Below are 57,309 nucleotides of genomic sequence, written 5' to 3'. Positions count from 1 at the left end.
TGGGCCGCGTAGTCGAAGGCGTGGGCGAGACCGTGCCGCCGGTCGATGGCCGCGACATGCAGCTGTCCATCGACAGCAAGGTGCAGTTCTTTGCCTACCAGAAGCTGCGCGACCAGGTCGCAGCCCACAAGGCCAAGGCCGGCAGCGTGGTGGTGCTCGATGCGCACACGGGCGAACTGCTGGCCCTGGCCAACTACCCCAGCTACGTGCCCGACAAGCGCCAGAACCTCACCGGCGAGCAGCTGCGCAACCGCGCGCTCACCGATGTGTTCGAGCCCGGCTCGGTCATCAAGCCCCTCACCGTTGGCCTGGCGCTCGAATCGGGCCGCGTGCGGCCCGAGACCGTCATCGACACCTCCCCGGGCCGCCTCACCATCACGGGCTCCACCATTTCGGACACACGCAACTATGGTGCGCTCACCGTCGAAGGCGTGATCCAGAAATCCAGCAACGTCGGCACCACCAAGATCGCCATGCAACTGCCGGCACGCGAGATGTGGGAAACCTTCTCGGCCGCTGGTTTCGGCCAGAAGCCGCAGCTCGGGTTTCCGGGCGTGGTCAGTGGTCGGCTGCGGCCCTACAAGAGCTGGCGTCCGATCGAGCAGGCCACCATGTCGTATGGCTACGGCCTGTCGGCCAGCCTGTTCCAGATGGCGCGCTCTTACACCGTGTTTGCCAATGGCGGGCGCATCATTCCGGCCACCTTGCTCAAGAGTTCCGAGCCCGCCATTGGCGTGCCCGTGTTCTCCGAGCGCACGGCCGATCAGGTCCGCAAGATGCTGCAGATGGCCGCAGGCCCCGGCGGCACGGGGCAAAAAGCACAGACCGTGGGCTACTCGGTGGGCGGCAAGTCCGGCACCGCCCGCAAGCAGGTGGGAAAAAACTACGCGAGTGGCAAATACCGCGCCTGGTTCGCCGGCATGGCGCCCATCGACAAGCCGCGCATCATCGTGGCCGTGATGATTGACGAGCCCACCAACGGCCAGGTGTATGGCGGCCTGGTGGCGGCGCCGGTGTTCAGCGAGGTGGTGCAGCAAACGCTGCGCATGATGGGCGTGCAGCCGGACATGGCCGTCAAGCCGCAGATCGTGACCAACGGGGTGGAGGAGTCGCTGTGATGCAAACATTGACCTCGTCCCATGACGCCGTGCAGTGGCTGCGCGAGCGGGTGACCGGCACCCTGCAGACCGACAGCCGCCTGATTGCCCCCGGCGATGGCTTCATTGCCTGGCCCGGCGCCGCGACCGACGGGCGCGCCCATGTGGCCGATGCCCTGGCGCGGGGCGCCGCGGCCTGCCTCGTGGAGCAGGCAGGTGTGGAGGCGTTTGGTTTCACGGGCGATCACTTGGCCGCATTGCGCGGCCTCAAGGCTGCCACCGGGCTGATGGCGGCGCAGTGGTTTGACCATCCCACCAGGCACCTGGCTGTGCTGGCGGTGACAGGGACCAACGGCAAGACCAGCACCGCATGGTGGCTGTCGGGTGCCTGGAATTTGCTATCAAATAGAGAGCTTCATGCGCAAGCTGGTTGTGCGCTGGTTGGCACTTTGGGCATGGGTGTGCCGCCCGCCCTCGAATCCACGGGCATGACCACGCCCGACCCGGTGCGCCTGCAGCGCGCGTATCGCCAATATGCCGACCAGGGGCTGGGTGCTTGCGCCATCGAGGCCTCCTCCATCGGGCTGGCCGAGGCGCGCCTGGCGGGCACGCAAATCCGCGTGGCCATCTTCACCAATTTCACCCAGGACCATCTGGATTACCACGGCAGCATGGCCGACTACTGGCGGGCCAAGCGCGCCCTGTTCGATTGGCCCGGTCTGCAAGCGGCCGTCATCAACGTGGACGACACCGCTGGTGCGCAGCTGCACGCCGAGCTGACGGGTGGCGCGCTCGATCTGTGGAGCATCTCGGCGCAAGGCCCGGCGCGGCTGGTGGCGCAAGACATCGCCCTGGGCGACCAGGGGTTGTCCTTCACGGTGGTGGAGGGGGCCGAGCGGCTGCCCTTGCAGACCCGCGTGATCGGCCACTACAACGTACTGAACCTGCTGGGCGTGCTGGCCACGCTGCGCAGCCAGGGCGTGCCGCTGGCGGATGCCGTGCGCGCCTGCGCCGGCCTGCAACCCGTGCCGGGCCGCATGCAGCGGCTGGTGGCGCCGGGGCAGCCGCTGGTGGCGGTGGACTATGCCCACACGCCGGATGCGCTCGATAAAGCCCTGCAGGCGCTGCGCCCGCTGGCGACCGAGCGCGGCGGTCAGCTGTGGTGCGTGTTCGGCTGCGGCGGCGACCGCGACGCCGGCAAGCGCCCGCTGATGGGCGCCGTGGCGCAGCAGCATGCCGACTGGGTGGTGGTGACCAGCGACAACCCGCGCAGCGAAGCGCCCGGGGCCATCCTGCACCAGATATTGCAAGGCACGATTGCCGGCGAAACCGTGCGGGCCGAGCCCGATCGCGCCGCCGCGATTGCGCTGGCCATCAGCGAAGCCGATGCGGCCGATGTGGTGCTGATCGCCGGCAAGGGCCACGAGGACTACCAGGAAACAGCCGGCGTGCGCCGACCGTTTGACGACATGGCGCAGGCGCAGGCAGCGCTGGCCGCCCGGGGAGCCAGCACATGGGCATGATGAACCTGCAGCAGGCGCTCGACTGGATTCGCCGCAGCATTCCCCGGGCCCGCCTGGTGGGCGATGCGGCAACGCCCGTGGCACGCGTGCACACCGACACCCGCACCCTGCAGGCGGGCGATTTGTTCGTGGCGCTCAAGGGCGAACGCTTTGATGCCAATGCTTTTCTGGCCGACGCCCGCGCCGGTGGCGCCGTGGCGGCCATCGCGCATGGCGGGCTCGAAGCCGCTGGCCTGCCCGGCATCGAGGTGCCCGACAGCCTGGCGGCCTTGGGTGCGCTGGCGGCCGGGTGGCGCGCCCAGTTCAGCCTGCCGCTGATCGGCATCACGGGCAGCAATGGCAAGACCACGGTGACGCAGATGGTGGCGTCCATCCTGCGCGCCTGGCAGGGTGATGCGGCCTTTGCCACGCAGGGCAACTTCAACAACGACATCGGCGTGCCCCTGACGCTGCTGCGCCTGCGCGCACAGCACGCCGCCGCGGTGATCGAGATGGGCATGAACCATCCCGGCGAAATCGCCACGCTGGCCGCCATCGCGCAGCCCACGGTGGCGCTGGTCAACAACGCGCAGCGCGAGCACCTCGAATTCATGCACACGGTGCAGGCCGTGGCCGAGGAAAACGGCTCGGTGCTGGCGGCGCTGCCGGCCGATGGCGTGGCGGTGTTTCCCGCTGGCGATGCCTACACCACCCTGTGGGCTGGCCTGGCGGCGCCGCGCCGGTGCATGACCTTTGGCGCGGGTGGTGATGTGCAGTGCCTGCAAGCCAGCTGGCAGCAGGGCGCATGGGCGGTGGAGCTGGCCACGCCGGCCGGCGCGCTGTCGTGCGCGCTGCAGATTGCGGGCCGGCACAACGTGACCAATGCGCTGGCGGCTGCCGCCTGTGCCCTGGCGGCGGGGGCGCCGCTGGAGGCCATTGCGCGCGGCCTCAGTGCCTTCAGCCCCGTCAAGGGGCGATCGCGCGCGCTCAGCGTGCGGCAGGCGGGCCGCGACATCACCGTGGTGGATGACACCTACAACGCCAATCCCGACTCCATGCGCGCCGCCATCGACGTGCTGGCCGCACTGCCCGCGCCGCAGCTGCTGGTGATGGGCGACATGGGCGAGGTGGGCGACCAGGGGCCGCAGTTCCATGCCGAAGCGGGCGCGCACGCGCGTGCGGCGGGCATTGCGCACCTGTATGCGCTGGGCGCGCAATCGGTGAGCGCGGTGCAGGCATTTGGCGCCGCAAGGCATTTTGACAACATGGCAGCGCTGCAAGCAGCGGTGCGCGAGGTGCTGCCCCAGGTGGGCAGCGTGCTGGTGAAGGGATCGCGGTTCATGAAGATGGAACAGGTGGTGGAGGCGATGGTCGCCGCCGCAGAACAACAAGAAAACATCCACCCGGAGGCGCGCCATGATGCAAGCCACTGATGCCCGCCGCACCTCGCACGGAGGCACGTCATGCTGCTGATGCTGTCGCAATGGCTGCAGGGCCTGTCGCCCGAGTTTGGCTTTTTCCGGGTGTTCCAGTACCTCACCTTCCGCGCCGTGATGGCCGCCATGACGGCGCTGCTCATCGGCCTGGTGGCGGGCCCCAAGGTGATCCGCGTGCTCACCTCGCTCAAGATCGGCCAGCCGATTCGGGGCTATGCGATGCAGTCGCACCTGTCCAAGAGCGGCACGCCCACCATGGGCGGCGTGCTGATCCTGCTGTCGATCGCCATCTCGACCCTGCTGTGGTTTGACCTGTCCAACCGCTTTGTCTGGATCGTGCTGCTGGTCACGCTGGGCTTTGGCGCCATCGGCTGGGTGGATGACTGGCGCAAGGTGGTCAATAAAGACCCCGAGGGCATGCGCTCGCGCGAAAAGTATTTCTGGCAGTCGGTGATCGGCCTCATGGCCGCGCTGTACCTGGTGTTCAGCATTTCCGAAAGCTCCAACGCCAAGGTGTGGGAGCTTTTTGTGGGCTGGGTGCAGTCGGGCTTCTCGCTCGACCTGCCGCCCAAGGCGGGGCTGCAGCTGCCGTTCTTCAAGGAAGTGAGCTACCCGCTGGGTGTGCTGGGCTTCGTCATCCTGACTTACCTGGTGATCGTGGGTTCGAGCAATGCGGTGAACCTGACCGACGGCCTGGACGGACTGGCCATCATGCCGGTGGTGATGGTGGGCTCGGCCTTGGGCGTGTTCGCCTACGTGACCGGCAGCTCGGTGTATTCCAAGTACCTGTTCTTCCCGTACATCCCGGGCTCGGGCGAGCTGCTCATCTTCTGTGCGGCCATGGCCGGTGCGGGGCTGGCCTTTTTGTGGTTCAACGCGCACCCGGCCCAGGTCTTCATGGGTGACGTGGGCGCGCTGGCGTTGGGCGGCGCCCTGGGCACCATCGCCATCATCGTGCGCCAGGAGATCGTGCTGGCCATCATGGGCGGCATCTTCGTGGTCGAGGCCCTGTCGGTGATGCTGCAGGTGACCTGGTTCAAATACACCAAAAAGCGCTACGGCGAAGGCCGGCGTCTGCTCAAGATGGCGCCGCTGCACCACCACTTTGAAAAGAGTGGCTGGAAGGAAACGCAGGTGGTGGTGCGCTTTTGGATCATCACCATGCTGCTGTGCCTGGTGGGGCTTTCAACCCTGAAACTGCGATGAGCACCCACGACCCCCTCCTGCCTGGCCAACCCCCGGCCGTGCCTTCCGAGGCCGGGGGCGGTGCGCCCGCCATCTCTGCCGCCCAGGCGGCGGCTGATTTCGTGGCGCAGATCTTTGCCGAGGTGGCTGCGCCCGAGCCCGGCCCCGCGCAGTTGCCCGCGGTGCCGTCTGATGCTGCAGCGCCGGCGCAAGCATCCGCCGAGCCCGTGGGCCGCCCGGGCGAGGGCATGAAGCCGCTGCAGGACCAGAACATCCTCATCCTCGGCCTGGGTGCGTCGGGCCTGGCCATGGCCCGCTGGTGCGTGCGCAGTGGCGCCCAGGTCACCGTGGCCGACACGCGCCAAGCCCCGCCCCAGCTGGCCGCATTGCGCCACGAGCTGCCCCTGGTGCGTTTCGTGGCCGGGGAATTTGGTGGCCACCTGGTAGAGGGGCAGAACCTGCACGCCGTGTACCGCTCGCCGGGGTTGAGTCCCGCTTCGGTTGCTCCTGTATTCGTAGCTGCTGGCGCAATGGGCATCAGCACTGGAGGCGAATTAAGCCTTTATTCCATGGCGCTCGACGCATTGCGCGCAGCGCATGGCTATGCGCCGGCGGTGCTGGCCATCACCGGCACCAACGGCAAGACCACGGTCACTTCGCTCACGGGCCAGCTGGTGGAGCGCGCGGGCAAGACCGTGGCCGTGGCGGGCAATATCGGCCCCACGCTGCTCGACACGCTCAGCGAGCGCATCGACGCGGGCACGCTGCCCCAGGTGTGGGTGCTGGAGCTGTCAAGCTTTCAGCTCGACGGCGTGGTGGGCTTTGAGCCCACGGCCGCCACGGTGCTCAACATCACGCAGGACCACCTGGACTGGCATGGCGACATGCAGGCCTATGCCGGCGCCAAAGCCCGCATCTTCGGCCAGAGCGCGGTGATGCTGCTCAACCGCGACGAGCCGGCCGTGATGCAGATGCTGCCGCCGCCGGTAAAGGCCAAGCTGCAAAAGCCGCAGCAGCGCGCGCACAGCACCTTTGGCGGCGACATGCCCCGGCGCCCCGGCGACTTTGGCATCGAAATGGTCAGCGGCATGGCCTGGCTGGTGCGCGCCCTGGAGTCGGACGAAACCAAAAAACGCGGCCGCAACGACGAGGCAGAGCTGCACATCCAGCGCCTGATGCCGGCCGATGCACTGCGCATCCGCGGGCGCCACAACGCCATCAACGCCCTGGCTGCACTGGCGCTGGCCTGCGAGGCCGGCTGCGCGCTGTCGCCCATGCTGTACGGCCTGCGCGAATACCGCGGCGAGCCGCACCGTGTGGAGCCCATCGGCAGGGTGTCGGGCGTGGAGTATTTCGACGATAGCAAGGGCACCAATGTGGGTGCCACGGTGGCGGCGCTGACCGGCCTGGGGGCGGATCGCCGCATCGTCGTCATCCTGGGGGGCGAGGGCAAGGGGCAGGACTTTTCGCCGCTGGCAGCGCCGGTGGCGCGCCATGCGCGGGCCGTGGTGCTGATGGGCCGGGACGCCCCCTTGATCCGTTCCGCCCTGCAAGGCACAGGGGTTGCGCTGGTCGATGCGCAGACGCTGGCGCAGGCCGTGCAGCTGGCCGCGCAGCACGCCCACTCGGGCGATGCGGTGCTGATGTCGCCCGCCTGCGCCAGTTTTGACATGTTTCGGGACTACGCGCACCGCGCCCAGGTGTTCTGCGATGCCGTGCGCACGCTGGCCCATGACGCCGGCCAGGAACTGGAGGGCCTGCAATGACCACCGCCACAGGTGCATGGCCGCGCGTCACGGCCTGGCTGAGGGGGCTTTCGGGCAAGGCCGCCGATGTGCTGCCGGTGCGCGTGGGCGGCACCGACTACCGCCCCACCCGCAGCACGCCCGCTGCCGTGCTGGGGTTCGACCAGGCCCTGCTGTGGGTGGTGGTGGCGCTGCTGGCCTGGGGGCTGGTGATGGTGTATTCGGCCTCGATCGCCATGCCCGACAACCCCCGTTTCGGCAAGATCGCCGCCACCCATTTCCTGGTGCGCCATGTGTTGGCCCTGGTCATCGGCTTTGTGGTGGCGCTGCTGGCGTTCCAGGTGTCCATGGCCACCTGGGAGCGCGTGGCGCCCTGGCTGTTCGTGGCCTCCATCGTGCTGCTGGTGGCGGTGCTGATTCCGCATGTGGGCACGGTGGTCAATGGGGCGCGGCGCTGGCTGTCGCTGGGCGTCATGAACTTTCAGCCCTCGGAGCTGGCGAAGTTCGCCGTGCTGATCTATGCGTCCGACTACATGGTGCGCAAGATGGATGTGAAAGAGCGCTTCTTTCGCGCCGTGCTGCCGATGGGCGCGGCCGTGGCCATCGTGGGCGTGCTGTTGCTGGCCGAGCCGGACATGGGCGCCTTCATGGTGGTGGCCGTGATCGCCATGGGCATCCTGTTCCTGGGCGGCGTCAACGCCCGCATGTTCTTCCTGATCGCGGGGGTGCTGGTGGCGGCCTTCGGCGTCATGATCGCCAGCTCGCCCTGGCGGCGCGAGCGCGTGTTCGCCTATCTGGACCCGTTCAGCGAAGAGCACGCGCTGGGCAAGGGCTACCAGCTCTCGCACTCGCTCATCGCCATCGGGCGCGGCGAGATCTTTGGCGTGGGCCTGGGCGGCAGTGTCGAAAAACTCCACTGGCTGCCCGAGGCCCACACCGACTTCTTGCTGGCTGTGATCGGCGAGGAGTTCGGTCTGGTGGGCGTGCTCACCCTCATCGTGCTGTTCGTCTGGATGACGCGCCGCATCATGCACATCGGCCGCCAGGCCATCGCGCTGGACCGGGTGTTCGCCGGCCTGGTAGCGCAGGGCGTGGCCATCTGGATCGGCTTTCAGGCCTTCATCAACATGGGCGTGAACCTGGGTGCGCTGCCCACCAAGGGGCTCACGCTGCCGCTGATGAGTTTTGGGGGGTCTGCGATCTTGATGAACCTGGTGGCGCTGGCGGTGGTGCTGCGGGTGGACTATGAAAACAAGCTGCTCATGCGCGGAGGCCGCGTATGAGCAGCTTGTTTCACCAAAACGGGCTGCAGCAGCGCGCAAGCGCTGCCGAATGCGCAGCATTCGATGCGCGGAGGCCGCGTATGAGCAGCTTGTTTCACCAAAATGAACTGCTGCAGTGCGTCAGCGCTGCAAGGCGCGCAGCGCCTATGAGAGGAGGCCGCGTATGACGCAGAAAACGGCCCTCATCATGGCCGGCGGCACGGGCGGCCACATCTTCCCGGGCCTGGCCGTGGCCGAAGAATTGCGCGCGCGCGGCTGGCGCGTGCACTGGCTGGGTGCACCGGGCAGCATGGAGTCGCGCATCGTGCCGCAGCACGGCTTTCCGCTCGAATTGATCGACTTCTCGGGCGTGCGCGGCAAGGGGCTGGTGACGCTGGCCTTGCTGCCGCTGCGCCTGCTGCGCGCCTTCTGGCAGGCGCTGGCCGTGGTGCGGCGCGTCCAGCCCGACGTGGTGGTGGGCCTGGGCGGCTACATCACCTTTCCGGGCGGGATGATGGGCGTGCTGGCGGGCAAGCCTCTGGTGCTGCACGAACAGAACTCGGTGGCCGGCATGGCCAACAAGGTGCTGGCCGGTGTGGCCGACCGCGTGTTCACCGCCTTCCCCAACGTGTTCAAGAAAGGCCAGTGGGTGGGCAACCCGCTGCGCGCCGCCTTCACGCAGCAGCCCGGCCCGGCCGAGCGTTTTGCCGGCCGCGCAGGCCCGCTGCGCCTGCTGGTGGTGGGCGGCAGCCTGGGCGCGCGGGCGCTCAACGAAATCGTGCCCCAGGCCATTGCGCTGATGCCTGCCGGACAACGCCCCACCGTGGTCCACCAGAGCGGCGCCACGCAGATCGACGCGCTGCGCGCCAACTACGCTGCCGCCGGGGTCGATGCAGAGCTGACGCCTTTCATCGACGACACCGCCAGCGCCTTTGCGGCGGCCGACATCATCGTCTGCCGCGCGGGTGCCAGCACCGTCACCGAAATCGCTGCCGTGGGGGCGGCGTCCATCTTTGTGCCCTTCCCGTCGGCCGTGGACGACCACCAGACCTCCAACGCGCAGTTCCTCGTGAACGCCGGTGGCGGCTGGCTGGTGCAGCAAAGCGACCTGACGCCCGAGGGCTTGTCTGAAATGCTATTGAAATTAGAGCGATCCACGCTTGTGGATGTAGCGCTCAAGGCCAAAAACATGCAAAAAATCAACGCCACCCGTGAAGTGGTGACTGCCTGCGAGGAGCTTGCCGCATGAAGCACGCCATTCGCCATATCCACTTCGTCGGCATCGGCGGCGCCGGCATGAGCGGCATCGCCGAGGTGCTGTTCAACCTGGGCTACCGCATCTCGGGCTCCGACCTGGCCGACAGCGCCACGCTGCGCCGCCTCAAGGGCCTGGGCATCCAGACCTGCCTGGGCCATGCAGCCGCGCACATCGAGGGCGCGGATGCCGTGGTCACCTCCACGGCGGTCACGGCCGACAACCCCGAGGTGCTGGCCGCGCGCGACAAGAAGATTCCAGTCGTGCCGCGTGCCCTCATGCTGGCCGAGCTGATGCGCCTCAAGCAGGGCATCGCCATCGCCGGCACGCACGGCAAGACCACCACCACCAGCCTCGTGACCAGCGTGCTGGCCGAGGCGGGGCTGGACCCGACCTTCGTCATCGGCGGGCGCCTGAACAGCGCGGGCGCCAATGCCAAGCTGGGCAGCGGCGACTACATCGTGGTCGAGGCCGATGAGTCGGATGCGTCGTTCCTGAACCTGCTGCCGGTGATGGCCGTGGTGACCAACATCGACGCCGACCACATGGAAACCTACGGGCACGACTTCGGTCGGCTCAAGGGCGCTTTTGTCGATTTTCTGCACCGCATGCCGTTCTATGGCACGGCCGTTCTGTGCATTGACAGCCCGGCGGTGCGCGACATTTTGCAAAGCGTAACCTGCCCGGTCACCAGTTACGGCTTTTCTGAAGACGCCCAGGTGCGCGCCATCAACGTGCGGGCCGAGGCGGGGCAAATGCGCTTCACGGTGCAGCGGCGCAACGGCGTCACGCTGCCCGACATGGAGGTGGTGCTCAACCTGGCGGGCGAGCACAACGTGCTCAACGCCCTGTCGGCCATCGCGGTGGCCGTGGAGCTGAACATTCCGGACGAAGCCGTGCAGCGCGCGCTGGCCGGTTTCAAGGGCGTGGGCCGGCGCTTCCAGCGCTATGGCGAGCTGCCCGCCAAGGACGGTGGCCAGTTCACGCTGATCGACGACTACGGCCACCACCCCGTCGAGATGGCCGCCACGCTGGCGGCAGCGCGCGGTGCCTTCCCGGGGCGCCGCCTGGTGCTGGCGTTTCAGCCGCACCGCTACAGCCGCACGCGCGACTGCTTTGAAGATTTCGTCAAGGTCATCGGCACGGCCGATGCCGTGCTGCTCTCCGAGGTCTATGCCGCCGGCGAAGCGCCCGTGGTGGCGGCCGACGGCCGCGCGCTGGCGCGGTCGCTGCGCGTGGCCGGCCGGGTGGAGCCGCACTTCGTTGACAGCGTTTCCGAGATGCCCCAGATCATTGCTGACAACGCCAAGGCGGGCGACGTGGTGATGTGCATGGGTGCCGGCTCCATCGCCGCCGTGCCTGGAAAAGTCGTGGAAATGCTACAAAATAATGAGCTATTGACGCAAACAGGGAGAGCGCAATGAGCGCATTTGGTTCCAATGTGGATGTCCGCGCGCTCGGCAAAGTGGCGGTGCTGATGGGCGGCGCGTCGGCCGAGAGCGATGTGTCGCTGATGTCCGGCCGCGGCGTGTTGCAGGCGCTGCGCTCGCGCGGCGTGGATGCCCACGCTTTTGACCCTGCCCACAATGATCTGGGCGAGCTGAAACGCGGCGGCTATGACCGCTGCTTCATTGCCCTGCACGGGCGCCATGGCGAAGACGGCACGGTGCAAGGCGCGCTGGAGTTGTTGGGCATTCCGTACACCGGCTCCGGCGTGATGGCGTCCAGCATGTCGATGGACAAGATCATGACCAAGCGCATCTGGCGTGCCGAGGGCTTGCCCACGCCCGACTGGCGCCTCGTGGCCAGCAGCGAAGAAACCGTTTTGGCCCTGCAGGCGCTGGGCGCGCCCATGATCGTCAAGCCCGCGCGCGAGGGCTCGACCATCGGGTTGAGCAAAGTTACCTCGCCCGAGCAATGCGAGCAGGCCTACGCGCTGGCATCGAAATACGACCCCGAGGTGCTGTGCGAGCAGTTCATCGAGGGCGACGAAACCACTTGCCCGGTGCTGGGTGAAGGTGCTGGCGCCCATGCGCTGCCGGTGATCCGCATCGTGGCGCCGCAGGGCAACTACGACTACCAGAACAAGTATTTCACCGACGACACGCAATACCACTGCCCGAGCGGCTTGCCCGAGGCCGAGGAGCGCGAGATCCAGCGCCTGGTGGTGCAGGCCTTCCGCTCGCTGGGTTGCCGCGGCTGGGCGCGGGCCGACATCATGATCCGGGCCAGTGACCGCAAGCCGTTTCTGCTGGAAATCAACACCTCGCCAGGCATGACCGGGCATTCGCTGGTGCCCATGTCGGCGCGGGCCGTTGGTATCAGCTACGAAGACCTGTGCGTGGGCCTGCTTGCCACGGCCACGCTGGACACGCCGCCAGGTGCCACGCTGAGCCCGGCGCAAGGCCAGCCCCAGGAGGCCGTCACGCCATGAATCCGTCGCTGCCCGCACCGCTGGACGTCAAGCTCATGAACCTGACCGCATCGGTCTTGTTCGTGTGCTGCGTCCTGCTGTTGCTGGGGGCGGGGGCGCGCTGGGTGTTGCTGCACCCGGGGTTTGCCGTGGCGCGCATCGTGGTCGAGGGTGAGTTGGTGCACAACAACGCCGTGACCTTGCGGGCCAATGTGGCGCCGCAACTTGCGGGCAACTTCTTCACCCTCGACCTGCGCGCCGCGCGCACGGCGTTCGAACAGGCGCCCTGGGTGCGCAAGGCCATGGTGCGGCGCGAGTTTCCTGGCGGCCTGCGCGTGGAGCTGCAGGAACACGATGCCGTCGCCTACTGGGGGCCCGACACCGGCGCTGCACTGGTCAATAGCCAGGGCGAGGTGTTCGAAGCCAATGTGGGCGATGTGGAGCAAGAGGGCTTGCCCCGTCTGGTGGGCCCGCAGGGCAGCTCGGCCCAGGTGCTCCAGATGCATGGCCTGCTGCAGCCGGTGTTCGAGCCGCTGGGCATGGCGGTGGACGAACTGGTGCTGACGGGACGTGGCGGCTGGCGTGCCACGCTCGACAGCGAAGCCGTGCTGGAGCTGGGAGGCGGCACGCCGCAGGAGGTGGTGGAGCGCACGCAGCGCTTTGCCCGCACGCTGACGCAGGTGGCGGCGCAATACCAGCGCCGCGCCGACGCGCTGGAGTCGGCCGACCTGCGCCATGCCGGGGGTTATGCACTGCGCCTGCGCGGCGTGACAACGGTGACCGCGCAAGCGGCTGCCAAGAAGTAGCCGCGGGGAGCGGATGCGACTGGACAGAACAATGAAGGGCAGACACTGATATGGCAAGAGAATACAAAGACGTGGTGGTGGGGCTGGACATCGGCACGGCCAAGGTCATGGCCGTGGTGGCCGAGGTGCTGCCCAATGGCGAACTCAAGCTCGCCGGCCTGGGCGTGGCGCCGAGCAATGGCTTGAAACGCGGTGTGGTGGTGAACATCGACGCCACGGTGCAGAGCATCCAGCAGGCGCTGAAAGAGGCCGAGCTGATGGCCGACTGCAAGATCCAGCGCGTTTACACCGGCATCACGGGCAGCCATATCCGGGGCCTCAATTCGAGCGGCATGGTGGCGGTCAAAGACAAGGAAGTCACCGCCGCCGACGTGGCGCGCGTGGTCGAAACCGCCAAGGCCATCAACATCAGCAGCGACCAGCGCCTGTTGCTGGTGGAGCCGCAGGAATTCGTGATCGACGGGCAGGACGTGAAAGAGCCCATCGGCATGAGCGGCATCCGCCTGGAGGCCAAGATCCACATCGTGACCGGCGCGCAAAGCGCGGCCGAAAACATCATCAAGTGCGTGCGCCGCTGCGGCCTGGACGTGGAGCAGCTCATGCTCAACCCGCTGGCATCGAGCCAGGCCGTGCTGACCGATGACGAGCGCGAACTGGGCGTGGTGCTGGTGGACATCGGCGCGGGCACGACCGACGTGGCCATCTTTACCGGTGGCGCCATCCGCCACACGGCGGTGATCCCGATTGCCGGCGACCTGATCACCAGCGACATCGCCATGGCGCTGCGCACGCCCACGAAGGACGCCGAAGACATCAAGGTCGAAAGCGGCTACGCCAAGCAGCTGCTGGCCGACCCCGAGGCCCAGGTGGAAGTGCCCGGCCTGGGCGACCGCAGCCCGCGCATGCTCAGCAAGCAGGCGCTGGCCGGCGTGATCGAGCCCCGGGTGGAAGAAATCTTCTCGCTCGTGCAGCAGGTGGTGCGCGAGTCGGGCTACGAAGAAGTGCTGTCGTCGGGCATCGTGCTCACCGGCGGCAGCTCGGTGATGCCCGGAATGATCGAGCTGGGCGAGGACATCTTTTTGAAGCCCGTGCGCCGTGGTATCCCCAAGTATTCCAGTGCACTGTCGGACATGGTGGCCCAGCCCCGCGCCGCCACGGTGATGGGCTTGCTCGAAGAAGCGCGTCTGGCCCGCATGCGCGGCTACAAGGTGGCGCAAAAGAGCGGGTCGATGAAGACCGCGTTCGGGCGTTTCAAAGACTTCATCGTGGGGAATTTCTGACCATGAAATACCCACTCTGGCTTGCACGAGGGAGTCCCCATCGCATACCGCGCGGTCGATGGCGATGTACCGGCCCGCCTTATGTACCGCGAACCAGACCCCTTTTCATCCATTGGCAATTGCATACGAATTTAGAAACAGGAGCTCCAACATGACCATCGAAATGATCGAAGCCGAAGAATTTAACCAGGGCACCCAGATCAAGGTGATCGGTGTGGGCGGTGGCGGCAGCAACGCCGTCGAACACATGATTGCCCGCAGCGTGCAGGGCGTGGAGTTCGTCAGCGCCAACACCGACGCGCAGGCGCTCACCCGCAGCTCGGCCCACCGCACCATCCAGCTGGGTAACAGCGGCCTGGGCGCCGGCAGCAAGCCCGAAAAAGCCCGTGAAGCCGCCGAAGCCGCGGTGGACGACATCCGCGCCGCCATCTCGGGCGCGCACATGCTGTTCATCACCGCCGGCATGGGCGGCGGCACGGGCACCGGCGCTGCACCCGTGATTGCGCGCGTGGCCAAGGAAATGGGCATCCTCACCGTGGGCGTGGTCACCAAGCCCTTCGATTGGGAGGGCGGGCGCCGCATGAGCAATGCCGACAACGGTCTGGCCGAGCTCGAAGCCAATGTGGATTCGCTGATCGTGGTGCTCAACGAAAAGCTGCTCGAAGTGCTGGGCGATGACATCACCCAGGACGAGGCCTTTGCCCACGCCAACGACGTGCTGAAAAACGCCGTGGGCGGCATTGCCGAAATCATTAACGAATACGGCCATGTGAACGTCGACTTCGAAGACGTGCGCACCGTGATGGGCGAGCCCGGCAAGGCCATGATGGGCACGGCCACCGCCAGCGGCCCCGACCGTGCGCGCATCGCCGCCGAGCAGGCCGTGGCCTGCCCGCTGCTGGAAGGCATCGACCTGTCGGGCGCCAAGGGCGTGTTGGTGCTGGTGACGGCCGCCAAGGGCAGCCTGAAGCTGTCTGAATCGCGCCTGGCCATGAGCACCATCAACGCCTATGCCTCGCCCGACGCGCATGTGATCTACGGCGCGGCCTACGACGACAGCCTGGGCGACGAGATCCGCGTGACCGTGGTGGCCACAGGCCTGTCGCGCCCCAACGCACGCCGCCAGCCCATTTCGGTGGTGCAGGGTGGCCTGCGCACGGGCACGGACAACATCGCCTACCAAATGCCCATGGCCACCAGCGGTGGCCTGGGTGGTGCCGTGGGTGTGGCCGGCGGCATGGTGGGGGGCTCGCAGGCCGACTACGGCAGCATGTCGGTGCCCAGCGTGTGGCGCACCAACCGCACGCAGGCAGCGGCCCGCGTGGATGCACTGTCGTCGGGCGGCATGGATGATCTGGAGATTCCGGCTTTCCTGCGCAAGCAGGCAGATTGACAGGGTAGATCCTCCTGAGCGGCTTCGCCGCTTCCCCCTTCTCTCGCTGAGCGCGGGAAGGGGGACGACGCCAGCGCGGCGGGGCGTCCCTTGCGCGGCGTCCCTGGTGGGGCGTGCGCCGATTTCAGGTGTTCCGTTTTCTATCAGGGTCATAGGAAGTCACAGGTACTTCCTGCTGGGCGGGCCCACTAAAATTGCAAGATGCTCAAGCAACGCACCATCAAGACCCTGACCCGCGCCGTTGGCGTGGGCCTGCACAGCGGCCAGCGGGTCGAATTGACGTTGCGCCCGGCCCAGCCGGACACAGGCATCGTGTTCCGCCGTGTCGATCTGCCCGAGCCGGTGGACATTCCCATTACCGCCACAGCCGTGGTGGACACCCGCATGGCCTCGACCATCGGCGCGGGCGGCGCCAAGGTGCACACCGTGGAGCACCTCATGTCGGCCTGCGCCGGGCTGGGTCTGGACAATCTTTACATCGACATCACGGCCGAAGAGGTGCCCATTCTCGACGGCTCCTCGGCCTCGTTCGTGTTCCTGCTGCAAAGCGCGGGCGTGGAGCTGCAGAACGCGCCCAAGCGCTTCATCCGCCTCAAGCGCCCGGTGGAGGTGCGCGAGGGCGAGGGCCACAACCTCAAGTGGGCGCGCCTGGAGCCCTACCACGGCTTCAAGCTGCGCTTCGAGATCGACTTTGCCCACCCGGCTGTCGATTCCACCGGGCAGAGCGTGGAGTTCGACCTGGGCTCGGGCAACTACGCGCGCGACATCGCCCGCGCGCGCACCTTCGGCTTCACCAAAGACGTGGAGATGCTGCGCTCCAATGGCCTGGCGCTGGGCGGCGGGCTGGACAACGCCATCGTCATGGACGACTACAAGGTGCTCAACGCCGACGGCCTGCGCTACGACGCCGAGTTTGCGCGGCACAAAATCCTCGACGCCATGGGCGACCTGTACCTCGTGGGCAAGCCGCTGCTGGCGGCCTACAGCGCCTTCCGCTCGGGCCATGCCATGAACAACCTGCTGCTGCGCGAACTGCTGGCGCAGCGCGATGCCTGGGAAGAAGTGACGTTCGAGGATGAACGCCAGGCGCCCAGCGGGTTCCTGCAACCCGTGCGTGCGTGGTAGCGGGCCCATGCTGCTGTTTCGCTGGCTGGCCATGGCACTGCTGCTGACCGCGGTGGTTTCCTTTGCGTTCTATGCCGGCACGGGCCAGGCGCGCTACAAGCGCTTTGGCCTGGTGGTGCTGAAATGGACCATCATCGCTGCCGTCTTTTTCTTTGCCGTGCTGTTCATCGGGCGCCTGGCCTGAGCCTGTTCAAGGCCGTAAGGCAGCGCTGTCCTATACTCGCGCCTGCTCCGGGGTGTGCGTAAGCGCTGAGATGCGAGGTGGCTGAAGAAATTCGGCAGGCCTTGCGAACCCGACGAACTTGATCCGGTTCATACCGGCGGAAGAAGAGTCGACCTCCTTGTCCCCGTGCCCGCAGTCCCTGTGGGCACGCCTTGCCTCAGGCGCTGCCATGCGCAGCCACCTGAGGGGCGCACAGGTCCATTCCGGAGCAGACCCCACCGCCACCGGAACCAGGAGACCTGCCCATGAACGCCCCCGACCCCCACGCCAAGCTCGCTGCCCCCGAAAAGTTTGCGGAGCTGCTGGCCCGCACGCGCGAGCCCTTTCCTGCATCGCGCAAAGCCTATATCCCCGGCCATTTGCACACCGACCTGCGCGTGCCCGTGCGCGACATCGCGCTGACCAATGGCGAACTGGTCAGTGTGTACGACACTTCCGGCCCCTACACCGACCCCGATGCCGTGATTGACGTGCGCAAGGGTCTCGCAGGTGTGCGGGATGCATGGATTGCCGCGCGTGGCGATGTGGAGCACTACGAAGGCCGCGCCCCCGTAGCGCTGGACGACGGACAAAAGAGCGAAGATGCCACCCGCCTGGCCCAGCTGCGCGCCGAGGCCGCAGCCCTGCAACGCAAGCCATTGCGCGCCAAGGCCGGCGCTAACCACACCGGTAACGTCACGCAGATGCACTACGCCCGCAAAGGCATCATCACGCCCGAGATGGAATACGTGGCCATCCGCGAAAACGGCAAGCGCGAGTGGATGGCGCAGTACATGGCCGACGCTGGCCGTGAGAAGCGCCTGATGGGCAACCCGATGGGTGCCAGCATCCCGCGCATCATCACCCCCGAATTCGTGCGCGACGAAGTGGCCCGGGGCCGCGCCATCATCCCCGCCAACATCAACCACCCCGAGGTGGAGCCCATGGCGATTGGCCGCAATTTCCTGGTCAAGATCAACGCCAACATCGGCAACTCGGCCGTCACGTCGAGCATCGAGGAAGAAGTCGAAAAGCTGGTCTGGGCGATCCGCTGGGGCGCCGACAACGTGATGGATCTCTCGACCGGCAAGAACATCCACACCACGCGCGACTGGATCGTGCGCAACTCGCCCGTGCCGATTGGCACCGTGCCGATCTACCAGGCGCTGGAAAAAGTGGGCGGTGTGGCCGAAGACCTGACCTGGGAGATCTTCCGCGACACGCTGATCGAGCAGGCCGAGCAGGGCGTGGACTATTTCACCATCCACGCGGGTGTGCGCCTGGCCTACATCCACCTCACGGCGCAGCGCCGCACGGGCATCGTCTCGCGCGGCGGTTCCATCATGGCCAAGTGGTGCATGGCGCACCACCGCGAGAGCTTTTTGTACGAGCATTTCGAAGACATCTGCGACATCATGAAGGCGTACGACGTGTCGTTCAGCCTGGGCGATGGCCTGCGCCCCGGCTGCGCGAGTGATGCCAACGACGAAGCCCAGTTTGCCGAGCTGCACACGCTGGGCGAGCTGACCCAGGTGGCGTGGAAGCACGATGTGCAAACCATGATCGAAGGCCCCGGCCATGTGCCCATGCACATGATCCAGGCCAACATGACCGAGCAGCTCAAGACCTGCCACGAGGCGCCGTTCTACACCCTGGGCCCGCTGACCATCGACATCGCCCCCGGCTACGACCACATTGCGTCCGCCATTGGTGCCGCCATGATCGGCTGGATGGGCACGGCCATGCTGTGCTACGTGACGCCCAAGGAGCACCTGGGCCTGCCCGACCGCGACGACGTGAAGCAGGGCATCATCGCCTACAAGATCGCCGCACACGCGGCCGACGTGGCCAAGGGCCACCCGGGCGCCCGCTCGCGCGACGATGCACTCAGCCAGGCGCGCTTTGACTTTCGCTGGCAGGACCAGTTCAACCTGGGCCTCGATCCCGATACGGCCAAGGAATACCACGACGAGACCCTGCCCAAGGATGCCTCCAAGGTGGCGCATTTCTGCTCGATGTGCGGGCCCAAGTTCTGCTCGATGAAGATCACGCAAGAGGTGCGCGACTTCGCAAAGCAAAAGGGGGTTGCCGAGACCGAGGCGCTGGCGGCGGGCATGGAGACCAAGGCCGAAGAGTTCCAGCGCGGCGGCAGCAGCCTGTACGTGCCGATCAAGCCGGTCTGATGAATGCTATTAAAAAATGAGCTTCTTGCGCTTGCTGGATAAGCGCTAGAGGCTATTTTTATTGTATTTTCTTCGACTGCCCCTCTGGGGCCGGGTCGTTAGCCGGCTGCGACCCGGCGTGGTCTAGCTGGTTGTCAGCTGCGCTTGGCGCCGATGTGCCAGGCCCATCTGGGGCGATGCCGATGCCGATGCCGCGTCCTGGCCTGGCAGCACAAACTGGCTGATCAGGGTGGACAGCTCGTGGGCCTGGCTGCGCAGGCCGGCCGAGGCGGCCATGGACTGCTCCACCAGCGCCGCGTTGGCCTGGGTCATCTGGTCCAGCCGCGCCACGGCGGTGTTGATCTGGCCGATGTCGCGGTTCTGGTCCTGCGTGGCGGCGGTGATGTCGCCCATCATGCGTTCGGCGTCCTGGATCGAGCCGACGATGCGCTGCATGGTGCTGCCGGCAACGCCCGCCAGGCTGGTGCCCTCTTTCACCTGATCGACCGATTCGTGGATCAGTGCCTTGATTTCCCGCGCAGCGTCGGCCGAGCGCGTGGCCAGGTTGCGCACCTCGGCCGCCACCACCGCAAAGCCGCGGCCCTGTTCGCCCGCATGGGCCGCTTCGACGGCGGCATTGAGCGCCAGGATGTTGGTCTGGAAGGCGATGGAGTCGATCACGCCGATGATGGCCACGATCTTGTTGGCCGACGCGTGGATGCCTTCCATGGTGCGCTCCACCTGGGCCACCACACTGCCGCCTTCATGTGCCACCGCGGTGGCGGTGGCCACCATATGCTGCGCGTCGTGCGCGGCCTGCGCGGACTGCATCACCCGGCTGGTGAGGTGCTCCAGCGACGCCGCGGTCTCTTGCAGGCTGGCGGAGGTTTCTTCGGTGCGGCTGGACAGGTCGGTGTTGCCGCTGGCGATTTCCGATGCGGCGACGCTCAGGTTCTGCGCTGATCCGCGCACCTGCGCGACCAGGGTGCGCAGCGCTTGCTGCATCACCGCCAGCGAGTTGAGCATGCGGCCGGCCTCGTCTTTTGCATGGCCGGCAATGTCGTGGCGCAGGTCCAGGGCGGCCACGCGGTCGGCCGTGGTGCCGGCCAGCGCGATCGGGCGCGTGATGCTGCGCACCAGCCAGAGCGCCAGCACGGTGCCCACCAGCAGCGCCATCGCGCTGAAGGCCAGCAGCGCGGTGCGGGCCACGGCGCCCAGGCGCTCGACTTCGCGTGCGCCGGCATCGATGGCGTTGCGCTGCGATTGGGTGAGCGTGCCCAGTGCGGACAGCAATGCACCGGAAGAGGGCCGGAAGCGCTCGGTGTACACCTTGCGGATGCGTTCTGTCACGCCCGAATCGCGGGCCGCCACCAGCTCGGTGCGGGCTTGCAGGAAGTCTTTCCCCGCAGCATCGATGCTGTCGAGCAAGGCACGGTCTTCGGCCACTTGCAGGCGTTTGCCCAGATCGGCAATGCGCGCGTCATAGAGCTGCTGGGTGGCGGCAATGTCCGCGCCCAGGATGTCGCTCACCTCGGGCTCCGAGCTCAGTGCGATGGCCTTGTAGCGCTCGGAGTTGATGGCCTGGTAGCGGTAGGCGTCGGCCACCAGGCGCTCGGTGGCCACGCCCTGGCTCACCATGGTTTCGGTGGATTGCTGGATCTGGCGCAGCGACCAGATGCCGATCAGCGAGCCGAGCAGGGTCAGCGTCAGCACCACGGCGAAAGTGGTCAGCAGTCGCCTGCCCAGGGTGCCCTGGGATGGCTTGGGGGAGGAGAGGGGGGCGGACATGGATGCTCGTCAATGGGGTCGGGGCTTTTCAGGTGTTCGCAGGGAGGCTGGCCATCCCCGCCGGCATGCGGCCATGGCTGAGGGTGCGTGTATCGCACGGCGCATCCCGGCGAAGCGCCCAAGGGTTTCCCCTGATTATTTGCTACAAATGTCACAAATTGCCCTTAAACCCCTGTCGCTGCACGGGCACCGCCGCGCCACAACGGGCTGGTGCCAAGCCCGGTGAATACCCTGTGCAGCCGCGAATGTGGCGGCATTTATAGTCCTCCAGCACCAGCCCAGAAGGCTGGGCAAGGTTGTGGCATTAAAGTTGCTAAACCCAGTTGTTTGTCAAAATTTGTAAGGAAGAGCCATGAACGCTCTGGGTCGATTTTCCATTCGCACGCGCCTGTATTTCGCAACGACCTTTTCACTCGTATTGCTGGTGATCATTGGGGGCATGGGGTTCATCGCACTGGACCGCACCCGCGGCACGCTGGAAGTCCTGTTCTCCCAACGGGTCCAGACCCTCACCGACATGTCCGACCTGCGCACCTCGCTGGGGGACCTGCGCCGCGCCGAAAAAGACATCATCATCAACTTCAACAACACCGTGGAAGTGGCGGCGCTGCGCGAAAGCTGGGGCAAGACGCTGGCGGCGCTGCGCAAGAGCCTGGCCGACGTGCGCCAGGTGCAGGCGGGCGATCCGGCCTTTGTGGCGGCCATCGACAAGTCGCTCGACGAGATCAAGCAATATGAGGCCGGCATTGTTCCCATCTTCGACCAGATCGAGCGCGCCCAGATCGACGGTGCCGGCGGCGGCGCCTATGCCGACCGCCTCAAAAAGCACATGGAGGCCACCGACCAGCTGTTCTCCCAGCTGGCCACTGCGGCCCGTGAGCAGATGCAGCAGGCGCGCCAGGGTGTGGACACCCTCGCCGCCACCATGTCTGGCCTGATCGGCGTGGCCTTGGTGCTGGCGCTGGTGGTGTTGATTCCGCTCACCTACCTGAGCGTGCGTTCCATCACCCGCTCGCTGGCCCAGGCCCGCGATCTGGCCGAGCGCATTGCCGGCGGCGACCTGTCACGCGATGAACAGGCGCTGAACCACGACGAAGTGGGCCAGCTGGTGGGCGCCATGGGCCGCATGCAGCAGTCGCTGCGCGGCCTGGTGCACCAGGTGCAGGATGCGGCGGGCAATATCTCCACCGCCAGCCACGAGATCGCCACCGGCAACCACGACCTGAGCCAGCGCACCGAGCAGACCGCTGCCAACCTCGAAGAAGCGGCCTCGTCCATGGAAATGCTCACCAACACGGTGCAGCAAAGCGCGCAGTCCTCGCGCCAGGCCAGCGACTTTGCCTCGTCGGCCGCCGAGGTGGCGGCGCGCGGCGGTGCCGTGGTGTCGCAGGTGGTGAGCACCATGGACCAGATCACCACCAGCTCGCGCAAGATTGCCGACATCACGGGCGTGATCGATTCCATTGCGTTCCAGACCAATATCCTGGCGCTCAACGCTGCCGTGGAGGCCGCACGCGCCGGCGAGCAGGGCCGTGGCTTTGCCGTGGTGGCCAGCGAGGTGCGCAGCCTGGCCCAGCGCAGCGCCGGGGCGGCCAAGGAGATCAAGGAGCTGATCGGCTCGTCGGTCGAGCGCGTGGAAGACGGCTCACGCCTTGTGAGCCAGGCGGGCCAGACCATGACCGAAATCGTGGGCAGCGTGCGCCGCGTGTCGGGCATCATCAACGAAATCACCGCCTCGGCCGCCGAACAAAGCGACAACATCGGTCACATCAGCCAGTCGGTCACCCAGCTGGACCAGATGACGCAGCAGAACGCGGCCCTGGTAGAGCAGTCCACGGCCGCATCGGAATCGTTGCGCGAGCAGGCCCTGCAGCTCACGCGCGCCGTCAGCCAGTTCAAGCTGCATGACGGTGGTGCGACGGACATCCTGCCTGGTGCCCTGCCAACCGCTGCGGCTGCAGCCCGTGGCCGCCAGCCCGCAGCGGTGCGGCAGGCGCAGGCGGCGCTGCAGATTCAATAGTGGTGTTTTTGGCTTCTAGCGCTTATGCAGTAAGCGCTGAAAGCTATTGATAATGTAGCGTTTCGGCGGCGGACTTCTGGTGGGGCGATACGTGGTGCAAGGTGGCGCCACGCCGCCAGCAACCGGCGCCCCTCAAGCCAGTGCCACCGTGGAGCCGGCTTGGCCGGGCCAGGGGTGGCGTCCCGCTGGGGGAAGCGGCGAAGCCGCGCAGGGGGTCAGTCCCGCGTCACCCGCAGCACTTCTTCGCGGCTGGTGATGCCCGCAGCAATCAGCCGCTCGCCGTCGTCGCGCATCAGTGCCATGCCATGGGCCAGCGCAGCGGTGCGGATGTCGGCTTCGGAGGCCTGGTTGTGGATCTGGGCGCGGATGGCATCGTTGGTGACCAGCAGCTCGAACACGCCGGTGCGGCCTGCGTAGCCCGTTTGGCCGCAGGCATCGCAGCCCTTGCCGGCGCAGTGGGTGCAAATCTTGCGCACCAGGCGCTGGGCCAGCACGCCCAGCAGGGACGACGACAGCAAAAACGGCTCCACGCCCATGTCGGTCAGGCGCGTGACGGCGCTGGCGGCGTCGTTGGTGTGCAGCGTGGCCAGCACCAGGTGGCCGGTGAGCGAGGCCTGGATGGCGATCTGCGCGGTCTCGAAGTCGCGGATTTCGCCAATCATGATGATGTCCGGGTCCTGGCGCAGGATGGCGCGCAAGGCCTTGGCAAACGTCAGGTCGATCTTGCTGTTGACCTGCGTCTGGCCCACGCCGGGCAGCTCGTATTCGATGGGGTCTTCCACCGTCATGATGTTGTTGCGCGTGGCATCGAGCCGCGACAAGGCCGCATACAGCGTGGTGGTCTTGCCCGAGCCCGTGGGCCCGGTCACCAGCACGATGCCGTGCGGCTGGGCGATCAGGCTTTCAAAGCGGTGCAAGGTGTCGCCCTGCATGCCCACGGCCTCCAGGCTGATCTTGCTTTCGCTCTTGTCCAGCAGGCGCAGCACGGCGCGTTCGCCATGGGCGCTGGGCAGGGTGGACACGCGCACGTCGATGGCGCGGGTGCCCAGGCGCAGGCTGATGCGGCCGTCCTGCGGCAGGCGCTTTTCTGAAATATCGAGGTCGGCCATGATTTTCAGGCGCGAGATCAGGGCGGCGTGCAGCGCGCGGTTGGGCTGCACCACCTCGCGCAGGCTGCCGTCCACGCGAAAGCGCACGCTGCTGTGGCGTTCGTAGGGCTCGATATGGATGTCGCTGGCGCCGTCGCGCGCGGCCTGCGTGAGCAGGGCGTTGAGCATGCGGATGATGGGTGCGTCGTCGGCGGTTTCCAGCAGGTCTTCGACCGCCGGCAGCTCCTGCATCATGCGCGAGAGGTCGGCATCGGACTCGACCTCGCTCACCACCGTGGCGGCGCTCGATTCGCCCTGCGCATAGGCTGCGCTGATGCGCTGGGCCAGGCTGTTGGCATCGATCGGCAGCAGCTGTTGCACCGGGTGCTTGCGCAGCACTTCCGACAGCGCGCTGGCGTTGGGCTGGGGGCCGTGCCACAGCACAAGCTGCTGGCCGTCGTCCTCCAGCAGCAACTGGGCGGTGCGCGCAAAGGCGTAGGGCAGAGGATGGCGCATCGCGGGCCTGCCTCAGGGCGCGTTGACGGGCGCGTTGACGGGCGCGGGGTCGGACATGGGCGCGGTCAGGGGCTGCCCGGCAGGTGCGGACGGAGCGGCTTCAGGGCGCAGCGCAGGCAGCACCGGGGCGCCGGAGACGGACTGCAGCACGACGCTGGCCGCAGGCTGCGTGGCCTGCTGCAGCGCGCGGATGGAGTCGTAGCGGTCGATCATCAGCGCGTCGCTGGCGGCCGCATCGCGCACCACCACAGGGCGCAGGAACACCAACAGGTTGGTCTTCTTGCGCGAGCGGTTCTCGCTGCGAAACAGGTTGCCCAACACAGGAATGTCGCCTATCAGCGGCACCTTGTCTTCGGCCTGTGAGTAGCTGTCTTCCAGCAGGCCGCCCAGCACGATGATGCTGCCGTCGTCCACCAGCACGTTCGATTCGATGGAGCGCTTGCTGGTGGTCGGGCCATTGGGGTCTTTGAGCGTGGCGGAGTCGATCTTGGAGACCTCCTGGTAGATCGCCATCTTCACCGTGCCGTTTTCGTTGATCTGCGGCCGCACGCGCAGCATCAGGCCCACGTCCTTGCGCTCCACGGTGGTGAAGGGGTTGACCGCGCCGGCATTGCCGCCTGTGTTGGCGTAAGAGCCGGTAGGGAAAGGCACGTTGTTGCCGATGACGATCTTGGCCTCTTCGTTGTCCAGCGTCATCAGGTTGGGGGTGGAGAGCACGTTGGCATCGCCACTGTTTTGCAGAAAGTTGGCCAGCGCGCCCAGGTAATACTGCCCGTTCACGCGCGGGGCCAGCGTCAGATTCAGGCCGCCGCCCAGGCCGGCTGCGGCGGCGGCTGCAGCCGTGCCGCCCTGCAGGATGCCCGCCGTCAACCCGATGATGTTGGCACCGGAGGTGCTGGAGTTGGTGCCAATGGCGCCCACCACGCCATCGCCCCTGTTGCCGATCACGCTTTGCCACTGGATGCCGAACTCGGCCAGCTTGTTGGTGGACACCTCGACGATCAGGCTTTCCACCAGCACCTGCGCGCGCCGGCCGTCGAGCTTGTCGATCACCGCGCGCAGCTGCCGGTACTGGGGCTCGGGCGCGGTGATGATGAGCGAATTGGTCGTGGGGTCGGCCTGGATCTGGCCGCCGGTCGATGGTTGGTTGCTGCTGGTGCTGCTGCCAGAGCCCATGCCCATGCCCATGCCCATGTCCATCCCCAGGCCGCTGGAAGCGCCGGCATTGAGCCCGGCGTTGCTGCTGGTGTTGCCGGTCAAGCCCGAATTGGCAGAAGTTGAAAGGCCGCCCGATGAGACCGATGACGATGGCGACGATGCGGCGCCACTGCCGCCCCCTGCGGCCGCCATGGCCGCGCGCAGCGTGGTCGCCAGCTTGGTGGCATCGGCATTCTTGAGATAGACCACATGGATGTTGCCGCTGGCCGCACTGCTGCCGGGCACGGGCGGCTGGTCGAGTTTGTCCACCAGCGCGCGCACCTGGGCCACGCGGGCCGGGTTGGCGGCGCGCAGGATCAGGGCGTTGCTGCGCGGCTCAGCCAGCAGCGTGGTCTTGAACGAAGTGTCGGTCTGGCCCTGGGCCGCGGCCGGGGCGGCCGCGCTGCCGCCATCGATGAGCCGCGCCACCAGCGGGGCCAGGTCGGTGGCCACGGCGTTTTTGAGCAGGATGATCTCGACATCGCTGGCATTGGCGACATCCATGGCCGCCACGATGCGCGCCAGGCGCTGCAGGTTGTCGGCATAGTCGGTGATTACCAGCGAGTTGTTACCGGGGTTCACGTTGATGGTGTTGTTGGGGCTGATCAGCGGGCGCAGCACCGGCACCAGGTTGGCCGCGTTTTCGTAATTGAGCTTGAAGATCTGCGTGACGATCTGCCCGCCGCCGGGGCCCGCGGCGCCGCCTTGCCACACGCTCACGCTGCCGCCCTGCAGCTTGGCATCGGCTTCGGGCACCACCTTGTACAGGCCGGCGGACTCGACCACCGTGAAGCCCTGCAGCCGCAGCGCGGCCAGGAACTGCTGGAAGGCTGCTGCGGGCGTCACGGCCCGCTCGGTGATCAGGGTGAGCTGGCCTTTGACACGCGGGTCCACCACCACGTTGCGGCCGGTGATGGTGGCCATGGTGCGGGCCACGGCCTCGATCTCGGCATTGGCGAAGTTCAGCGTGACGGGCTCGCCCGGGCGCACGCTGCTGGTGCCGGTTCCGATGGCTGTTTGTGCATGAATTTGACCGCTAAGGCTTGCCAGTAAAGCGCATGTAGCTATTTTATTAATAGCAAATCGCCATTCTGGCGAAAGATTGGAAGTCATAGGGTCAACCCACGGTGATGATGGAGCGCGCGCCATTGCGCCGTCCGATGATGTTCAGGAGATTGGCCAGGGCCGCTTCGCGTTCGGGCGTGGCGCTGGCCTCGCCCGTAAAACGCAGGCGCTGGCCCACCCATTGGCCGCTGCCGCTCAGCCGCAGGTCGCCGTCGAGCGTGCTCAGCGTGAGCGTGGGCAATTCGCCGCCCTGCAGCACGAGCCGGTAGCTGCCCATGGGGCGCAGGGTGGACAGGCGCGAGGACATGGCCCGCGCATCGAGCTGGGCCATGCCCGTCAGTGCCAGGCGGCCTGAAGTCCACACCGCTTCCAGGCCCCGGGTCTGCACGGCCAGTTGGCCCTCGGGCTGCAGGGTGTTCCACGGCGTTCCCAGTCCGGTCAGCAGGCCGGCAGGAAACTGGCCCTGGCCATCGGCCAGCGCCAGCCGCATGCCGCCCCAGCGGGCATCCACGCGGGCCTGCAACGGTGCCGGCATGCAGCAGGCGGCGTGCACCTGGGCGCGCAGGCCGCGCAGGGTGGGACGCAAGCGCCATTCCAGGCGCCCGGGCAGCGCTGCGCGGTCCTGGCTGGCGCCGCCGCCGGTCAGCACCAGCTGGGCCGAGCCGGTCCACACGGTGCCACGCGCCTGTACCAGCAGCACTTGCCCGCCGCTGGCGCCGTCCACCGCCTGCGCCAGCCACTGTGCCGGCGCAAAGGCGACCAACGCCGGCAGCACGCCCACCAGCAACCCGGCGGCAGCCCAGCCCCAGGGCGCACGCGGTGCCGCCGTGACAGTGCGCCGGGCGCTGGAACGCGAGGGGGAAGGCATGTTGCGCAGCACGGAAAGGGCTGCCGGTCAGCGGGCGGGCAGGGCCAGCACCAGGCTGCCATCCCAGCGCGGTGCGGCCGCAGCGGGCGCATTGCCGAGGGTGGCAGGCGGCGCGGGGGCCGCAGCCGCCGGGCTGCGCGTGAGGCGGGCTTCTACCGGCACCGCCAGCGCATTGCTGCGCGCCTGGGCCAGCCATTGGGCCAGTGCGTCGGCGGGCGCGCCCTTGAGTGTGATGGTGGCACGGTCGCCCGCCAGGCTGAGCTGGGCGGTGGCGCCCAGGCGCTGGGTCAGCGCGCTGCGCAGGCTGGCCACGGCATCGCCCGGGGCGCTGCGCGGTGCGGCCTGCAGTTGCAGGGCTTCGGCCTGCAGGCTGTGCATGCGCTGCAACTGGGCATCCAGGGCCGCATGGCGCGCCGGGGCCGTGCGCAGCGTGTTCAGGGCCGGAGCCAGGGCCACCCACCACAGCAGCGCCAGGACCACCACGCTGCCCGCGGCCAGGACCAGGTTTTGCTCGCGCGGGGCCAGGGCCTTCCAGCGCGCTGGCAAGGAGAGGTTCATGGTGGGGGCGTTCATGGCGTCACCTCTGCGCGCAGCAACAGGCTGCCGTCGTCCAGGCGGGCGCTGTAGCCCGCAGCCTGCAGCCGGGTGAACGCGGCCGTTTGCTCCTCGGGCGCCAGCGTGATGCCGCGCAGGCGCAGCTCGCCGGCGGTGTATTCCAATGCATTGGGCAACTGGTCTGCGGGCAGGGCGGCGCCTGCCGCCGCGAGCAGGGGTTCCAGGTCGCGCGGCGACACGCTGCCGGCGGCCTGGCGCAGCACGGCCAGTTCGCGCTCCATCTGCACCGGGGCGTCCACCACCACCTGCACCTTGGGGAAGGTCTGGGTGAGCGCGTTGCGCACCGCGGCCTGCTTGGCGGCGAGTGCATCGCGCTCCTGCCAGGCCCAGGCGTTCAGGCCGACGAGGTGGGCAGCGGCCAGCAGGCCTGCGCCCCAGCGTGCCGCGCGCCACTGCGGCGCATACAAAAAGGCGCTGGCGGCGCTGCCGGCCTTGCGCAGGGCGCGGGTGCGCCCAGTGCTGGCCAGGTCGAACTGCGCCAGGTCCCAGTCGCCGCGCGCCGCATCGAGCGCGCGCTGGCTGGCGGTGTGCAGCACCACGGGGCGGCCCAGCGTGCGCTCGGCCAGCGCCGCCACGGCGGGCTCGGCGTGCACCGGGGGCATCGCCTCGTCGGCATCTACGGGGGCCGGGCCGATCAGGCCCAGCGCCACGGACGACAGGGGCAGCACGGTCACCGCCTGCTCGGCCCCATGGCCGCACAGCACCAGGTGGGCCTCTTCGGGCGTGCCCAGCGCAAACAGCTCGGGCTGGCCGCTGGCGGTGGGGCCCGGTGCAAATTCAGGCACCACGCGCGATACGCGCCGGCCTGCAGATTCGAGGGCCTGCAGCGCTTCACGCAGCCAGGCGCGGTCGCACACGGCCACCCACACGGGTTCGCCCGCGCGGGCCGCCGGTTGCAGGGCAAAGTGCAGCTGGGCTGGGTCGTCGAGCAGCAGGTCTTCGAGCAGGCCTTCCAGCACCGAGCGCAGGCGCGACGTTTGCTGGCCGGTGCCCAGCGGCACGCCGTTGGGCAACTGCACGCGCTGCCACGAAAGCGCCTGCGCCGGCACCACGGCCACCACCTCGCCGCCCGGCCGGGCAGGCTCGGGCAGCAGCGCCGCAGGGGCGCTGGCGTGGCGAAGTGCGGTGTGGCCGTCGGCGGTCAGCGTGTAGCTGTAGTCGGCGGTGGGCCCGGACGGGGCCAGGGGCAGGAAAAGGATCAGGGTGCTCATGGGCGGGGTTTGCGGGCCATTTTAGGGGGCAGACTTGACAGTGCTGCGGCAAAGGGCGCTCAGCGCATTGCTTGGGGCGCAGGGGGCGCGGGTTCTCTGTCAAAGGCCCCGCGTTCGCGCCACAGCGTGGTCACGGTGGCGCCCTGGCGCATCACCAGCGAGCGCTCATCCACCATGGTGGTGCCCAGGCGCAATCGCCCGCGCACCTCGAAGTAGCGCGAAGCGATGGCGTGGTCGTCGGCGTTCAGCTGAATGCTGGCGCCCAGTTGGTCGGAGACATCGGTCAGCACCCGGAAATGGCGCGACTGCCGGGCCTGCACGAGCTTTTGCGCGCCCGCCATGTCCAGGCCGTCGATGGCGGCCGACAGTACATCCACATCGGCGGTGTTCAGGTTCACCGGGGTGCGCGCCGGCAGCAGCGTGACATGGGGGGCCAGCACGGCCACGGTAGTGGGCGGCAGGCCCAGCCAGCCCAGTTGGGCCAGGGTGGGCGGCAGCAGGGGCGCGCTGCTGTCGGCGCCCTGGCTGGCCTTGGCCTGGCGCAGCGCCTGCACCAGCTGGTCCAGCTGCTGCGGGGGCAGGCCCAGGCGAGCGAACAGGCGCGAAAACTGGCGCAAGGCGCCGGCTTGCACCTTGTCGCCCTCGATCAGGTTGGTCAGGTTCAGCCGGGCCTGCAGGTCGGTGATCTGCCCGGACAGAAAGGCATCGGTGGTGTCGGTGCTGGCATCGTCCACCTGCGCCACGTTGCGGTCGGCCGCCAAAAAGGTGGACAGGCGCGCCTCTTGCAGCGGCACGGCCCAGGGCTCGGCCAGGTGGTCGGCGCCGCCGGTGATGCCGTCTTCGCGCAGGATCAGGCGCGACCAGTCGAGCGCGCCCACCAGAATCCAGGCCGATTGCAGCCGGGCGCGCTCGGCCGTCTCGACCTCGACCGCGCGCCACTGCTGCCACAGCGCGGCGGCGGCAAAGGTAGCCACCAGCGTCACGGTCAGCATGGCCGCGAGCAAAGCAGCACCGCGTTGGCGCGCAAGGCCTGCGATGTTTTTGCAAGAGGGGGTGCGGTGGGTCATGACTTGCCCCCGCCGAGCAAGGGGTTGACCCAGTCGCGCGTGATCTGCCCGGCCAGGGCCTGGCCGGGGCTGATGGTGATCTGCAGGCGTACGCCATCGGGGACGGTGGCGGGCACGGCGGCGGCATCGCCGGGCGTGGCGTCGCTGCTGGACTGCGGGTTCGACCAGGCGCCCCCGCGGTAATAAAAGAGCTGCCAGTTGTCCAGCGGCAGCAGCAGCACTTCGCGGCGCCGCTCGGCTTCGCCCGGGTTGCTGGCCCACAAGGCCGCCTGATGCCAGGCCTGTTGCCAGTCCGCACGGGTGCGCACCGGCGGCGATTGCCAGCGCAGCCAATGGCTGGCGCCCTGCACGTCGCGCCGGGTCCAGGCCACCACCAGGGCGCCTTCATCGGGCATGGCGCTGCTGCGCCGCGTGATGCGCAGCACCTGGCCATCCCAGTGCAGCGGCGTGGTGTGGGGCAAGGCCAGGAGGGCGTCCAGATCGACACTCCACTGCCCCAGCGCGGCCTGGACCACCAGCAGCTCGTCGGCCCGCTGGCGGGTGGCCTCCTGCGCCCGCGCCATGCCGTCCAGCCCGCGCCAGCCCAAAATGGCCATCAGCGCCATGATGGCAATGCCCACCAGCAGCTCGATCAGGGTGAAGCCGCGCTGCGTGCCGCACGGCGGGGGCGTGGGAGTGATCAGCCCGCCGCCCGGCCGCCCGAAGGCGGGCTGGGCCCCCTCGGGGGGCAGGGAGCGACACGCAGTGCGCGAGCGTGGGGGCCACATCAGCCCGCCGCCCGGCCGCCCGAAGGCGGGCTGGGCCCCCTCGGGGGGCAGCGACGACACGCAGTGCGGGAGCGTGGGGGCCATCTCAGTACCGCCGCCCGGCCGCCCGAAGGCGGGCTGTGCCCCCTTGGGGGGCAGCGACGACACGCAGTGCGGGAGCGTGGGGGCCATCTCAGTACCGGCCCACGATGGTGGACAGGCGCAGCACCGAGTTCTCGCCATCGAGCACCTGCGCATCCACGCGCCGAAAACTCGGGTTCGGCGTGGGCCGCACGATCACGTCCACGTCGAAGCGGCGCCCTGCCTGCTCGCAGGGTTGGGTGCTGTCGCCCACACCCGGCATCTGGCGCGACAGGCGCACCTTGACCAGTTCGTTCTCGGCGCACAGCTGGGCCAGCACGATGTCCGATTGCCGCTGGGCATTGCGCGTCAGCGCGGTGGTGGCCTGCAGGCCCGCCATGAGGGCGATGGCCACAATGCCCAGCGCCACCAGCACCTCGACCAGCGTGAAGCCGCGCTCCGCGCGCTTCATTGCAGCGGCTCCACCGTGAAGGGCCTGACGCCATCGGTCACCACGCGCAGCGCGCGCTCGGGGTGGGCCTGGTTCACCAGCAGCACCTGCTGCGGGCCGATCAGCGGCTCGGGCCCCAGTTGCAGGATAGCGGGGCCGCGCACGGTGGTGCCGGCATCCAGCCATTGGGTGGGGAGTGTGCTGGTGGGCAGACCGTCAAACCGGAAGCCCTGCGCATCGGCGCGCCAGCGCATCGGCACGCCCGTGCCGCGCGACTGGGCTCGGCCCGATTCCAGCAGGGCCGCCAGCCGCGCCGCTTCGCGCTCGAGCTGGGTCTGCCCGCTGTCGCGCAGCGCCAGGCTGACGCCCGCCGTGGCCAGCGCCATGATGCTGATGACGATCAGCAGCTCTAGGAGAGTAAACCCCCCCTGAGCCGCTGCGCGGCTTCCCCCCTCTCTCGCGCTGCGCGCGGGAAGGGGGACGACGCCAGTGGCCTGGCAAAGCCAGTTCCACGGCGTCCCTGGCCTGGGACGCGCCAGTTTCATGGGCTTGGGTTGCGTTGGCGCAGTGCCGTCACTGCCAGCTGCCGATATCCGCATCCTTGCCTTCGCCGCCCGACTGGCCGTCGGCGCCGAACGACATCACGTCGATCTCGCCCTTGATGCCGGGGTTCAGGTACTGGTAAGGCCGGCCCCAGGGGTCGTTGGGCAGCTTTTCGAGGTAGGGCTTCCAGTTGCCCGGCACGGGGCCGGTGGTGGGCTTGGCCACCAGCGCCTGCAGGCCCTGCTCGGCCGTGGGGTAGCGCTGGTTGTCCAGGCGGTAGAGCTTGAGCGCCTGCATCACATTGGTGACGTCGGTGCGGGCTGCGGTGGCGCGCGCATCGTCGGCGCGGTCGAGCACGTTGGGCACGATCAGCGCGGCCAGCACGCCGATGATGACCAGCACCACCATCAACTCGATCAGGGTGAAGCCCCGCGCCACATGCGTGGCCAGGTTGCGGCGGGTGCGGCGCAGGAGGAAGAGGGTGGAGTGGTTCACGGCAGACAGTCTCGGGAGGGTCAGATCGCGTGAATCATAATCCTCTGATGATGACCAATTCACACAGCAAATGGGGCGTGCGCCTGGGGACTCTGGCTCTCTGGGCCCTGGCGGGCGCCAGTGTGGTCTATTGGGGGCTGCGCCTGTCGGCGCGGCCGGTGGGGCTGACGGTGCCGGCCGTGGCCCCCGCGCCGGTGGCGCCCGATGCGCAGGCCATGGCGCGCCTGCTGGGCGTGCCAGCCGCCGATGCCGCTGCTGGCCGGGCGCCGGTGGCGTCGCTGGCCAGCCGGTTTGCCCTGATCGGGGTGTTGGCGGGCCGCAGCAGCGGTGGCGGTGCGGCGCTGATTGCGGTGGACGGCAAACCGGCCAAGCCGTTCCGGGTGGGTGCGGCGGTGGACGAGGGGCTGGTGCTGCAATCGCTGGACCCGCGCCAGGCCCGGCTGGGTGCCAGTGTGGATGGCCCCGCCACGCTGACGCTGGACATGCCCGCCAAAAACTGAGGCCGGGGTGCGCCGGTGCACGGCGTTACTGCAGGCTGTGAATTTCCCATTCGCCCCAGGCCGGGGCAGGCACGGGCCACTCGTCGGCCCTGGGCATGCGCGCTTCGCCGTGCGCCAGCAGCCAGGCCACGCAGCGCGCCACGCCGGCGTGGGTGAACCACACCACATCGCTCCCGGCCCGCGCCTGCTGGCGCGCTGCGTTCAGGGCGGCTGCCACGCGGGCCAGCAGCGCGGCCAGGTTGTCGCCGCCGCCGGGGCGGTGCAGCGCAAAGTCGGCGGTCCAGGCGTCGATGGCGTTTTGGCCGATGCGGTCCCAGGCGCGGCCTTCCCAGGTGCCGAAATCCATCTCGCGCAGACGAGCGTCGGGATGGATAGTCAAATCGTGTCGCAGCGCTTGTGTGGCAAGCGCAAGCAGCTCACATCTTTGTAGCGTTGAATGGTGCGCGATCACGCGCTTTGGCAAGGCCTGCGCCAAACGCCGGGCGGCTGCCTGCGTGGCGGCCGCATCGGCGGGCACATCCAGCGCGCCGTAGCAGGTGCCGGCGGCCACCAGGGGCTGGGCGTGGCGCACCAGCCACAGGCGGGCGGGGGGGGTAGGGCTCATGCCCAGCGCAGGGCCAGCGCCGCGCCCAGGTAAAAGCCGATTTCGCTGACCTGCTGCGTGGCGCCCAGGCAGTCACCGGTAAAGCCCTGCAGGCGCCGCGCAAACCAGCGGCCCATCCAGGCGGCGGCCAGGCCGCTGCAGCCTGCGGATGCTATTAAAAACAGAGCTGACTGCGCTTGCCATACAAGCGCTATTGGCACAAAACACCACAAAACAGCAGCAACCAGCGCCGCGCCGGTGATCTGGTCGGCCAGCGGCTTGCTTTTGGATTGGGCGGTGTCGCCCACATGGGGCAGGCTGCGCACGATGAGCAGCGGCCACAGCCGCGACAGCACATGCCCGCCCACCAGCGCAGCCAAAGCGGCCTGCAGGCTGTGGGCCCCCAGCAGCGCCAGCAGGCTGACCTTGGCCAGCAGCGCCAGCACCAGCGCCATGGCCCCAAAGGCGCCAATGCGCGAGTCTTTCATGATGTCGAGCGCCCGCTCGCGCTCGTAGCTGCCGCCCAGCCCGTCGGCCACATCGGCCAGGCCGTCCTCGTGAAAGCCCCCGGTCATCAGCACCGTGGCAATGGTGCAAAACACCGCCGCCACGGCGGGGGCCAGCGGGTTGGGCGCCAGGGCCCAATGCAGCGCGGCATAAACGCCCGCCGACAGCGCCGCTGCCAGCCAGCCTATGCCCGGAAAATGCGCGGCACTGGCGCGCAGCATGGCCGGGCTGTAGCCCACCCAGTCGGCCAGCTGCCCCGTGACGGGAATGCGGGTAAAAAACTGCACGGCCAGTAGGTAGTGGCGCAGGGCTTGCATGGGGAGAGGTTGTGGCAATGTCAAAAATAATAGCTGCTGGCGCTTGATAAATAAGCGCTAGAGGCTGTTTTGACCATTATTTTGCGCGCAAGAACAACCGGTAGGCCGGGTTCAGCGTTTCTTCCACGCAGGGGTAGCCCAGCGTGGCCAGAAAGGCGTCGAACGCCGCGGCGTCCTCGGGCGGCACCTGCAGGCCCACGAGGATGCGCCCATAGTCGGCGCCCTGGTTGCGGTAGTGGAACAGGCTGATGTTCCAGGTCGGCTGCATCAGGCTCAGAAACTTGAGCAGCGCACCGGGCCGCTCGGGGAACACAAAGCGCAGCAGGCGCTCGTCTTGCGCCAGTGCCGAATGGCCGCCCACCAGGTGGCGCAGGTGTTCCTTGGCCAGCTCGTCGTGCGTCAGGTCGAGCGACTCGAAGCCGTGGCGCTCGAAGTTCCTGGTGATTTTTTCCGATTCGCCCTTGCCGTGCGTGGTCAGGCCCACGAACACATGGGCGCGCGTGGCGTCGCTGATGCGGTAGTTGAACTCGGTCACATTGCGCGGGCCGCCGGGCAGGCCGCCCACCACCTCGCAAAAGCGCCGGAAGCTGCCGCGTTCTTCGGGAATGGTCACCGCCAGCAACGCCTCGCGCTCCTCGCCCACCTCGGCGCGCTCGGCCACGAAGCGCAGGCGGTCGAAGTTCATGTTGGCGCCGCACAAAATGGCGGCGTAGGTCTCGCCCCGGGTCTTGTTTTTGGCGACATATTGCTTGATGGCCGCCACGGCAAGGGCCCCAGCGGGCTCGACGATGCTGCGCGTGTCCACAAAGATGTCCTTGATGGCAGCGCACACGGCATCGGTGTCCACTGTGATGTAGTCATCCACCAGGCCCTGCGCCACGCGAAAGGTTTCTTCGCCCACCAGCTTGACGGCGGTGCCGTCGGAGAACAGGCCCACGTCGGCCAGCGTGACGCGCTCGTGCGCGTTGATTGACTGGATCATCGCGTCCGAGTCGTTCATCTGCACGCCAATCACCTTGATCTCGGGCCGCACGGCCTTGATGTAGTTGGCCACGCCCGCCACCAGGCCACCGCCGCCAATCGCCACGAACACGGCATCCAGCTGGTTGCTGCCCAGTTTTTGCAGCTGGCTCAGGATTTCCATGGCAATCGTGCCCTGGCCCGCGATCACGTCGGGGTCGTCAAAGGGGTGCACAAAGGTCAGCCCTTGTTCTTTTTGCAGCCGCACCGAGTGGTCGTAGGCATCGGAATAGCTGTCGCCCGCCAGCACCACCTCGCCGCCCAGCGCCTGCACGGCGTCGATCTTGAGCTGGGGCGTGGTGGTGGGCATCACCACCACCGCGCGCGTGCCCAGCTTGCGTGCGCTCATGGCCACGCCCTGCGCGTGGTTGCCGGCCGAGGCGCAGATCACCCCTTTTTGCAACTGCTCGGGCGAGAGGTGGGCCATTTTGTTGTAGGCGCCGCGCAGCTTGAAGCTGAAGACGGGCTGCTGGTCCTCGCGCTTCAAAAGCACCTTGTTGTGCAGGCGGCGGCTGAGGTTTTTGGCGGGCTCCAGGGCCGACTCAACGGCCACGTCATAGACGCGGGCGGTCAGGATCTTTTTCAGGTAATCGAAAGGGGTGAGATGCTGGGTCATGTGAGGCAGAAGGTGCGCCGCCGCAGCGAGGGTGGCGGGGCGTCCATCATAGGCGCATCGCCTGAAGGCCCGGCGACGGGGGTGTCGTTGGGGCAGGGCGGGCCGCACCGGCAGCGCGGCGCAGGCAAAAAAAAGCCCCAGGCGGTAAAGCCCAGGGCTGAATCCATCCTTTGAGGAGATGGAGGAGACAATCAGTGCATTGCGGCTGTTGGTGACCTTTCGGCTACCAACCCTTTCTTCTCAAAAGGGCAACGCATGGCGGTATCTTAGCGCGATGGGTGCTGCAATGCAGCAAAATCCACCGCAAATTGTTGAAATGGCATGCCCATTTCGTCAAAAAAACCACGCACCAACAAGGAGTGACAGACATGGAATGCACAGTCAGCTGGACCGGCGGCGCCGGAACGCGGTCGGGAATGGGCTTTGTGGCCGAAACGGGCAGCGGCCATATCCTGGCCATGGACGGCGCCCCCGATGCCGCCAACCCCGCCAATGGGGGGCAAAACTTGGCGCCCCGGCCTATGGAAACCGTGCTGGCCGGCACCGGCGGCTGCACCGCCTATGACGTGGTGCTGATCCTCAAGCGCGGGCGCCATGATGTGCGCGGGTGCAGCGTCAAGCTCACCTCGCAGCGGGCCGAGGTGGACCCCAAGGTGTTCACCGCCATCCATATGCATTTCACCGTGACGGGCAAGGGGTTGACGCACGGGGCTGTGGAGCGCGCCATTGCCATGAGCCACGAAAAATACTGCTCGGCCAGCATCATGCTGGGCAAGACGGCAAACATCACCACGGGCTTCGAGATCGTCGAGGCTTGAGATCGTAAGCCAGCGCTGTGGCCGCGCCGGTTCAGACGTAATGCGCCGTGGTCGTCATGACCTTGGCGGCCATTTTCATCATCAGGCGGGCGGGTGCGGGCAGGGCCACGGCGCCGGCATCGCGCGCGCTGGCTGCGTGGCGCTCTTCATCGTCCTTCATGCGGCTGACCACAGCGCGCGAGGCCAGGTCGTCCGGCGGCAGCTTGTCCAGGTGGCCCTGCAGGTGCTCGGACACCTGGTTTTCGGTTTCCACCACAAACCCCAGGCTCACGCGGTCGCTCACCTTGGCGGCCACCACGCCGAGTGCAAACGCGCCCGCAAACCACAGCGGGTTGAGCAGGCTGGGCCGGGCGCCCAGGGCGTCCAGCCGCTGCTGCGTCCAGGCCAGGTGGTCGGTTTCCTCGCGGGCTGCTTCTAGCAGGTGGCGGCGCAATTGGGCGTCACGCGTGACGGCGGCCTGCGCCGTGTAAAGGGCTTGCGCGCAGACCTCGCCCACATGGTTCACCCGCATCAGTGCGCCGGACAGGCGCTTTTGGGCCGGGTCGAGCGCTGTCTCGGCAAAGGGCGCCGCCGGAGATGCCTCCATGGCGTGGGGTTTTGCAAACAGGGTGCGCAGCGCGGTGTCTGCGGCGCAAAGTAATGAGTCCATGGCTGATTTTCTCTGGAAGGATTGGCTCGGTTTGGCACGGAAGATGCATGCATAAACCTGCCGCGTTGTTCTGCATTGTGGCAAATGGAAGGAATGATGCGACTTCCCCATGGGTGCATTGTGCGAAGGTTGGAAGGAGAACGGAACTTGTTACAGACAAGAAAGCTAGTTTCAAGGTAATTTGCCGCAAATTCAGCCGTGTTGACACGAGATGCCCCGCGTAGCGCGGCATTGTTGTCTGCACTGGGGCCGCCAAGCCGGTGTCATCGTCCGCAGGCCTGCATGGGTGTGTGGTTGCAATGTTGCAGCGCCGCAACGAAATTGACCCTGCGTGCCGATTTCCTTTGCGCAACCGCGCCCCGTCTGGTGAAATAACCGCAACTTCCCCACCAGGAGGTTGGCCCGGGGAACCGGTAGGACTGCGCAGTAGCTGCGCTCAAGACCTCCGAACCGGTGCCCATGTTTAACCTTGGAGTAACTCGCAATGAAAAAATCCCTGATTGCCCTGGCTGTGCTGGCCGCTTCCGGCGCCGCAATGGCCCAATCTTCCGTGACCCTGTTTGGTATTGTTGATACCAACGTCAGCTACCTCGACGGCGTTTCCAACGCTGCTGGCACCAACACTGACAGCAAGTATGGCATTGGCACCAGCGGCAACGCTACCAGCCGTCTGGGCTTCCGTGGCGTGGAAGACCTGGGTGGCGGCCTGAAGGCTGGCTTCTGGCTGGAAGGCGAAATCTTCGGTGACGACGGCAATGCTTCTGGCTTCAATTTCAAGCGTCGTTCCACGGTCAGCCTGGCTGGTGGTTTCGGTGAAGTGCGCCTGGGCCGTGACCTGACCCCTGGCTACTCCAAGTTCATCTCCTACGACCTGTTCGGCCAGGTCGGCATCGGCCAATTCATGGGCTGGAGCGACTGGAATGGCAACAACCAAACCACGGCTAACAACAACAACGATGCCAACGGCATCCGTTCGAGCAACATGATCAGCTACTACACCCCCAACTTCAGCGGCTTCACTGCCGGTCTTGGTTATGGCTTCGACGAAAAGGCTGACACGACGAACTCGAAGAAGGGTCGTTACGTTGGTGGTTATGTTGCCTATGACAACGGCCCTTTGAGTGTTGCCCTGTCTTATGACGAGAGCAGCGCCCTGACCCTGGGCTCCGGTGCTACTGCCGTCAATGGTGCTGACCGCAATCGTCTGACCTTGGGCGGTTCGTACGACCTGAATGTTGTCAAGCTGAACGCCATCCTGCAACAGACCGAGGATGATGTCCCCGGCGCCGCCAAGCTCAAGGTTAACGCCTACATGCTGGGCGTATCCGCTCCAGTGGGCGCTGGCGAAGTCAAGCTGCAGTATGCTCTGTACGACCAGAAGGCCATCGACTCCAAGGCCCACCAGATCAGCCTGGGCTATGTCCACAACCTGTCCAAGCGTACCGCTGTGTACGGCACCGTGGCATACATGGACAACAAGGACGCCTCGAAACTGAATCTGTCTGCCAAGGGCCTGGGTACCATTGATGCCCGCGCTGGTGACAGCCAGACCGGCGTGCAAGTCGGTATCCGTCACTCCTTCTGATGACGTGCTGGCCTTGCGCCAGCATTCACAGAAGTGACCTCAAGCCACCCGTCGCAAGACGGGTGGCTTTTTCGCATTTGGCACCTCTTTTTGAACAATGCGCGGTCTTGTCGCCATTCGGTTTGACCGCTGGCAGGGCTTTCTTGGGCCAGGCTTTTCTGCAAAAGGTTGCGGCTGGAGGGCGGGTGTTCGTGCCCTGGAAAGTCGTGATGGCGCGGTGGTTTTGATAAGTGAACGGTCGTTCTATTAGGGAAAGCCTGTGTAAGCAATACGCAACAAACGCTTACGCACGAGCGTGCCTTTACTAAACTGGACCGGCACCCAACCAACCACGGAAAGAGACCCGATCTATGAAAAAAACCGATATCACGAAGTTGTTCGCCTTCGGAGCCGTTGCCTTGGCTTCAAGCTTTGCTTGCGCACAGACCGCCAGCGCACCGACGAGCAGCGTGCAGTTATGGGGCATTGTTGATGTGGCCTATCGCCATACCAATAACGAAGGTGCTAGTAAAGACAGCCTGTCGAAGATGATGGGTGGCGGCATGTCGCAAAGCCGCTGGGGTATCAACGTGGACGAAGATCTGGGCGGTGGTTCCAAGGCCCTGGTTGTTTTGGAAAATCATTTGAATGCAGATGACGGCAGTGTTTCCACTCCCTTCTCCCAGTTGTCCTATGTGGGGTTGCAAGGCCCCTATGGCCGCCTGACCGCTGGGCGCCAGTGGAATGTGCTGTTCGACGTGGTGACCAGCACTTACGCTTCGTTCCCCTATTCTCCGTATATGGAGGCCTACAAGCCTGAGCTGGGCATGGCCATGGGAGCACTCACCAGCAATATGCTCAAGTACACCTTCGCAACGCCAGACCGCAGTTTCGTGGGTTCGCTGCAATACTCGTTTGACGAGAATAACGACACCAAGGCACTGGAAGCGGGGTTGCCTGCTTCTGCAGCGCAGGTGCCTGCCTATGTGGGCAGTACGCTGGGTGGCGGCGCATGGCAGACGGCTGGCGGCTATCTGCGCTACGCCGCCAATGGCTTCGCAGTGGGTGGGGGTTACATGCGCACTACGCTGCCTGGTGGCACCGATGTCGATGCATGGACCCTGGGCGGTTCGTACCGCACCGGCCCTTGGTACTTCAACACCGGCTACGGCCTGAACAAGGCGAAATACGCTGCGGTGACCAGCACCGTTCAGGGTTTCCGTAACAACGTAGACCGAGCACTCCTGGGCCCATTCTGGGCGGGTCAGACCAATGGCGGCTTCCAGCCGGGTGATGCCGACAAGCGCCAACTGTTCAAGGTGGGCGTGGGCTACCAGCTGACGCCTCAACTGAACCTGGGTGCGCATTACTTCCGCGGCAAGCAATCAGGCTCGGTCAACGGCACGTCCAATGGCAACGTCAACTTCTATGTCGCCGTGGCGGACTACGCTTTCAGCAAGCGCACCGACGCCTACTTTGGCGTAGACCATACCAGCATCAGCGGAGGCGCTCAGCTTGTGCTCGACGCAGCGAGCGGCGCCCGCAGCCGTACCGGTATCACTGCTGGTATTCGTCACCGCTTCTAAATCACTGGTGGGGGAAAGCGCTGCTCCGGCAACGGAGCAGCGCAGGTTTCCAAGGGAAAACCGGATTGCTAGCGATAGCGATCCGGTTTTTTTCTTTATTGCAAGAGCAACTTCAGGCGCATTGCAGTTGGCGCCCTCTGGTCGACTGCGGTTGGCCTGGTTCCTGCATGGGTGTTGTTTAGCTGCGCTGGATTTGTAGGTCCTGGTGCACCCGAAAAACATCGTTTGTTGCCAGAACCTTCCCTGTTAGCATGGTTCTTCATTTTATGCTTTACCGATGCTTGCATTCATTTTGCGACGCCTGATTCAGGCGGTCATGGTGATGATCACTGTGGCCTTTATCGCCTTCATGCTGTTTCAGTATGTGGGTGACCCGGTGGTGTTTTTGCTCGGGCAGGACGCCACCCCCGAACAGATCCGCAGCTTGCGCGCCGACCTGGGGCTCGACAAGCCCTTTTTTGTGCAGTTCTGGCACTTCTTGCTGAACGCCGCGCAGGGCGAGTTTGGCCTGAGCCTGCGCCAGGGGGCCAAGGTGTCGCGTCTGATGTCCGAGCGCTTCCCGGCCACGCTGGAGCTGGCGCTGGTGGCCGCGGCGCTGGCGTTGCTGGTGGGGGTTCCCATGGGGGTGTATGCGGCGCTCAAGCGCGGCACTTTCATCAGCCAGGCCTTCATGACCTTGTCGCTGCTGGGCGTGTCGCTGCCGACCTTTCTGATCGGCATTCTTCTCATCCTGGTGTTTGCCGTGGTGCTGGGCTGGTTCCCCAGCTTTGGCCGCGGCGAGGTGGTGCAGATCGGGTGGTGGACTTCGGGGCTGCTCACGGCCAAGGGCTGGCACCACATCACGCTGCCGGCCGTCACGCTGGCGATCTTTCAGCTCACGCTCATCATGCGCCTGGTGCGCGCCGAGATGCTGGAGGTGCTGCGCACCGACTACATCAAGTTTGCCCGTGCACGCGGCCTGTCCAACCGGGCCATTCACTTTGGCCATGCGCTCAAGAACACGCTCGTGCCGGTGATGACGATCACCGGGCTGCAACTGGGCGGGCTGATCGCCTTTGCCATCATCACCGAGACGGTGTTCCAGTGGCCGGGCATGGGGCTGCTGTTCATCCAGGCGGTGACGTTTGCCGACATTCCGGTCATGGCGGCCTACCTGTGCCTGATTGCGCTGATTTTTGTGGTGATCAATCTGGTGGTGGATCTGCTGTATTTTGTGGTCGACCCGCGCCTGCGCGTGGGCAATGCCGGAGGGCACTGATGCTCAATCCACGATGGAAAGCCGGCGGGCGCGCCTTTGCCCACATTGCGCAATTCCACCCCGAACTGACTGCGCTGCGGCGCGACCTGCACGCCCACCCCGAGCTGGGTTTTGAAGAGGTGTACACCGCCCGGCGCGTGAAGGAAGCCCTGCAGTTATGCGGTGTGGACGAAATTCACGAAGGCATCGGGCGCACGGGCCTGGTGGCGGTGGTGCGCGGCCGTGGCCAGTCAAGCGGCGCCATGGTGGGCCTGCGGGCCGATATGGACGCGCTGCCCATTACCGAGCACAACGATTTTTCCTGGAAATCGAGCAAGCCGGGGCTCATGCATGGCTGCGGCCACGACGGCCACACCGCCATGCTGGTGGGCGCCGCCCGCTACCTGGCCGAAACCCGCAACTTTGACGGCACCGCCGTGCTGATCTTCCAGCCCGGCGAAGAGGGCTTTGCCGGCGCCCGCGTCATGATGGAAGACGGCTTGTTCGACCGGTTCCCGGTGCAATCCGTTTTTGCCATGCACAACTGGCCCGCCATGAAGCCGGGCACCGTGGGCATCAACACGGGGCCCATGATGGCCGCGGCCGACCGCATCACCATCGAGATCACCGGTCGCGGCGGCCATGGCGCCCACGCCTACCAGACGGTGGACGTAGTGCTGGTGGCGGCGCACATCATTACTGCGGCGCAGAGCATTGTTTCGCGCAACGTGCGGCCCATTGAAAGCGCCGTGGTCAGCCTGTGCGCCATCCAGGCGGGTGACCTGGGCGCTTTCAGCGTGTTGCCGGGCACGGCCACGCTAGTGGGCACGGTGCGCACCTTCGATCCGGCGGTGCAGGAGATGGTGGAGCAGCGCCTCAAAGAGCTTTGCAGCGCCATTGCCCTGGGGTTTGGCGCCACGGCCACGCTGCATTACGAGCGCATGTACCCCGCCACCATCAACACCGAAAGCGAGGCCCTGTTCGCGGCCGACGTGGCCGAGTCACTGGTGGGCGCCGACCATGTGGTGCGCGACCTGGAGCCCAGCATGGGTGCGGAAGACTTTGCGTTCATGCTGCAGACCAAGCCCGGCGCCTACCTGCGGTTGGGGCAGGGCACGGGCGCCAGTGGCAGTGCGCTGCACAACAGCCGCTACGACTTCAATGACGAGGTTCTGCCCCTGGGGTCGGCACTGCACGCCAGCCTGATCGAGCAGGCCATGCCCCTGCAGACGCCCTGATGGATTGCCTCTCGCATTCCGTTTTGCCCACTGATTTCTTGTTTCCGCCATCCACCAGGATACTTGCATGAAATTTAAGAAGAATACTGCCTTGGCGCTTGTGCTGTATGCGCTAGCAGCTACCAATTTGGTAGCAAATGCCCAGACGATCCGGATCGCCAACCAGGGTGATGCGCTCTCGATGGACCCGCACTCGCTCAACGAGTCGCTGCAGCTGAGCACCACGGGCAATGTGTACGAGCCGCTGGTGGGGCGCAACAAGGACCTGAGCCTGGCGCCTGCGCTGGCCACGGCCTGGAAGCAGACCGCGCCCACGGTGTGGCAGTTCGAGTTGCGCCGGGGTGTGCAATTTCATGACGGCACCCCGTTCACGGCAGACGATGTGCTGTTCAGCTTTGCGCGCACCCAGGCCGACGGCTCGGACATGAAGAGCTACACCAACGACTTCAGGGAAGTGCGCAAGATCAACGACTTTTTGGTGGAGATCGAGACCAAGATGCCGTTCCCGATTCTTCCGGACGTGATCTCGCAAGTGGCCATGATGAGCAAGAAATGGTGCGAGACCAACCAGGCCCTGACGCCGGTGGACCGCCGCAAGGGCATCGAGAATGCCGCGTCGTTCCGGGCCAACGGCACGGGGCCATTCCGCCTGCGCGAGCGCCAGCCCAACGTGCGCACGGTGTTCACACGCAATGGCACTTATTGGGGCAAGATCGAAGGCAATGTGGCCGAAGTCATCTTCACGCCGATTGGCAACGACGCCACCCGTGTGGCGGCGCTGCTGTCGGGCGAGGTGGATGTGATGGAGCCGGTGCCGGTGCAGGACATCGAGCGCGTGAACAACAGCGCCAACACCCGCGCCATCACCGGCCCCGAACTGCGTACCATCTTCCTGGGCATGGACCAAAAGCGCGACGAACTGCTGTATTCGAGCGTGAAGGGCAAAAACCCGTTCAAGGACAGGCGCGTGCGCCAGGCCTTCTACCAGGCGATCGACATCGACGGCATCAAAAAGACGGTGATGCGCGGCGCCTCCAACCCCTCCGCGCTGCTGGTGGGCCCGGGCATCAATGGGTTTCAGCCCGAGGCCAAGCGCCTGCCCTACGACGTGGAAGCCGCCAAGAAGCTCATGGCCGAAGCGGGCTATGCCAGCGGCTTCGAGGTGTCGATGAATTGCCCCAATGACCGCTATGTCAACGATGGCCGCATCTGCCAGGCCGTGGCGGCCAACCTGGCGCGCATCAACGTCAAGATCAACCTGCAGGCCGAAACCAAGGGCACCTATTTCCCCAAGATCTTGCGCCGTGACACCAGCTTTTACATGCTGGGCTGGACGCCTTCGACCTACGACGCACACAACGCGCTCAATGCCCTGATGGCCTGTGTGGACGACAAGGGCGCGGGCCAGTTCAACCTCGGTGCCTATTGCAACCCCAAGGTGAACGAGCTGACCAAAAAGATCCAGGCCGAGACCGACAAGGCCCGGCGCAACGCCATGATCAAGGAGGCGTTTGACCTGCATGCCGCCGATGTGGGGCACCTGCCGCTGCACCAGCAGGCCCTGGCTTGGGGCGTGAGCAAGAACGTCAAGCTCGTGCAACTGGCCGACAACTACATGCCCTTCAAGTGGATGAGCAAGAACTGATCTGCCGCCCACCAAGAAGCCCATCGCCCCGTGGGCAGCCAGGCAATGGCCGCCCGGTGCGGCGGGCCTGGCTCCCTGTTTTTTGGTTCCTGTGATGAAAAAAACCCTTGCGCGCTGGCTTGACAGCGATGTTGGCTACAGCTTTCGCACCTCCCCCATGGCCATGGTGGCGGCGGCGATTGCCGTGGTGTGTGTGTTCTGCTCGCTGTTTGCGGGCTGGGTGGCGCCGCACAATCCGTTCGATTTGTCCACGCTGGAACTCAGCGATGCACGGCTGCCCCCGGCATGGAGTGCCGAGGGCTCGCGCAAATACCTGCTGGGCACCGACGACCAGGGGCGCGACATTCTGTCGGCCCTGATCTACGGCGCCCGCATTTCGCTGGTGGTGGGGCTGGCCTCGGTGCTGCTGTCGGTGGTGGTGGGCGTGGCGCTGGGTCTGCTGGCCGGTTTTCGGGGCGGCTGGATTGACGCGGTGCCCCTGATGGCCACCCAAATTCCCCCGTCTATGGCCACCTCAAACTCCCCCACCTGAACTGATCGGGGATAGGGGTTTAACGCCGGCGTCGTCGGCACCTGTTGGCAGGACATTGATCCAGTCTTCCCCGAGGGAAGGCCAAGGAGTGAATGTCTTGAAGTCCAACCAACGCGCCACCATAGAGACACTGCTGGAGCGCAACACATCGCAACGCGAGATCGCCCGCATCACGGGCATCGACCGCAAGACGGTCAGGAGCTACCACCAGCGCTGGCTGGAGCAACTGCAGTCAAATTCCCCCGGGGTGGCCACCGGCTCGGCAGGTCAAATTCCCCCACCCTGGCCACCGGCTCCTGGGCCGGTGGCCACCTCCCTGTGCGAACCCTGGCGCGAGTTCATCGAAGCCCAGCTGCGGCTGAAGCGAAACGCCACGGCCATCTACCAGGACCTGGTCGACCAGCACGGCTTTGATGGCCAGTACAACTCGGTCAAACGCTTCTGTGCAAAGTTGCGGCACAAGGAGCCCGAGCAGTTCGATCGCCTGTCCTTCCTGCCCGGCGAGGAGATGCAGGTGGACTACGGCGAGGGCGCGCCCACCCGCGTGCCCGGCAGCGACCGGTACCGCAAGCCCCGCCTGTTCGTGGCCACCTTGCGGTATTCCCGTGCCAGTTTCCGGTGCGTGGTCTGGAAGTCCAGCCAGCAGATCTGGGCCGAGCTGCACGAGCGGGCCCTGCGGTACTTCGGGGGCTGCCCCCAGTACGTGGTGCTGGACAATCTGAAGGAAGGCGTCCTCAAGCCCGACCTGTACGAGCCCGATCTCAACCCGGTGTACGCCGCCGCCCTGGCGCACTACGGCGTGGTGGCCGACCCGGCGCGGGTGCGAGACCCCAACCGCAAGGGCACGGTGGAGCATGCCATCGGCCATACCCAGGCCACGGCCTTGAAGGGCCGGCGCTTTGAGTCCATCGAGGCCCAGAACGAGTTCCTGGCGCACTGGGAGAAGAGCTGGGCATCCAAGCGCATCCACGGCACCGAGCGACGCCAGGTGCAGGCCATGTTCGAGGAAGAGCGCAGCCACCTCAAACCCCTGCCAGTGCTGGGAATGCAGTATTTCGACGAGGCGGTGCGCACCGTCTGCGACGACAGCTGTGTGCGGGTGGATCACAGCAGCTACGCCGCTCGCCCGGCGAACATCGGCTCCAAGGTGTTGGTGCGCATCTACGCCCAGCGCATCGAGATTCGTGACATGCACACCCGTGCCTTGCTGCGCACCCACGCCAAGGCCGAGCGTCCCGGCACGGTGATTCTGCCCATGGAGGAGCGGGTGTTCAATCCGTCTCGCGAGACCCGCCTGATCCTGCGTCAGGCCGGCGAGATTGGTGAGCACGCCAGCCGGCTGTGTGAGCTGCTCTTTGCCATCGAGGGTCGTGTCGGGCAGCGCAAGCTCTGGGGCATTGTGGGACTCATGCGCCGTTACCCGGCGCACTGCATCAATGCCGCCTGCGCCCAGGCCCTGGAGCAAGGGGTCTACAGCTACAAGCGCGTGCTGGCGCTGACCGAAGCCCTCTTTGCCCAGGCGATGGCGGCCATCGAGGCTACCTGCGGCGAAGCACCCGCCGCCGGTGCCCACGCGCTGACGCAGCAGCATGAGCTCATCCGAGACGCTGAGGAGTACAGCGATCTCTTCGCGCTCGCCGCCGCCACGGCAAACACCACCACCACCACCACCACCACCACCAACAACACCACCAACGCACCGGGAGTTCAGCCATGAACATGATCGAGATCGAACGCGCGCTGCGCGAGCTGCGCCTGTCCGGCATCGCCGAGACCCTGTCCACCCGCGTGATGCAGGCCCAGGCCGCCCAGCAGCCTTTCCTGGAGACCTTCGCCGCCATGCTGCAAGACGAGCTGGACCGCCGGCGCTCTCGCCTGACCGAGCGCCGCTTCAAGCGCTCGGGTCTGGATGAGCGCCCCTCGCTGGCTGACTTCGACTGGCGTTTCAACCCGAAGCTGCCGCGCAGCGCCTGCTTCGAGTTGCACACCCTGAAGTTCATCGGCGAGGGGGCCAACGCGCTGATCATCGGCAAGCCGGGCACCGGCAAGAGCCATGTGGCCAAGGCCGTGGCCTACCAGGCCACGCTGCAGGGCTATGACGTGCGTTACCTGGAAGCCGACACCGAGTTCGCCCGTTACGCGCTGGCCACTACGGCAGAGCGCACCGAGCTGCTCAAGGACTGGGTCGCGCCGGACCTGCTCGTCCTCGATGACCTGTTCCTGGCCAGACGCATCAGCGAGCATGCCGCTGAAGTCCTACAGGCCATCGTGCACCAGCGCTACAAGCTGCGCCGCGCTGTTCTCATCACGTCCAACCGCGTGGTGCAGGACTGGGGCAAATACCTCGGCGACGCCACCATGGCCAGCACCATCCTGGATCGCCTCATGCACCGCTGCGCGATGCTGGAGTTCGAGGGCAAGAGCTACCGCCTCAAGGAGGCCGCTGCACGCATCGCCATCACACCCGAGTCGTCATAATCCGACCGTCCTGCCTGGGGGAATTTGGGGTGGCCAAGGGTGGGGGAATTTGACCTGGCCATCGGGGGTGCTGATGCGCCTGTGCGACGTGATGCTGTCGTTTCCCGCCATTTTGGTGGCCCTGCTGATCGCGGGCGTGGGCCGTGCGCTGTTTCCCAATGCGCACGAATCGCTGGCCTTTGGCGTGCTGATCTTTTCCATCTCGCTCACGGGCTGGGTGCAATATGCGCGCACGGTGCGCGGCTCCACGCTGGTGGAGCGTAACAAGGAATATGTGCAGGCCGCGCGCGTGACCGGCGTGGCCCCGCTGCGCATCATGCGCAAGCATGTGCTGCCCAATGTGATGGGCCCGGTGATGGTGCTGGCCACCATCCAGGTGGCCACGGCCATCATCACCGAGGCCACGCTGTCGTTTCTGGGGGTGGGGGCACCGCCCACATCGCCCTCGCTGGGCACGCTGATCCGCGTGGGCAACGATTATTTGTTCTCGGGCGAGTGGTGGATCACCGTGTTCCCGGGGCTCATGCTGGTGCTGATTGCGCTGTCGGTGAACCTGCTGGGCGACTGGCTGCGCGATGCGCTGAACCCGAGATTGAGATGACCCCCCTGAGTCGCTTCGCGCCATCCCCCCAGGGAGCCGCCGCCATTGGCCCGGCAAAGCCGGTTCCACGGCGTCCTCTGGCCTGGGCCGTGCCCTTGCAATGAATCGCTGATATGTCCCTGCTTGAAGTCAAAAACCTCGTCGTCGAATTCCCGAACCGCCGCGGCACGCTGCGCGCCCTGGACGACATTTCGTTTTCCATCGCCCCCGGCGAGATCCTGGGGGTGGTGGGGGAGTCGGGTGCCGGCAAATCGCTCACGGGCGCTGCCATCATCGGCCTGCTGGAATCGCCCGGCCGCGTGGCCTCGGGCGAGATCCTGCTGGAAGGCCAGCGCATCGACAACCTCAGCGATGCGCAGATGCGCCCTATCCGGGGCCGGCGCATCGGCGCGATCTTCCAGGACCCGCTGACCTCGCTGAACCCTCTGTACACCGTGGGCCGTCAGCTCACCGAAACCATCCTGGCGCACCTGCCGGTGTCTGCTGCCGAAGCGCGGCGGCGCGCCATAGCGCTGCTGCAGGACACCGGCATTCCGGCGGCCGAGCAGCGCGTGGACCACTACCCGCACCAGTTCTCGGGCGGCATGCGCCAGCGCGTGGTGATTGCCCTGGCCCTGGCGGCCGAGCCGCAGCTCATCGTGGCCGACGAGCCCACCACGGCGCTGGATGTGTCGATCCAGGCGCAGATCATCACGCTGCTCAAAACCATCTGCAAATCGCGCGGCGCGGCCGTGATGCTGATCACCCACGACATGGGCGTGATTGCAGAAACCTGCGACCGGGTAGCAGTGCTGTATGCCGGGCGCGTGGTGGAAATCGGCCCGGTGCACGAGGTCATCAACCACCCCGCGCACCCCTATACCGTCGGCCTCATGGCCTCCATTCCCGACATGGCGCAAGACCGCGAGCGCCTGAACCAGATTGACGGAGCCATGCCCCGACTGAACGCCATTCCTGCGGGCTGTGCCTTCAACCCGCGCTGCCCCAGCCGCTTTGACCGCTGCACGGTCGAGCGCCCCGACCTGCTGCCCGCTGGTGCCACCCGCGCGGCCTGCTGGCTGCACGCTGCGGAGGTGGCGGCATGAGCACAACAACACCTTCCGGCACCCCGCTGGTGCAGGCGCATGACCTCGCCAAGACTTTCGATGTCTCGGCCCCCTGGCTCAACCGCGTGCTCGAACGCAAGCCGCGCACGCTGCTGCACGCCGTGGATGGCGTGAGTTTCGACATCGAAAAAGGCAAGACGCTCGCCCTGGTGGGCGAATCGGGCTGCGGCAAAAGCACCGTGGCGCGCCTGCTGGTGGGCCTGTACGAGCCCACGCGCGGCGGCCTCACCTTTGACGGGCAGGATGCGCATGCCGCCTTCAAGGGTGGCAGTGCCAAGGCCATGCGCCGGCGCATCCAGATGATTTTTCAGGACCCCTATGCCAGCCTCAACCCGCGCTGGCTGGTGGAAGACATCGTGGGCGAGCCGCTGCGCGAGCATGGCCTGATCACCGACAAGGCCGAGCTCAAGGCCCGCGTGGGCGAGCTGCTGCAATCGGTGGGCCTGTCGCCGCTCGACATGGTGAAGTACCCGCACCAGTTCTCGGGTGGGCAGCGCCAGCGCATCTCGATTGCGCGCGCACTGGCCACCGAGCCGGAGTTTCTGGTGTGCGACGAGCCCACCAGCGCGCTCGATGTGTCGGTGCAGGCGCAGGTGCTCAACATCATGAAGGACCTGCAGCGCGAGCGGCACCTGACCTACCTGTTCATCAGCCACAACCTGGCCGTGGTGCGCCATGTGAGCGACCAGGTGGGCGTGATGTACCTGGGCCGCCTGGTGGAGCTGGCCGACAAGCACACGCTGTTTGACACGCCGCGCCACCCCTACACGCGCATGCTGCTCGATGCCATCCCCAAGATGCACGACACCGGCAAGGCGCGCACCCCCGTGCAGGGCGAGGTGCCCAATCCGCTCAGCCCGCCGCCGGGCTGCGCCTTCAACCCGCGCTGCCCGCATGTGAACGAGCGCTGCCGCACCGATCGGCCGCCTTTGCTGAGTCTGGGGGGCATCCGCATTGCCTGCCACGCGGTGGAGGAAGGGCGGATCTGAGTGGTTGAATGCTCCTGAAAAAGGAGCTATTCGCGCTTATTGGGTAAGCGCTTTCAGCCTATTTGATGCAAATATTCAACTGCAAGGTGCGAAGTGGGACGGGTGTGACCAAGCGCTGCAGGCCGGGTCACGGCGCCGGCAGGCTTGGCGCTGGAGTTTCGGTGGCGGGCAGGGCGCGGCCCAGCAAATACTCGATGCAGGTACGCACCGCCCGCGTTTGGTGGCGGTCGGGCATGTAGAGCATGAACATTTGCGTTCCGAAGATGCTCAGGCGCCATTCGTCCAGGGTGGTCAGCACCTCGCCGCTGGCCACGGCGTCCTGCACCACGTAGTCGGGCACCAGCCCCACGCCCAGCCCGGCCAGGATGCCCTGGCGCAGGAACGGGAAGTGCTCGGAAATCAGCGTTGGTTCCAGCGTCACTTCCTGGCGTTCGTCGCCCAGATAGGCGCGCAGGCGCAACTGGCGCCCCACCACGCCGGCCGTGATCAGCGGCGCGGTGCGCAGCGCCTCCAGCCCGGTGGGCAGGCCGTGCGCCTGGGCATAGCCGCGCGAGGCGCAGGCGACATAGTGCACCACCCCCATATCGCGGGCCACCAGCGTGGGCGGGGGCTCGGGCATGACGCGGATGGCGATGTCCACCTCGTCGCGAATCAGGTCGTCCACCCGGTTCTCAAAGCGCACATCGAGCACGATGCCTGGGTACAGGCGCTTGAAGTCGATCAGCCAATCAGACATCACCATCTGCCCGTAGCCACTGGGCACGCTCAGGCCCACGCGGCCTTGCAGGCCCTGGCCCAGCGTGGCGATGGTTTCGCGCGCGGCCAGCATTTCGTTCTGGATGGCGCGGCCATGCTGGTACAGGCGCAGGCCCACTTCGGTGGGTTCGACCCGGCGCGTGGTGCGGCGTACCAGTTGCACGCCCACCGATTTTTCGAGCTGGTTGAGGTGGTAGCTCACGTTGGCGCGCGACATCTTCAGGTTGCGCGCGGCCTGGCTCAGGTTGCCGGCGTCCAGGATGTCCACCAGGACGGTCAGGGAGGTGAGTTCCATGGAAGAGGGAGGATGTGCGTCAAAAATTATTTGACAGTCTGTCAATCGTTAATGTAATTGTCAAGATTGTTTGGCGCATCAACAATACCGGCTCTTTCCAATCCTCCAGGAGACTCCCGCATGGGCGCAGCCACCCTCGATTCCGTTGTCACCACCGCCCGCGTGGGCGCCATCCTGGTCGTGACCGTCAACAACCCGCCCGTCAATGCCCTGGGCGTGGCCGTGCGCCAAGGCCTGGCCGCTGCCATGGCCGCCGCACAGGCCGACGACGCGGTTGCCGGCATACTGCTGGTGGGTGCAGGCAAGGCCTTTATTGCGGGTGCCGACATCCGCGAGTTTGGCAAGCCTGCCATGCCGCCGTCGCTGCCCGAGGTGTGCCGCGCCATCGAAGACTGCACCAAGCCCGTGGTCGCGGTGCTGCATGGCGCCGCGCTGGGCGGTGGCCTGGAAGTGGCGCTGTCGGCGCACTACCGCCTGGCGCTGCCCGCCGCCAAACTGGGCCTTCCCGAAGTCTCCCTGGGCCTGCTGCCCGGCTCCGGCGGCACGCAGCGCGCGCCGCGCCTGATGGGCGTGAAGGCCGCCACCGAGCTGATGCTCAGCGGCAAGCATCTGTCGGCCAAGGCGGCGCTGGCTGCCGGCCTGGTGGACAAGCTGGTCGAGGGCGATGACGCCCGGGCCGCTGGGTTGGCCTACATCAACGAGCTGCTGGCCCAAAAAGCCCCCGTGCGCCGCACGCGCGACATCGCCATTGCCGACCCCGTCGCAGCGCTGGCCGACCTGGAATTGCTCAAGGCCGAGACCGCCAAGAAAACCCGCGGCCTGTTCTCGCCGCTCAAGATTATCGAATGCGTGCAGGCCGCCGTTCAGCTGCCGTTTGACGAAGGCATGGCCCGCGAACGTGCGCTGTTTCTCGAGTGCCTGGACAGCCCGCAGCGCGCGGGCCTGATCCACGCCTTTTTTGCCGAGCGCGAAGTGGTCAAGGTGCCCGAGGCCAAGGCCGCCGCGCCGCGCGCGTTTGCCACCATCGCCATCATTGGTGGCGGCACCATGGGCGCGGGCATCACTGTGTCGGCGCTGGACGCGGGCTACCCCGTGACCATGGTCGAGCGCGACGCCGAGTCCATCGCCCGCGGCCGCGCCAATGTGGAAAAGGTCTACAACGGCCTGGTCGCCAAGGGCCGCATGAGCGAAGAGGCCAAGGCCGCCGTCATGGCGCGCTACACCGGCAGCACCTCGTACGACGACCTGGCCCATGTGGACCTGGTGATCGAGGCCGTGTTCGAAGACCTCGAAGTGAAAAAGGCCGTGTTCAAGGAACTCGACCGCGTGTGCAAACCCGGCGCCGTGCTGGCCACCAACACCTCGTACCTGGACATCGACGCCATCGCCGCCGCCACCAGTCGCCCGCAAGACGTGATTGGCCTGCACTTCTTCAGCCCAGCCAACATCATGAAGCTGCTGGAAATCGTGGTGCCCGCCAAGGTCAGCGCCGACGTGGTCGCCACCGCCTTTGAGCTGGCCAAGAAGCTGAAAAAAGTGCCGGTGCGCGCCGGCGTGTGCGACGGCTTCATCGGCAACCGCATCCTGGCCGTGTACAAGCAGGCCGCCGACTACCTCATGGAAGACGGCGCCAGCCCCTACGACATCGACGCGGCTGTGCGCGGCTTTGGCTTTGCGATGGGCCCGTTCCAGGTGACCGACCTGGCCGGCGGCGACATTGGCTGGGCCACGCGCAAGCGCCGTGCTGCAGCGCGCAAACCGGGCGACCCCAAAGCGCGCTATGTGGAAGTGGCCGACCGCATCTGCGAGCGCGGCTGGTTTGGCCAGAAAACCCAGCGCGGTTTTTACCTTTACCCCGAAGGCGCCCGTGTGGGCCAGCCTGATCCCGAAGTGCTGGCCATCGTCGATGCCGAGCGTGCCAAAAAGGGCGTCACGCCGCGCCAGTTCACCGCCGATGAAATCATGCGCCGCTACATGGCGGCCATGGCCAACGAAGGCGCCAACGTGGTGCACGAAGGCATTGCGCTGCGCCCGCTGGACGTGGACGTGACGTTCATCTCTGGCTACGGCTTTCCACGCTTTCGCGGCGGCCCCATGAAGTGGGCCGACATGTACGGCCTGCCCCAGCTGCTGGCCGACATCGAGGCGTTTGCCAAAGAAGACCCGCTGTTCTGGAAGCCATCGCCGCTGCTGGTCCAGCTGGTGCGGCAAGACAAAAACTTTGACAGCCTGAACCACAGCGCCTGAGCGTTGCGTGAGGTCGGCGCACCGGCCGGCCGAAGCCGCACGGCGCTGTTGCTGGCCCCATTGACCGAAAGACCCGAGACCCCATGGACCTGAATTTCACCCCCGAAGAACAAGCCTTCCGCGCCGAGGTGCAGGCTTTTCTGCAAGAAAAACTGCCCGCCCGCATTGCCAACAAGGTCAAGGCTGGCCAGCGCCTGACCAAGGAAGACCAGGAGGAATGGCACGCCATCCTGAATGCGCGCGGCTGGCTGGCCAACCACTGGCCTGTGCAATACGGCGGCCCCGGCTGGGGCGCCGTGCAGAAGTTCATTTTTGACAACGAATGCGCCCTGGCCGGTGGCCCGCGCATCGTGCCGTTTGGCCTCAACATGCTGGGCCCGGTGCTCATCAAGTACGGCAACGCGGCGCAAAAGGCGCACTGGCTGCCGCGCATCCTGAGCGGTGCCGACTGGTGGTGCCAGGGCTACTCCGAGCCGGGCTCGGGCTCGGACCTGGCCTCGGTCAAGACCACGGCCCTGCGCGGCGTCGATGCCGAAGGCGACCACTACATCGTCAACGGCCAAAAGACCTGGACCACGCAGGGCCAGCATGCCAACATGATCTTCTGCTTGGTGCGCACCGACCGCGAAGCGCGCCCGCAGGCGGGCATCAGCTTTTTGCTGGTGGACATGAACACCCCCGGTGTGGAGGTGCGCCCCATCCGCACGCTCGACGGCGACCGCGAGGTCAACGAGGTGTTCTTCACCGACGTGCGCGTGCCCGCCGAGAACCTGGTGGGCGAGGAAAACAAGGGCTGGACCTACGCCAAGTTTTTGCTGACCTACGAGCGCACCGGCATTGCGGGCGTGGGCTTCTCGGTGGCGGCGCTGGAAAAGCTCAAGGTCATCGCCGCCAAGGTGCAGCGCAACGGCAAGCCCCTGGACCAGGACCCGCAGTTTGCCGCCCGCATGGCCCAGGTCGAGATCGACCTCGAAAACATGAAGACCACCAACCTGCGCGTGATTGCGGCCGTGGCCGGTGGTGGTGTGCCGGGCGCAGAAAGCTCGATGCTGAAGATCCGTGGCACCGAAATCCGCCAGGAAATTTTGTCGCTGATCCGCCGCGCCGTGGGGCCGTATGCGCTGCCTTTCATTGAAGCGGCGCAGTACGAGGGCTATGCCGATGCGCCAGTGGGGCCCGCCGAGGCGGCCACGGCGGCGGCCAACTATTTCAACTACCGCAAGCTGTCGATTTTTGGCGGCTCCAATGAAATCCAGAAAAACATCATCTCCAAGATGATTCTTGGACTGTGAGGTTGACCCCATGAATTTTGAACACACCGAAGACCGCCGCATGCTGGCGGACACCCTGAACCGTTTCGTGGCCGAGCAGTACGGCTTTGAAACCCGCAATGCCATCGCCTATGGCGAGGTCGGCATGGAGCCCGCGCTGTGGAGCCAGTTTGCCGAGCTGGGCGCCATTGGCGCGCTGTTCCCTGAAGCCGAAGGCGGTTTTGGCGGCGCAGGCTTTGACGTGGCCGTGGTGTTTGAAGCCTTGGGCCGTGGCCTGGTGGTCGAGCCCTTTCTGGGCGCGCTGGTGGTGGGCCGCGCTCTGGTCGCAGCGGGCACGGCGGCGCAAAAAGAGCGCATTGCCAGCCTGATGGACGGCAGCACCGTGGCCGCGCTGGCGCACGACGAGCCCGGCAGCCATTACGAACTCGCCCGCGTCAGCACCCGTGCGGTGCGCAGCGGCGATGGCTGGCAGCTCAACGGCGCCAAGGCCGTGGTGGTGCAGGGCGACAACGCCCAGCTGTTGCTGGTGTCGGCGCGCACGGCCGGTGGTGTGGACAGTGAAGACGGCATCTCGCTGTTCCTGGTGCCGACCGATGCGCCCGGCGTGGCGCGCCGGGGCATGGGCCGCATCGACGGTGGCCGCGTGGCCGAAATCACGCTCGATAACGTGCAGGTGGGCGCGGATGCACTGCTGGGCGCCGAAGGCCAGGGCTTGGCCACGCTGGAGATCGCCGTGGGCTGGGGCGTGCTGGCGCTGTGCGCCGAAGCCCTGGGCGCCATGGAAGTGGCCAAGAAGGACACGCTTGAATACCTGCAGACGCGCAAGCAGTTTGGCGTTCCGATTGGCAGTTTCCAGGCCCTGCAGCACCGCATGGCCGACCTGCTGCTGGAGGTGGAGCAATCGCGCTCGGCGGTCATCAACGCCGCCGCCGCCATCGACAGCGCCGACCGCACCGAGCGCGAGCGCGCGCTGTCGGCGGCCAAGTTCACCATTGGCCGCATTGGCGCGCTGGTGTCGGAAGAAAGCATCCAGATGCACGGCGGCATCGGCATGACCTGGGAGCTGCCGCTGTCGCACTACGCCAAGCGCCTGGTGATGGTGGACCATGATCTGGGCGACGAAGACCACCACCTGGCGCGCTACATGGCGCTGGGCCGGGCCTGAGCGCCGCCGCCACCCCGCTGCTGCAGCGGCAGGGTGGCGCGGTGCTGGTAAAACGCCCACCGAATTTCAAGCCCCTGAGCCAGCTGCGGGCCTAAGATCGTGAACACGTTCTAAAGCCCAGGCATGGAGACAACAACAAATGACCACGACAACGACAACAACAGCTACTTCCCCGGCAGCCTCTGACGGCATGGACTTTCCGCTCGAAGGCGTGCGCGTGCTCGACCTCTCGCGCGTGTTTGCCGGGCCGCTGTGCGGCCAGGTGCTGGCCGACTTTGGCGCCGAGGTCATCAAGGTGGAGCACCCTGGCCGCGGCGACGACACGCGCGACTGGGGCATGCGCATCGGCAAGACCGAAACCACCTACTACAACAGCATGAACCGCAACAAGCGGTCCGTCACCGTGGATCTGCAGACGCCCGAAGGGCTCAAGATCATCCACGAGCTGCTGCCGCAGTGCGACGTGGTCATCCACAACTTCAAGACCGGCGGCGCCGAAAAACTCGGCCTGGGCTACGAGCAGCTCAAGGCGCTCCAGCCCGGTCTGATTTATTGCGCCGTGGCCGGCTACGACACCTCGGGCCCCGAGGCCAAGCGCCCCGGCTATGACCTGGTGATCCAGGGCGAAGCCGGGCTGATGGCCCTGAACGGCGAGGCGAACCAGCCGCCGCTCAAGTTCGGCGTTGCCGTGGTGGACCTGATGACCGGCATGTACGCCGCCCAAGCCGTGCTGGCCGCGCTGTTTCAGCGCACGCGCACCGGCAAGGGGCGCCTGATCGAGATGGCGCTGTACGACTGCGGCGTCATGATCACCGGCTACTACGGGCTCGACGCCATGCTGTTGGGGCACGACCCCCAGCGCTATGGCAACGCCCATCCCTCCATCGTCCCCTATGGCATGTTCGAGGCCGCCGACGGCCCGCTCATCGTGGCCGTGGGCAACAACAGCCAGTTTGACAAATTCTGCCGCCAGGT

48 protein-coding genes, 1 pseudogene and 1 riboswitch (2 of these 50 only partly in view) are annotated in these 57,309 nt (G+C 66.5%); of the genes and pseudogenes, 33 read left to right on the top strand and 16 right to left on the bottom strand.

All coding sequences use genetic code 11. The annotated features are described in order from the left end of the window. From CCX87_RS15325 to thiC, 15 genes are all read left to right on the top strand, one after another. Positions 1-1,118, top strand: the 3' portion of a protein-coding gene (locus CCX87_RS15325) for a peptidoglycan D,D-transpeptidase FtsI family protein (protein ID WP_087747575.1). The gene continues 628 nt to the left of window position 1, outside the view; the window shows 1,118 of its 1,746 coding nt (coding positions 629-1,746); its start codon lies beyond the left edge, outside the window; its stop codon occupies positions 1,116-1,118. After that, positions 1,118-2,620, top strand: a complete 1,503-nt coding sequence (locus tag CCX87_RS15320) for a UDP-N-acetylmuramoyl-L-alanyl-D-glutamate--2,6-diaminopimelate ligase (protein WP_087747574.1) — start codon at positions 1,118-1,120, stop codon at positions 2,618-2,620. The genes CCX87_RS15325 and CCX87_RS15320 overlap by 1 nt, the downstream gene beginning before the upstream one ends. Further along, complete coding sequence (locus CCX87_RS15315; RefSeq protein ID WP_087747573.1) at positions 2,611-4,032, top strand: UDP-N-acetylmuramoyl-tripeptide--D-alanyl-D-alanine ligase; 1,422 nt, start codon at positions 2,611-2,613, stop codon at positions 4,030-4,032. The genes CCX87_RS15320 and CCX87_RS15315 overlap by 10 nt, the downstream gene beginning before the upstream one ends. 30 nt (positions 4,033-4,062) lie before the next feature. Beyond that, entirely contained in the window at positions 4,063-5,241 is a 1,179-nt protein-coding gene (mraY, locus tag CCX87_RS15310) for a phospho-N-acetylmuramoyl-pentapeptide-transferase (protein ID WP_087747572.1), read from the top strand. Further along, positions 5,238-6,986 carry a UDP-N-acetylmuramoyl-L-alanine--D-glutamate ligase gene (gene murD / locus CCX87_RS15305; protein ID WP_087747571.1) on the top strand — a complete coding sequence of 583 codons (1,749 nt, stop codon included), beginning with the start codon at positions 5,238-5,240 and terminating at the stop codon, positions 6,984-6,986. The genes mraY and murD overlap by 4 nt, the downstream gene beginning before the upstream one ends. Further along, complete coding sequence (ftsW, locus tag CCX87_RS15300) at positions 6,983-8,248, top strand: putative lipid II flippase FtsW (protein ID WP_087747570.1); 1,266 nt, start codon at positions 6,983-6,985, stop codon at positions 8,246-8,248. The genes murD and ftsW overlap by 4 nt, the downstream gene beginning before the upstream one ends. 163 nt (positions 8,249-8,411) lie before the next feature. After that, positions 8,412-9,476: an undecaprenyldiphospho-muramoylpentapeptide beta-N-acetylglucosaminyltransferase gene (gene murG / locus CCX87_RS15295; protein ID WP_087747569.1), complete on the top strand. Its 1,065-nt coding sequence runs from the start codon at positions 8,412-8,414 to the stop codon at positions 9,474-9,476. Next, positions 9,473-10,906 (top strand): UDP-N-acetylmuramate--L-alanine ligase, encoded by a 1,434-nt coding sequence (gene murC, locus CCX87_RS15290; RefSeq protein ID WP_087747568.1) that lies wholly within the window; start codon positions 9,473-9,475, stop codon positions 10,904-10,906. The genes murG and murC overlap by 4 nt, the downstream gene beginning before the upstream one ends. After that, positions 10,903-11,916 (top strand): D-alanine--D-alanine ligase, encoded by a 1,014-nt coding sequence (locus CCX87_RS15285; protein WP_087747567.1) that lies wholly within the window; start codon positions 10,903-10,905, stop codon positions 11,914-11,916. Before murC ends, CCX87_RS15285 begins: the two co-directional genes overlap by 4 nt. After that, positions 11,913-12,701, top strand: coding sequence for a cell division protein FtsQ/DivIB (locus CCX87_RS15280; protein WP_087747566.1), 789 nt, complete (start codon positions 11,913-11,915; stop codon positions 12,699-12,701). The genes CCX87_RS15285 and CCX87_RS15280 overlap by 4 nt, the downstream gene beginning before the upstream one ends. Positions 12,702-12,751: 50 nt before the next feature. Next, a complete protein-coding gene (gene ftsA / locus CCX87_RS15275; protein WP_087747565.1) occupies positions 12,752-13,981 on the top strand; it encodes a cell division protein FtsA in 1,230 nt (409 codons plus the stop codon). A gap of 151 nt (positions 13,982-14,132) precedes the next feature. Further along, positions 14,133-15,374: a cell division protein FtsZ gene (ftsZ, locus tag CCX87_RS15270; RefSeq protein ID WP_087747564.1), complete on the top strand. Its 1,242-nt coding sequence runs from the start codon at positions 14,133-14,135 to the stop codon at positions 15,372-15,374. 201 nt (positions 15,375-15,575) lie between these two features. After that, positions 15,576-16,499, top strand: coding sequence for a UDP-3-O-acyl-N-acetylglucosamine deacetylase (gene lpxC, locus CCX87_RS15265; RefSeq protein ID WP_087747563.1), 924 nt, complete (start codon positions 15,576-15,578; stop codon positions 16,497-16,499). 7 nt (positions 16,500-16,506) lie between these two features. After that, on the top strand, positions 16,507-16,683 hold the full coding sequence (locus CCX87_RS21140) for a hypothetical protein (RefSeq protein ID WP_198314724.1): 177 nt from the start codon (positions 16,507-16,509) through the stop codon (positions 16,681-16,683). Between the two features lie 38 nt (positions 16,684-16,721). Next, positions 16,722-16,845, top strand: a riboswitch (TPP riboswitch). A 122-nt stretch (positions 16,846-16,967) separates the two neighbouring features. Further along, on the top strand, positions 16,968-18,884 hold the full coding sequence (thiC, locus tag CCX87_RS15260; protein ID WP_087747562.1) for a phosphomethylpyrimidine synthase ThiC: 1,917 nt from the start codon (positions 16,968-16,970) through the stop codon (positions 18,882-18,884). 123 nt (positions 18,885-19,007) lie between these two features. Here the strand turns inward: thiC and CCX87_RS15255 are convergent, their stop codons facing one another. Further along, positions 19,008-20,651, bottom strand: a complete 1,644-nt coding sequence (locus CCX87_RS15255) for a methyl-accepting chemotaxis protein (RefSeq protein ID WP_087747561.1) — start codon at positions 20,649-20,651, stop codon at positions 19,008-19,010. A 352-nt stretch (positions 20,652-21,003) separates the two neighbouring features. Between CCX87_RS15255 and CCX87_RS15250 the strand changes: the two genes are divergently transcribed. Continuing rightward, positions 21,004-22,671, top strand: coding sequence for a methyl-accepting chemotaxis protein (locus CCX87_RS15250; RefSeq protein ID WP_087747560.1), 1,668 nt, complete (start codon positions 21,004-21,006; stop codon positions 22,669-22,671). 215 nt (positions 22,672-22,886) lie between these two features. Here the strand turns inward: CCX87_RS15250 and CCX87_RS15245 are convergent, their stop codons facing one another. The 10 genes from CCX87_RS15245 to gspG form a co-directional block, all read right to left on the bottom strand. Continuing rightward, entirely contained in the window at positions 22,887-24,275 is a 1,389-nt protein-coding gene (locus tag CCX87_RS15245) for a GspE/PulE family protein (protein ID WP_087747559.1), read from the bottom strand. 12 nt (positions 24,276-24,287) lie between these two features. Then, a complete protein-coding gene (gspD, locus tag CCX87_RS15240; RefSeq protein ID WP_087747558.1) occupies positions 24,288-26,585 on the bottom strand; it encodes a type II secretion system secretin GspD in 2,298 nt (765 codons plus the stop codon). A gap of 4 nt (positions 26,586-26,589) precedes the next feature. Then, positions 26,590-27,405, bottom strand: a complete 816-nt coding sequence (gene gspN / locus CCX87_RS15235; protein ID WP_087748395.1) for a type II secretion system protein N — start codon at positions 27,403-27,405, stop codon at positions 26,590-26,592. A gap of 27 nt (positions 27,406-27,432) precedes the next feature. Further along, the gene (gspM, locus tag CCX87_RS15230) at positions 27,433-27,978 is read right to left on the bottom strand and encodes a type II secretion system protein GspM (RefSeq protein ID WP_087747557.1); all 546 of its coding nucleotides are present in this window, start codon (positions 27,976-27,978) and stop codon (positions 27,433-27,435) included. After that, positions 27,975-29,231 (bottom strand): type II secretion system protein GspL, encoded by a 1,257-nt coding sequence (gene gspL, locus CCX87_RS15225; RefSeq protein WP_087747556.1) that lies wholly within the window; start codon positions 29,229-29,231, stop codon positions 27,975-27,977. The genes gspM and gspL overlap by 4 nt, the downstream gene beginning before the upstream one ends. A gap of 59 nt (positions 29,232-29,290) precedes the next feature. After that, positions 29,291-30,298, bottom strand: coding sequence for a type II secretion system minor pseudopilin GspK (gene gspK / locus CCX87_RS15220; RefSeq protein WP_198314723.1), 1,008 nt, complete (start codon positions 30,296-30,298; stop codon positions 29,291-29,293). After that, the gene (locus CCX87_RS15215; RefSeq protein ID WP_442857473.1) at positions 30,295-31,236 is read right to left on the bottom strand and encodes a PulJ/GspJ family protein; all 942 of its coding nucleotides are present in this window, start codon (positions 31,234-31,236) and stop codon (positions 30,295-30,297) included. Before CCX87_RS15215 ends, gspK begins: the two co-directional genes overlap by 4 nt. 1 nt (position 31,237) lies before the next feature. Continuing rightward, on the bottom strand, positions 31,238-31,597 hold the full coding sequence (gene gspI, locus CCX87_RS15210) for a type II secretion system minor pseudopilin GspI (RefSeq protein WP_087747555.1): 360 nt from the start codon (positions 31,595-31,597) through the stop codon (positions 31,238-31,240). Further along, the gene (locus tag CCX87_RS15205) at positions 31,594-31,977 is read right to left on the bottom strand and encodes a type II secretion system protein GspH (RefSeq protein ID WP_369825326.1); all 384 of its coding nucleotides are present in this window, start codon (positions 31,975-31,977) and stop codon (positions 31,594-31,596) included. The genes gspI and CCX87_RS15205 overlap by 4 nt, the downstream gene beginning before the upstream one ends. A gap of 172 nt (positions 31,978-32,149) precedes the next feature. After that, positions 32,150-32,614 carry a type II secretion system major pseudopilin GspG gene (gene gspG, locus CCX87_RS15200; RefSeq protein ID WP_369825325.1) on the bottom strand — a complete coding sequence of 155 codons (465 nt, stop codon included), beginning with the start codon at positions 32,612-32,614 and terminating at the stop codon, positions 32,150-32,152. A gap of 47 nt (positions 32,615-32,661) precedes the next feature. On the opposite strand from gspG, the gene CCX87_RS15195 reads away from it, so the two are divergent. Then, positions 32,662-33,114 (top strand): type II secretion system protein N, encoded by a 453-nt coding sequence (locus CCX87_RS15195; protein ID WP_087747553.1) that lies wholly within the window; start codon positions 32,662-32,664, stop codon positions 33,112-33,114. Between the two features lie 25 nt (positions 33,115-33,139). On the opposite strand, the gene CCX87_RS15190 is transcribed toward CCX87_RS15195, so the two are convergent. The 3 genes from CCX87_RS15190 to ilvA all read right to left on the bottom strand — a co-directional run bounded on the left by CCX87_RS15190 (position 33,140) and on the right by ilvA (position 36,157). After that, positions 33,140-33,718: a histidine phosphatase family protein gene (locus CCX87_RS15190; protein WP_087747552.1), complete on the bottom strand. Its 579-nt coding sequence runs from the start codon at positions 33,716-33,718 to the stop codon at positions 33,140-33,142. Continuing rightward, positions 33,715-34,521: an adenosylcobinamide-GDP ribazoletransferase gene (locus CCX87_RS15185; protein ID WP_087747551.1), complete on the bottom strand. Its 807-nt coding sequence runs from the start codon at positions 34,519-34,521 to the stop codon at positions 33,715-33,717. Before CCX87_RS15185 ends, CCX87_RS15190 begins: the two co-directional genes overlap by 4 nt. A gap of 76 nt (positions 34,522-34,597) precedes the next feature. Then, complete coding sequence (gene ilvA / locus CCX87_RS15180; RefSeq protein ID WP_087747550.1) at positions 34,598-36,157, bottom strand: threonine ammonia-lyase, biosynthetic; 1,560 nt, start codon at positions 36,155-36,157, stop codon at positions 34,598-34,600. A gap of 368 nt (positions 36,158-36,525) precedes the next feature. On the opposite strand from ilvA, the gene CCX87_RS15175 reads away from it, so the two are divergent. Further along, the gene (locus CCX87_RS15175) at positions 36,526-36,975 is read left to right on the top strand and encodes an OsmC family protein (protein WP_087748388.1); all 450 of its coding nucleotides are present in this window, start codon (positions 36,526-36,528) and stop codon (positions 36,973-36,975) included. A 31-nt stretch (positions 36,976-37,006) separates the two neighbouring features. Here CCX87_RS15175 and coq7 read toward each other — a convergent pair whose 3' ends face one another. Further along, positions 37,007-37,624 carry a 2-polyprenyl-3-methyl-6-methoxy-1,4-benzoquinone monooxygenase gene (gene coq7 / locus CCX87_RS15170; protein ID WP_087747549.1) on the bottom strand — a complete coding sequence of 206 codons (618 nt, stop codon included), beginning with the start codon at positions 37,622-37,624 and terminating at the stop codon, positions 37,007-37,009. A 484-nt stretch (positions 37,625-38,108) separates the two neighbouring features. On the opposite strand from coq7, the gene CCX87_RS15165 reads away from it, so the two are divergent. From CCX87_RS15165 to CCX87_RS15115, 11 genes and pseudogenes are all read left to right on the top strand, one after another. Further along, positions 38,109-39,209: a porin gene (locus CCX87_RS15165; RefSeq protein ID WP_087747548.1), complete on the top strand. Its 1,101-nt coding sequence runs from the start codon at positions 38,109-38,111 to the stop codon at positions 39,207-39,209. A gap of 350 nt (positions 39,210-39,559) precedes the next feature. Beyond that, positions 39,560-40,774 carry a porin gene (locus CCX87_RS15160; protein ID WP_087747547.1) on the top strand — a complete coding sequence of 405 codons (1,215 nt, stop codon included), beginning with the start codon at positions 39,560-39,562 and terminating at the stop codon, positions 40,772-40,774. A 277-nt stretch (positions 40,775-41,051) separates the two neighbouring features. After that, positions 41,052-42,032: an ABC transporter permease gene (locus CCX87_RS15155; protein WP_087747546.1), complete on the top strand. Its 981-nt coding sequence runs from the start codon at positions 41,052-41,054 to the stop codon at positions 42,030-42,032. Continuing rightward, entirely contained in the window at positions 42,032-43,249 is a 1,218-nt protein-coding gene (locus CCX87_RS15150; RefSeq protein ID WP_087747545.1) for a M20 aminoacylase family protein, read from the top strand. The genes CCX87_RS15155 and CCX87_RS15150 overlap by 1 nt, the downstream gene beginning before the upstream one ends. Positions 43,250-43,316: 67 nt before the next feature. Further along, positions 43,317-44,894: an ABC transporter substrate-binding protein gene (locus tag CCX87_RS15145; RefSeq protein ID WP_087747544.1), complete on the top strand. Its 1,578-nt coding sequence runs from the start codon at positions 43,317-43,319 to the stop codon at positions 44,892-44,894. 94 nt (positions 44,895-44,988) lie between these two features. Beyond that, positions 44,989-45,426: a hypothetical protein gene (locus CCX87_RS15140; protein ID WP_442857472.1), complete on the top strand. Its 438-nt coding sequence runs from the start codon at positions 44,989-44,991 to the stop codon at positions 45,424-45,426. An 88-nt stretch (positions 45,427-45,514) separates the two neighbouring features. Then, positions 45,515-47,143, top strand: coding sequence for an IS21 family transposase (gene istA / locus CCX87_RS15135; RefSeq protein WP_087744503.1), 1,629 nt, complete (start codon positions 45,515-45,517; stop codon positions 47,141-47,143). Continuing rightward, positions 47,140-47,904: an IS21-like element helper ATPase IstB gene (gene istB, locus CCX87_RS15130; RefSeq protein ID WP_056269326.1), complete on the top strand. Its 765-nt coding sequence runs from the start codon at positions 47,140-47,142 to the stop codon at positions 47,902-47,904. The genes istA and istB overlap by 4 nt, the downstream gene beginning before the upstream one ends. A 55-nt stretch (positions 47,905-47,959) precedes the next feature. Beyond that, positions 47,960-48,505: pseudogene (locus CCX87_RS15125) on the top strand (ABC transporter permease); the annotation flags it as partial. A gap of 113 nt (positions 48,506-48,618) precedes the next feature. Continuing rightward, the gene (locus CCX87_RS15120) at positions 48,619-49,590 is read left to right on the top strand and encodes an ABC transporter ATP-binding protein (protein WP_087747543.1); all 972 of its coding nucleotides are present in this window, start codon (positions 48,619-48,621) and stop codon (positions 49,588-49,590) included. Continuing rightward, positions 49,587-50,600, top strand: coding sequence for an ABC transporter ATP-binding protein (locus CCX87_RS15115; RefSeq protein ID WP_087747542.1), 1,014 nt, complete (start codon positions 49,587-49,589; stop codon positions 50,598-50,600). The genes CCX87_RS15120 and CCX87_RS15115 overlap by 4 nt, the downstream gene beginning before the upstream one ends. 127 nt (positions 50,601-50,727) lie before the next feature. Here the strand turns inward: CCX87_RS15115 and CCX87_RS15110 are convergent, their stop codons facing one another. Then, complete coding sequence (locus CCX87_RS15110) at positions 50,728-51,651, bottom strand: LysR family transcriptional regulator (RefSeq protein WP_087747541.1); 924 nt, start codon at positions 51,649-51,651, stop codon at positions 50,728-50,730. A 120-nt stretch (positions 51,652-51,771) separates the two neighbouring features. On the opposite strand from CCX87_RS15110, the gene CCX87_RS15105 reads away from it, so the two are divergent. From CCX87_RS15105 to CCX87_RS15090, 4 genes are all read left to right on the top strand, one after another. Further along, positions 51,772-53,898, top strand: a complete 2,127-nt coding sequence (locus tag CCX87_RS15105) for a 3-hydroxyacyl-CoA dehydrogenase NAD-binding domain-containing protein (protein ID WP_087747540.1) — start codon at positions 51,772-51,774, stop codon at positions 53,896-53,898. 83 nt (positions 53,899-53,981) lie between these two features. Further along, on the top strand, positions 53,982-55,190 hold the full coding sequence (locus CCX87_RS15100) for an acyl-CoA dehydrogenase family protein (protein ID WP_087747539.1): 1,209 nt from the start codon (positions 53,982-53,984) through the stop codon (positions 55,188-55,190). Between the two features lie 10 nt (positions 55,191-55,200). Then, positions 55,201-56,334 carry an acyl-CoA dehydrogenase family protein gene (locus tag CCX87_RS15095; protein ID WP_087747538.1) on the top strand — a complete coding sequence of 378 codons (1,134 nt, stop codon included), beginning with the start codon at positions 55,201-55,203 and terminating at the stop codon, positions 56,332-56,334. 139 nt (positions 56,335-56,473) lie between these two features. Further along, positions 56,474-57,309: the 5' portion of a CaiB/BaiF CoA transferase family protein gene (locus tag CCX87_RS15090; protein WP_087747537.1), read on the top strand. It continues 424 nt past the right edge of the window; the window shows 836 of its 1,260 coding nt (coding positions 1-836); it begins with the start codon at positions 56,474-56,476; the stop codon falls past the right edge of the window.

Origin of the sequence: Acidovorax sp. T1, assembly GCF_002176815.1 — a bacterium.
Lineage (GTDB): Bacteria > Pseudomonadota > Gammaproteobacteria > Burkholderiales > Burkholderiaceae_C > Acidovorax.
Note: the sequence above shows the minus strand (reverse complement) of the source record. Positions and strands in the feature narration are given on the sequence as shown.

Excerpts from the sequence above, each read along its gene's own strand:
- istB (WP_056269326.1), top strand. The coding sequence starts at position 47,140 with ATGAACATGATCGAGATCGAACGCGCGCTGCGCGAGCTGCGCCTGTCC.
- CCX87_RS15215 (WP_442857473.1), bottom strand. The coding sequence starts at position 31,236 with ATGGCCCCCACGCTCCCGCACTGCGTGTCGTCGCTGCCCCCCAAGGGG.
- CCX87_RS15150 (WP_087747545.1), top strand. The coding sequence starts at position 42,032 with ATGCTCAATCCACGATGGAAAGCCGGCGGGCGCGCCTTTGCCCACATT.
- murG (WP_087747569.1), top strand. The coding sequence starts at position 8,412 with ATGACGCAGAAAACGGCCCTCATCATGGCCGGCGGCACGGGCGGCCAC.
- mraY (WP_087747572.1), top strand. The coding sequence starts at position 4,063 with ATGCTGCTGATGCTGTCGCAATGGCTGCAGGGCCTGTCGCCCGAGTTT.
- gspL (WP_087747556.1), bottom strand. The coding sequence starts at position 29,231 with ATGAGCACCCTGATCCTTTTCCTGCCCCTGGCCCCGTCCGGGCCCACC.
- CCX87_RS15255 (WP_087747561.1), bottom strand. The coding sequence starts at position 20,651 with ATGTCCGCCCCCCTCTCCTCCCCCAAGCCATCCCAGGGCACCCTGGGC.
- CCX87_RS15120 (WP_087747543.1), top strand. The coding sequence starts at position 48,619 with ATGTCCCTGCTTGAAGTCAAAAACCTCGTCGTCGAATTCCCGAACCGC.
- gspD (WP_087747558.1), bottom strand. The coding sequence starts at position 26,585 with ATGACTTCCAATCTTTCGCCAGAATGGCGATTTGCTATTAATAAAATA.
- CCX87_RS15280 (WP_087747566.1), top strand. The coding sequence starts at position 11,913 with ATGAATCCGTCGCTGCCCGCACCGCTGGACGTCAAGCTCATGAACCTG.
- CCX87_RS15160 (WP_087747547.1), top strand. The coding sequence starts at position 39,560 with ATGAAAAAAACCGATATCACGAAGTTGTTCGCCTTCGGAGCCGTTGCC.
- gspK (WP_198314723.1), bottom strand. The coding sequence starts at position 30,298 with ATGACCCACCGCACCCCCTCTTGCAAAAACATCGCAGGCCTTGCGCGC.
- CCX87_RS15195 (WP_087747553.1), top strand. The coding sequence starts at position 32,662 with ATGATGACCAATTCACACAGCAAATGGGGCGTGCGCCTGGGGACTCTG.
- CCX87_RS15250 (WP_087747560.1), top strand. The coding sequence starts at position 21,004 with ATGAACGCTCTGGGTCGATTTTCCATTCGCACGCGCCTGTATTTCGCA.
- murC (WP_087747568.1), top strand. The coding sequence starts at position 9,473 with ATGAAGCACGCCATTCGCCATATCCACTTCGTCGGCATCGGCGGCGCC.
- ftsW (WP_087747570.1), top strand. The coding sequence starts at position 6,983 with ATGACCACCGCCACAGGTGCATGGCCGCGCGTCACGGCCTGGCTGAGG.
- CCX87_RS15315 (WP_087747573.1), top strand. The coding sequence starts at position 2,611 with ATGGGCATGATGAACCTGCAGCAGGCGCTCGACTGGATTCGCCGCAGC.
- murD (WP_087747571.1), top strand. The coding sequence starts at position 5,238 with ATGAGCACCCACGACCCCCTCCTGCCTGGCCAACCCCCGGCCGTGCCT.
- gspM (WP_087747557.1), bottom strand. The coding sequence starts at position 27,978 with ATGAACGCCCCCACCATGAACCTCTCCTTGCCAGCGCGCTGGAAGGCC.
- CCX87_RS15320 (WP_087747574.1), top strand. The coding sequence starts at position 1,118 with ATGCAAACATTGACCTCGTCCCATGACGCCGTGCAGTGGCTGCGCGAG.
- ftsZ (WP_087747564.1), top strand. The coding sequence starts at position 14,133 with ATGACCATCGAAATGATCGAAGCCGAAGAATTTAACCAGGGCACCCAG.
- CCX87_RS15110 (WP_087747541.1), bottom strand. The coding sequence starts at position 51,651 with ATGGAACTCACCTCCCTGACCGTCCTGGTGGACATCCTGGACGCCGGC.
- CCX87_RS15145 (WP_087747544.1), top strand. The coding sequence starts at position 43,317 with ATGAAATTTAAGAAGAATACTGCCTTGGCGCTTGTGCTGTATGCGCTA.
- gspI (WP_087747555.1), bottom strand. The coding sequence starts at position 31,597 with ATGAAGCGCGCGGAGCGCGGCTTCACGCTGGTCGAGGTGCTGGTGGCG.
- CCX87_RS15190 (WP_087747552.1), bottom strand. The coding sequence starts at position 33,718 with ATGAGCCCTACCCCCCCCGCCCGCCTGTGGCTGGTGCGCCACGCCCAG.
- CCX87_RS15165 (WP_087747548.1), top strand. The coding sequence starts at position 38,109 with ATGAAAAAATCCCTGATTGCCCTGGCTGTGCTGGCCGCTTCCGGCGCC.
- ilvA (WP_087747550.1), bottom strand. The coding sequence starts at position 36,157 with ATGACCCAGCATCTCACCCCTTTCGATTACCTGAAAAAGATCCTGACC.
- CCX87_RS15185 (WP_087747551.1), bottom strand. The coding sequence starts at position 34,521 with ATGCAAGCCCTGCGCCACTACCTACTGGCCGTGCAGTTTTTTACCCGC.
- gspN (WP_087748395.1), bottom strand. The coding sequence starts at position 27,405 with ATGCCTTCCCCCTCGCGTTCCAGCGCCCGGCGCACTGTCACGGCGGCA.
- CCX87_RS15155 (WP_087747546.1), top strand. The coding sequence starts at position 41,052 with ATGCTTGCATTCATTTTGCGACGCCTGATTCAGGCGGTCATGGTGATG.
- CCX87_RS15245 (WP_087747559.1), bottom strand. The coding sequence starts at position 24,275 with ATGCGCCATCCTCTGCCCTACGCCTTTGCGCGCACCGCCCAGTTGCTG.
- CCX87_RS15285 (WP_087747567.1), top strand. The coding sequence starts at position 10,903 with ATGAGCGCATTTGGTTCCAATGTGGATGTCCGCGCGCTCGGCAAAGTG.
- ftsA (WP_087747565.1), top strand. The coding sequence starts at position 12,752 with ATGGCAAGAGAATACAAAGACGTGGTGGTGGGGCTGGACATCGGCACG.
- CCX87_RS21140 (WP_198314724.1), top strand. The coding sequence starts at position 16,507 with ATGCTGCTGTTTCGCTGGCTGGCCATGGCACTGCTGCTGACCGCGGTG.
- CCX87_RS15115 (WP_087747542.1), top strand. The coding sequence starts at position 49,587 with ATGAGCACAACAACACCTTCCGGCACCCCGCTGGTGCAGGCGCATGAC.
- CCX87_RS15105 (WP_087747540.1), top strand. The coding sequence starts at position 51,772 with ATGGGCGCAGCCACCCTCGATTCCGTTGTCACCACCGCCCGCGTGGGC.
- CCX87_RS15095 (WP_087747538.1), top strand. The coding sequence starts at position 55,201 with ATGAATTTTGAACACACCGAAGACCGCCGCATGCTGGCGGACACCCTG.
- CCX87_RS15100 (WP_087747539.1), top strand. The coding sequence starts at position 53,982 with ATGGACCTGAATTTCACCCCCGAAGAACAAGCCTTCCGCGCCGAGGTG.
- coq7 (WP_087747549.1), bottom strand. The coding sequence starts at position 37,624 with ATGGACTCATTACTTTGCGCCGCAGACACCGCGCTGCGCACCCTGTTT.
- CCX87_RS15175 (WP_087748388.1), top strand. The coding sequence starts at position 36,526 with ATGGAATGCACAGTCAGCTGGACCGGCGGCGCCGGAACGCGGTCGGGA.
- thiC (WP_087747562.1), top strand. The coding sequence starts at position 16,968 with ATGAACGCCCCCGACCCCCACGCCAAGCTCGCTGCCCCCGAAAAGTTT.
- lpxC (WP_087747563.1), top strand. The coding sequence starts at position 15,576 with ATGCTCAAGCAACGCACCATCAAGACCCTGACCCGCGCCGTTGGCGTG.
- CCX87_RS15140 (WP_442857472.1), top strand. The coding sequence starts at position 44,989 with ATGAAAAAAACCCTTGCGCGCTGGCTTGACAGCGATGTTGGCTACAGC.